Annotated in this window: 46 protein-coding genes and 1 tRNA gene; 32 read left to right on the top strand and 15 right to left on the bottom strand. The window is 61.5% G+C overall.

Annotation, left to right across the window (positions count from 1 at the left end; all coding sequences use genetic code 11):
• The first annotated feature begins 201 nt into the window (after positions 1 to 201).
• On the top strand, positions 202 to 1,941 hold the full coding sequence (locus LOY67_RS13350) for a phosphoethanolamine transferase CptA (RefSeq protein ID WP_265067615.1): 1,740 nt from the start codon (positions 202 to 204) through the stop codon (positions 1,939 to 1,941).
• A gap of 175 nt (positions 1,942 to 2,116) precedes the next feature.
• On the opposite strand, the gene LOY67_RS13345 is transcribed toward LOY67_RS13350, so the two are convergent.
• The 4 genes from LOY67_RS13345 to LOY67_RS13330 all read right to left on the bottom strand — a co-directional run bounded on the left by LOY67_RS13345 (position 2,117) and on the right by LOY67_RS13330 (position 5,139).
• Complete coding sequence (locus LOY67_RS13345; protein ID WP_265067614.1) at positions 2,117 to 2,611, bottom strand: GNAT family N-acetyltransferase; 495 nt, start codon at positions 2,609 to 2,611, stop codon at positions 2,117 to 2,119.
• A 67-nt stretch (positions 2,612 to 2,678) separates the two neighbouring features.
• Positions 2,679 to 3,800, bottom strand: a complete 1,122-nt coding sequence (gene zapE, locus LOY67_RS13340; RefSeq protein WP_265067613.1) for a cell division protein ZapE — start codon at positions 3,798 to 3,800, stop codon at positions 2,679 to 2,681.
• 229 nt (positions 3,801 to 4,029) lie between these two features.
• The gene (locus LOY67_RS13335) at positions 4,030 to 4,371 is read right to left on the bottom strand and encodes a nuclear transport factor 2 family protein (RefSeq protein ID WP_265067612.1); all 342 of its coding nucleotides are present in this window, start codon (positions 4,369 to 4,371) and stop codon (positions 4,030 to 4,032) included.
• A 51-nt stretch (positions 4,372 to 4,422) separates the two neighbouring features.
• A complete protein-coding gene (locus LOY67_RS13330) occupies positions 4,423 to 5,139 on the bottom strand; it encodes a helix-turn-helix transcriptional regulator (protein ID WP_258624584.1) in 717 nt (238 codons plus the stop codon).
• A gap of 186 nt (positions 5,140 to 5,325) precedes the next feature.
• Between LOY67_RS13330 and LOY67_RS13325 the strand changes: the two genes are divergently transcribed.
• The gene (locus LOY67_RS13325; protein WP_265067611.1) at positions 5,326 to 5,796 is read left to right on the top strand and encodes an LEA type 2 family protein; all 471 of its coding nucleotides are present in this window, start codon (positions 5,326 to 5,328) and stop codon (positions 5,794 to 5,796) included.
• Position 5,797: 1 nt separating this feature from the next.
• Here LOY67_RS13325 and LOY67_RS13320 read toward each other — a convergent pair whose 3' ends face one another.
• Positions 5,798 to 6,721, bottom strand: coding sequence for a carbon-nitrogen hydrolase family protein (locus tag LOY67_RS13320; protein ID WP_265067610.1), 924 nt, complete (start codon positions 6,719 to 6,721; stop codon positions 5,798 to 5,800).
• A gap of 86 nt (positions 6,722 to 6,807) precedes the next feature.
• Between LOY67_RS13320 and LOY67_RS13315 the strand changes: the two genes are divergently transcribed.
• Positions 6,808 to 7,716 (top strand): LysR family transcriptional regulator, encoded by a 909-nt coding sequence (locus LOY67_RS13315; protein ID WP_265067609.1) that lies wholly within the window; start codon positions 6,808 to 6,810, stop codon positions 7,714 to 7,716.
• Positions 7,717 to 7,719: 3 nt separating this feature from the next.
• Here LOY67_RS13315 and LOY67_RS13310 read toward each other — a convergent pair whose 3' ends face one another.
• Positions 7,720 to 7,974: a hypothetical protein gene (locus LOY67_RS13310; RefSeq protein ID WP_003181187.1), complete on the bottom strand. Its 255-nt coding sequence runs from the start codon at positions 7,972 to 7,974 to the stop codon at positions 7,720 to 7,722.
• Between the two features lie 161 nt (positions 7,975 to 8,135).
• Between LOY67_RS13310 and LOY67_RS13305 the strand changes: the two genes are divergently transcribed.
• Positions 8,136 to 8,453 (top strand): DUF883 family protein, encoded by a 318-nt coding sequence (locus LOY67_RS13305; protein ID WP_265067608.1) that lies wholly within the window; start codon positions 8,136 to 8,138, stop codon positions 8,451 to 8,453.
• A gap of 170 nt (positions 8,454 to 8,623) precedes the next feature.
• Here the strand turns inward: LOY67_RS13305 and LOY67_RS13300 are convergent, their stop codons facing one another.
• On the bottom strand, positions 8,624 to 9,655 hold the full coding sequence (locus LOY67_RS13300) for an Ldh family oxidoreductase (RefSeq protein ID WP_265067607.1): 1,032 nt from the start codon (positions 9,653 to 9,655) through the stop codon (positions 8,624 to 8,626).
• A 245-nt stretch (positions 9,656 to 9,900) separates the two neighbouring features.
• Here LOY67_RS13300 and LOY67_RS13295 point away from each other — a divergent pair, with 245 nt between their 5' ends.
• Positions 9,901 to 14,706, top strand: a complete 4,806-nt coding sequence (locus LOY67_RS13295) for a M35 family metallopeptidase (RefSeq protein WP_265067606.1) — start codon at positions 9,901 to 9,903, stop codon at positions 14,704 to 14,706.
• A gap of 118 nt (positions 14,707 to 14,824) precedes the next feature.
• Positions 14,825 to 15,205, top strand: a complete 381-nt coding sequence (locus LOY67_RS13290) for a fe2+ zn2+ uptake regulation protein (protein WP_413776190.1) — start codon at positions 14,825 to 14,827, stop codon at positions 15,203 to 15,205.
• A gap of 3 nt (positions 15,206 to 15,208) precedes the next feature.
• Here LOY67_RS13290 and LOY67_RS13285 read toward each other — a convergent pair whose 3' ends face one another.
• Positions 15,209 to 15,397 (bottom strand): hypothetical protein, encoded by a 189-nt coding sequence (locus tag LOY67_RS13285; protein ID WP_144921726.1) that lies wholly within the window; start codon positions 15,395 to 15,397, stop codon positions 15,209 to 15,211.
• Positions 15,398 to 15,946: 549 nt separating this feature from the next.
• On the opposite strand from LOY67_RS13285, the gene LOY67_RS13280 reads away from it, so the two are divergent.
• From LOY67_RS13280 to LOY67_RS13185, 20 genes are all read left to right on the top strand, one after another.
• The gene (locus LOY67_RS13280; protein WP_265067605.1) at positions 15,947 to 17,173 is read left to right on the top strand and encodes an MFS transporter; all 1,227 of its coding nucleotides are present in this window, start codon (positions 15,947 to 15,949) and stop codon (positions 17,171 to 17,173) included.
• A gap of 28 nt (positions 17,174 to 17,201) precedes the next feature.
• Complete coding sequence (locus LOY67_RS13275; protein ID WP_265067604.1) at positions 17,202 to 18,329, top strand: acyl-protein synthase; 1,128 nt, start codon at positions 17,202 to 17,204, stop codon at positions 18,327 to 18,329.
• A gap of 1 nt (position 18,330) precedes the next feature.
• Positions 18,331 to 20,742, top strand: a complete 2,412-nt coding sequence (locus LOY67_RS13270) for an acyl-CoA reductase (protein WP_265067603.1) — start codon at positions 18,331 to 18,333, stop codon at positions 20,740 to 20,742.
• A gap of 53 nt (positions 20,743 to 20,795) precedes the next feature.
• Positions 20,796 to 22,070 (top strand): phenylacetate--CoA ligase family protein, encoded by a 1,275-nt coding sequence (locus tag LOY67_RS13265; RefSeq protein WP_265067602.1) that lies wholly within the window; start codon positions 20,796 to 20,798, stop codon positions 22,068 to 22,070.
• Complete coding sequence (locus tag LOY67_RS13260) at positions 22,067 to 23,011, top strand: GNAT family N-acetyltransferase (protein WP_265067601.1); 945 nt, start codon at positions 22,067 to 22,069, stop codon at positions 23,009 to 23,011. Before LOY67_RS13265 ends, LOY67_RS13260 begins: the two co-directional genes overlap by 4 nt.
• Positions 23,012 to 23,133: 122 nt before the next feature.
• The gene (locus LOY67_RS13255) at positions 23,134 to 25,128 is read left to right on the top strand and encodes a methyl-accepting chemotaxis protein (protein ID WP_265067600.1); all 1,995 of its coding nucleotides are present in this window, start codon (positions 23,134 to 23,136) and stop codon (positions 25,126 to 25,128) included.
• A gap of 385 nt (positions 25,129 to 25,513) precedes the next feature.
• Entirely contained in the window at positions 25,514 to 25,960 is a 447-nt protein-coding gene (locus LOY67_RS13250; protein WP_265067599.1) for a DUF411 domain-containing protein, read from the top strand.
• A gap of 135 nt (positions 25,961 to 26,095) precedes the next feature.
• Positions 26,096 to 27,127: an alpha/beta fold hydrolase gene (locus LOY67_RS13245; RefSeq protein WP_265067598.1), complete on the top strand. Its 1,032-nt coding sequence runs from the start codon at positions 26,096 to 26,098 to the stop codon at positions 27,125 to 27,127.
• Between the two features lie 11 nt (positions 27,128 to 27,138).
• On the top strand, positions 27,139 to 28,101 hold the full coding sequence (locus tag LOY67_RS13240; protein WP_265067597.1) for a D-2-hydroxyacid dehydrogenase family protein: 963 nt from the start codon (positions 27,139 to 27,141) through the stop codon (positions 28,099 to 28,101).
• A 754-nt stretch (positions 28,102 to 28,855) separates the two neighbouring features.
• Entirely contained in the window at positions 28,856 to 30,427 is a 1,572-nt protein-coding gene (glgA, locus tag LOY67_RS13235) for a glycogen synthase GlgA (RefSeq protein WP_265067596.1), read from the top strand.
• Between the two features lie 8 nt (positions 30,428 to 30,435).
• Positions 30,436 to 32,238 (top strand): malto-oligosyltrehalose trehalohydrolase, encoded by a 1,803-nt coding sequence (treZ, locus tag LOY67_RS13230; RefSeq protein ID WP_265067595.1) that lies wholly within the window; start codon positions 30,436 to 30,438, stop codon positions 32,236 to 32,238.
• On the top strand, positions 32,235 to 34,313 hold the full coding sequence (gene malQ / locus LOY67_RS13225) for a 4-alpha-glucanotransferase (protein ID WP_265067594.1): 2,079 nt from the start codon (positions 32,235 to 32,237) through the stop codon (positions 34,311 to 34,313). Before treZ ends, malQ begins: the two co-directional genes overlap by 4 nt.
• On the top strand, positions 34,310 to 37,096 hold the full coding sequence (locus LOY67_RS13220; protein ID WP_265067593.1) for a malto-oligosyltrehalose synthase: 2,787 nt from the start codon (positions 34,310 to 34,312) through the stop codon (positions 37,094 to 37,096). Before malQ ends, LOY67_RS13220 begins: the two co-directional genes overlap by 4 nt.
• 19 nt (positions 37,097 to 37,115) lie before the next feature.
• Positions 37,116 to 37,460: a DUF2934 domain-containing protein gene (locus tag LOY67_RS13215; protein ID WP_265067592.1), complete on the top strand. Its 345-nt coding sequence runs from the start codon at positions 37,116 to 37,118 to the stop codon at positions 37,458 to 37,460.
• A 229-nt stretch (positions 37,461 to 37,689) separates the two neighbouring features.
• On the top strand, positions 37,690 to 39,858 hold the full coding sequence (glgX, locus tag LOY67_RS13210; protein ID WP_265067591.1) for a glycogen debranching protein GlgX: 2,169 nt from the start codon (positions 37,690 to 37,692) through the stop codon (positions 39,856 to 39,858).
• A gap of 256 nt (positions 39,859 to 40,114) precedes the next feature.
• Entirely contained in the window at positions 40,115 to 40,879 is a 765-nt protein-coding gene (locus tag LOY67_RS13205) for a PIG-L deacetylase family protein (RefSeq protein ID WP_265067590.1), read from the top strand.
• A 208-nt stretch (positions 40,880 to 41,087) separates the two neighbouring features.
• Positions 41,088 to 41,909 (top strand): endonuclease/exonuclease/phosphatase family protein, encoded by an 822-nt coding sequence (locus LOY67_RS13200; protein WP_413776189.1) that lies wholly within the window; start codon positions 41,088 to 41,090, stop codon positions 41,907 to 41,909.
• A 180-nt stretch (positions 41,910 to 42,089) separates the two neighbouring features.
• The gene (locus tag LOY67_RS13195; protein ID WP_265067589.1) at positions 42,090 to 44,513 is read left to right on the top strand and encodes an autotransporter outer membrane beta-barrel domain-containing protein; all 2,424 of its coding nucleotides are present in this window, start codon (positions 42,090 to 42,092) and stop codon (positions 44,511 to 44,513) included.
• Positions 44,514 to 44,813: 300 nt separating this feature from the next.
• Complete coding sequence (locus tag LOY67_RS13190; RefSeq protein WP_265067588.1) at positions 44,814 to 45,728, top strand: autotransporter outer membrane beta-barrel domain-containing protein; 915 nt, start codon at positions 44,814 to 44,816, stop codon at positions 45,726 to 45,728.
• Positions 45,729 to 46,052: 324 nt separating this feature from the next.
• Entirely contained in the window at positions 46,053 to 47,678 is a 1,626-nt protein-coding gene (locus tag LOY67_RS13185; RefSeq protein WP_265067587.1) for an NADP-dependent glyceraldehyde-3-phosphate dehydrogenase, read from the top strand.
• A gap of 6 nt (positions 47,679 to 47,684) precedes the next feature.
• Here LOY67_RS13185 and LOY67_RS13180 read toward each other — a convergent pair whose 3' ends face one another.
• Complete coding sequence (locus LOY67_RS13180) at positions 47,685 to 48,578, bottom strand: DMT family transporter (protein WP_265067586.1); 894 nt, start codon at positions 48,576 to 48,578, stop codon at positions 47,685 to 47,687.
• A 134-nt stretch (positions 48,579 to 48,712) separates the two neighbouring features.
• Between LOY67_RS13180 and LOY67_RS13175 the strand changes: the two genes are divergently transcribed.
• Complete coding sequence (locus tag LOY67_RS13175; protein ID WP_265067585.1) at positions 48,713 to 49,150, top strand: Lrp/AsnC family transcriptional regulator; 438 nt, start codon at positions 48,713 to 48,715, stop codon at positions 49,148 to 49,150.
• Positions 49,151 to 49,191: 41 nt separating this feature from the next.
• On the opposite strand, the gene LOY67_RS13170 is transcribed toward LOY67_RS13175, so the two are convergent.
• On the bottom strand, positions 49,192 to 50,532 hold the full coding sequence (locus tag LOY67_RS13170) for a hypothetical protein (protein WP_265067584.1): 1,341 nt from the start codon (positions 50,530 to 50,532) through the stop codon (positions 49,192 to 49,194).
• 381 nt (positions 50,533 to 50,913) lie between these two features.
• A complete protein-coding gene (locus LOY67_RS13165; protein ID WP_265067583.1) occupies positions 50,914 to 51,585 on the bottom strand; it encodes a Bax inhibitor-1/YccA family protein in 672 nt (223 codons plus the stop codon).
• Positions 51,586 to 51,708: 123 nt separating this feature from the next.
• Between LOY67_RS13165 and LOY67_RS13160 the strand changes: the two genes are divergently transcribed.
• From LOY67_RS13160 to LOY67_RS13150, 3 genes are all read left to right on the top strand, one after another.
• Positions 51,709 to 51,796 (top strand) — tRNA-Ser (locus LOY67_RS13160).
• Between the two features lie 125 nt (positions 51,797 to 51,921).
• Positions 51,922 to 52,776, top strand: a complete 855-nt coding sequence (locus tag LOY67_RS13155) for an SPFH domain-containing protein (RefSeq protein ID WP_265067582.1) — start codon at positions 51,922 to 51,924, stop codon at positions 52,774 to 52,776.
• Positions 52,777 to 53,054: 278 nt separating this feature from the next.
• A complete protein-coding gene (locus tag LOY67_RS13150) occupies positions 53,055 to 54,848 on the top strand; it encodes a HAMP domain-containing histidine kinase (protein ID WP_265067581.1) in 1,794 nt (597 codons plus the stop codon).
• A 235-nt stretch (positions 54,849 to 55,083) separates the two neighbouring features.
• On the opposite strand, the gene LOY67_RS13145 is transcribed toward LOY67_RS13150, so the two are convergent.
• Both LOY67_RS13145 and LOY67_RS13140 read right to left on the bottom strand, forming a co-directional pair.
• On the bottom strand, positions 55,084 to 55,275 hold the full coding sequence (locus LOY67_RS13145) for a DUF2188 domain-containing protein (RefSeq protein ID WP_265067580.1): 192 nt from the start codon (positions 55,273 to 55,275) through the stop codon (positions 55,084 to 55,086).
• 87 nt (positions 55,276 to 55,362) lie between these two features.
• On the bottom strand, positions 55,363 to 56,262 hold the full coding sequence (locus LOY67_RS13140; RefSeq protein WP_265067579.1) for a polysaccharide deacetylase family protein: 900 nt from the start codon (positions 56,260 to 56,262) through the stop codon (positions 55,363 to 55,365).
• A gap of 234 nt (positions 56,263 to 56,496) precedes the next feature.
• Between LOY67_RS13140 and LOY67_RS13135 the strand changes: the two genes are divergently transcribed.
• Together LOY67_RS13135 and LOY67_RS13130 are read left to right on the top strand one after the other, a co-directional pair.
• Complete coding sequence (locus LOY67_RS13135; RefSeq protein ID WP_265067578.1) at positions 56,497 to 56,751, top strand: DUF6555 family protein; 255 nt, start codon at positions 56,497 to 56,499, stop codon at positions 56,749 to 56,751.
• 152 nt (positions 56,752 to 56,903) lie between these two features.
• Positions 56,904 to 57,134, top strand: coding sequence for a hypothetical protein (locus LOY67_RS13130; RefSeq protein ID WP_265067577.1), 231 nt, complete (start codon positions 56,904 to 56,906; stop codon positions 57,132 to 57,134).
• A gap of 36 nt (positions 57,135 to 57,170) precedes the next feature.
• On the opposite strand, the gene LOY67_RS13125 is transcribed toward LOY67_RS13130, so the two are convergent.
• Together LOY67_RS13125 and LOY67_RS13120 are read right to left on the bottom strand one after the other, a co-directional pair.
• Positions 57,171 to 57,398, bottom strand: a complete 228-nt coding sequence (locus tag LOY67_RS13125; RefSeq protein ID WP_265067576.1) for a PLD nuclease N-terminal domain-containing protein — start codon at positions 57,396 to 57,398, stop codon at positions 57,171 to 57,173.
• Between the two features lie 76 nt (positions 57,399 to 57,474).
• The gene (locus LOY67_RS13120; RefSeq protein ID WP_265067575.1) at positions 57,475 to 57,660 is read right to left on the bottom strand and encodes a hypothetical protein; all 186 of its coding nucleotides are present in this window, start codon (positions 57,658 to 57,660) and stop codon (positions 57,475 to 57,477) included.
• Positions 57,661 to 57,671 lie beyond the last annotated feature (11 nt).

The following is a 57,671-nucleotide window of genomic DNA, read 5'->3' as shown; positions in this document are numbered from 1 at the left end:
ATCCTTGCACCCAGCCGGGATAACTCTCTTCGCCCCACCCGCATTCGCACCAGACCGACACTTTATGGTTGAAAACTAACAAAGTTTTCACAGCAGGCCCGGGATACTCCCGACCTTTAAGGTTGCTCGGCGTGTGCCTGCGGTCGCCCATCCGGTGTCAGCAACTTCGTTTCTGTGGATAAGGCTGGAGCGCTTCTCTTGATGAGTTTGTTCAAACGCAGCAAAACGACTGCGAAAGGTTTCGATTGGGCCGGATTCGGCTGGCTCTTCCTATTCTTCTGGTATTTCTCGGGCATCACCCAGTTGCTCATCCTGGTGAGCGATACCTCCGGCTTCTCAGGCTTTCGCCAAGCGTTCGTCGTGAGCGCCGTGTGGCTGGCGCCCATGCTGCTTTTCCCCGCCCGGACCCGCCTGCTTGCCGCATTGATCGGTGTGGTGCTGTGGGCCTGCTCCATGGCCAGCCTGGGTTACTTTTTCATCTATCAGCAGGAATTCTCCCAAAGCGTCATCTTCATCATGTTCGAATCGAACGTGGCCGAAGCCGGCGAGTACATGACGCAGTATTTTGCCTGGTGGATGGTGCCTGCGTTCCTCGCTCATACCGCCATGGGTTACTTCCTTTGGACACGTCTGCGCCCGGTGTACCTGCCCCGGGGCCAGGCCATGGTGGCGGCAGTTGTGATACTGGGCGCCGTCGTCGGTTATCCATTGATCAAGCAAACCCAGCGTGCCGGCACATTCGCCGGCGGCCTGGAAAAATTCGAAGACCGCATCGAACCGGCCGTACCCTGGCAGATGTTGGTGGCCTACCATCGTTATGGTGAGCAGTTGGCAAGCATGCAAGGCATGTTGCAAAGCGCCAGCAAGATTGAACCACTGCGCAACCTCAAGGACGCCATGACCAACCAGCCGGCTACCCTGGTGCTGGTGATCGGCGAGTCCACCAACCGGCAGCGCATGAGCCTGTATGGCTACCCGCGAGAAACCACACCGGAGCTAGACAAACTCAAGGACCAACTGGCGGTCTTCGACAATGTGATTACGCCACGTCCGTACACCATCGAAGCACTGCAACAAGTGCTGACATTTGCTGACGAGCAGAATCCGGACCTGTACCTGACCACCCCTTCGTTGGTCAGCATGATGAAACAGGCGGGCTACAAGACTTTCTGGATCACCAACCAGCAGACCATGACCAAGCGCAACACCATGCTCACGACGTTTTCCCAGCAGGCCGATGAGCAGGTGTACCTGAACAACAACCGCAACCAGAACGCTGCCCAGTACGACGGCGATGTGATTGCACCGTTCAACAAGGCCCTGGCCGATACCGCGCCGCGCAAGCTGATCGTGGTGCACCTGCTCGGTACTCACATGAGCTACCAGTACCGCTATCCGCCGACCTTCAACAAGTTCACCGACCGCCAGGGTGTACCGGCAGGTCTGCGCGACGACCAGGTGCCGACCTACAACAGTTATGACAACGCGGTGCTGTACAACGACTTCGTGGTTTCCAGCCTGATCAAGGACTACGCCAAGAACGACCCCAACGGTTTTCTGTTGTACCTGTCGGACCACGGTGAAGACGTATTCGACTCCGCGGGCCATGACACCCTTGGTCGCAATGAAGGCAAACCCACCGCGCCGATGTACACCATTCCGTTCATGGCCTGGGCTTCGCCCAAGTGGCGTGAAACCCATGACTGGAACTTTGCGGGCGACCTGTCACGGCCTTACAGCAGCTCTCAGTTGATCCATACCTGGGCAGATCTGGCGGGCTTGAGTTTTGATGAACTGGACCGCAGCAAGAGCCTGGTCAGCGCTGAATTCCAGGCCCGACCGCTATTGATCGGCAACCCTTACCAACGGCAGCACAAGGCGCTGATCGACTTCAGCCTGATGCAGCCCAAGGCACCGGCGGCCAGGCTGGTGCAGCAGTAACCGCAAAAGTGTCGGTACACCCGGCACTGTCGTTACTGCTCCAGCGCTTTCGCGAGCAGGCTCGCTCCCACAGGGGGACGTCGGTGAATATGGATTTGTGTTCAACCTAGATCAATGTGGGAGCGAGCCTGCTCGCGAAGGCGTCGCTACATTCGACATATGCAGAGGGCACCTGTCACAGGGGCTTGGTCCAGAACAGCATGCGGCCATGGGCCGGGTCGAACATGCCGGCGGCGAATCCAAACTTCGAATAGCTGCCCTGGGCCACGGCATTGCCTTCAAGCACTTCCAGGGTGATCTTGCAGCAACCGCGCTGACGCGCGATGTCCTCGACCTTCTGCAACATCTTCTGGCTCAGGCCCAGCCCGCGAAACGCCTTCATGACGGCAACATCATGGATATTCACCAGCGGCCGGCAGGCGAAGGTCGAAAACCCCTCGAAACAGTTGATCAGCCCCGCCGGCTCGCCATTGACGAATGCCAGCACGCTGAACGCGTGGGGGCGCTTGGCCAGTTCCTCCGGCAGATGCAGCAAGACCTCGGCTGACAGTGACTGGCCACCGCCCATGGGGTCCTCCGCATAGCCATTGAGCACGTGACAGATCGCTTCGGCGTGAACCGGATTGGTGTAGCTGGCTTGCAGTACGAGAACGTCCTTGGCTTCTTCCATGACCTTGCATCTCTCTTGGCGGGTACGGCGGGTAGTACCGACGGATGGGGCCGTCGATGGGTAGAGGTCAGGCGGGCTGACCGAAACGTTGCAGTTGCATCTCCTGGAGGCGACTGAGGGTACGGCGAAACGGGAATTGCAGATAGCCCTCGGTGTACAACTGATCCATCGGCACCTGGGCCGAAAGGTATAGCGGCACCTTGCGATCGTAGCACTCGTCGATCAGGGCAATGAAACGCCGCACACCGTCATCGTGGACCGACAGTTGCGGCAGCTCGCGGTCCCCCGCCTCGACCCGCTCGACACCGTCCTCCGTGCCACGGGCAATCCGCCCTTCGCGTTGCTCGGCACTCAGGCTGGGCACATCGCTGAGCAGGATGACCTTGAAGCGGTCGCACAGGCCCATGAAATCCAGGGCCGAGAACGGTTGCTCGCACAAATCCGGGTAGCGACTCCAGAGCACCGTGTCGCTGGCCTTGACCGGTTCCAGCAGGCGATGGCCGACCTGCACCGGATCACCACTGGCTGGTTGCCCTGCACTCAACCGTTCGAAGACCTCGCCCAACGGGTCGGGTTGCCCGGCCTCACGCAGCCAATAGCGTTGCTGCACCGCGCCCGGATGCTGGCGATGATCCTGCCAGCCGTTCACCGGCACGACTTGCATGTGCTGTTTGATCGCGGTGATGGTCGGCAGGAACCGCTCACGGTTGTGGCCGTTGGCATAGAGTTCCTCGGGCGGCAGGTTCGAAGTGCTCACGATCACCATGCCCAGTTCGAACATGACCTGGAACAGGCGACCGAGGATGATGGCATCGCCAATGTCGGTGACGAACAACTCGTCGAAACACAGCACCCGGACTTCCTGGCTCAGCTCCCTGGCCAGGGCTTGCAACGGATCCGGCGTGCCCGTGAGCTGGAACGAACGCTGGTGCACCCAGGCCATGAAATGATGGAAATGCTGGCGCCGGGCCGCAACCTTGAGGCTGTCATGGAAGCGGTCCATCAGCCAGGTCTTGCCGCGCCCCACCGGCCCCCAGAGATAAACGCCCTTGATCGACTTGCGCCCCTCGTGCAATGCCTTGTGGCATTGCTCCAGGGCCATGATCGCCAACTCCTGGGCCTCGTCCTGGACAAAGCCGTGGTGTTCAATGGCGTGCTGCCAGGCACTCAAGGGGGAGTCGAAAGTCATGCGGCCCGGGTCCGGAAGATGAAGGGCCTGAGTATGCCATGCCACCAGGCCTATGAATCAACTCAACCCCTGTGGACCGGCCACTGTAGGAGCTGTCGAGCGAAGCGAGGCTGCGATCTTTCCCCTGACACTTGAGTCCCAAGCGAAACTTGAGTCCCAAGCGAAAGATCAAAAGATCGCAGCCTCGCTGCGCTCGACAGCTCCTACAGGGGCCAGAGCAGCTCCCTGCTTAAATCGAGATATCCAGCCGGCTGATCTTGCCCTGCTCATCGAGCCGGAAGGTATAGCGCAACTCCAGCGGACTGCCGGGGAAGGTTCCCGAGATCAGGTTGTGGACCAGCACCTTGCCCGTGCGTTGCTGCACGTTGAGCACTTCTACCCGTGGCTGGAAGCGACGGGAAGTGTCGTCCATCCACTGGATGATGGCCTGGGTGCCGGCCCGGTGCTGGCCCTCATCGAAGACATTGGCGTCCTCGGCGAAAAAAAGCGTCACCGCCGAGCTGTCACGGGCGTTGGCGGCTGCGATGTAGCCAGCGATGGCCGGGGCCAGGGAAGAGACGGGATTGGACATGGTACGGCTCCTTGTTTTATCGATCTGGCACCATGCTAGAACAGCCTCATGTCAGTTCTTGTCAGGAGTGAAGCGTCCGGTATCGTCCAGTTGCATCGACTTCATCCAGGCCCGCAGCAAGTCGCTGCGCCTGCCGGGATAGCGCTCGCCCTGCTCGGTCGCCGAGGCAATCCGGTCGGTGCGAAAGGTCCGGTAGGCACCGCGTAGTTCGCACCAGGCCACCACCACCCGTGCCTCGTTGAAAAAACCCAGGGCCAGGGGCCAGATCAGCCGCTGGCTCGGGGTGTTGTTGACGTCGGCGTAATCGATGTGCAGCTTCGCCTGGGTGCGGATGGCCTGGCGATACACGTTCAACTCCACCGTATTCTGCGGATACCCATAACCCGGCGGACCGGGCAGCACCGTGGGATTGCGCAAGGCGTCCCGGACATCAGGGGCCAGCACCGCGGCAACCTTCGCCAGGGCGTCGGCGGCAGCCTTGCCCAGCACCTCGTCGCCACGCTGGTCCACGTAGCGCAAGCCCAGCACGATGGCTTCGATTTCATCGGCGGTGAACATCAGTGGCGGCAGGAACAGGCCGCTGCGCAATACATAGCCGATGCCCGCCTCCCCCTGGATCGGCGCCCCCAGGGCGGTCAGCTCGGCAATGTCGCGGTAGAGCGTGCGCTCGGACACCTTCAACTCTGCCGCCAGCGTCGCGGCGGTGGCCGGGCAGCGCTTGCCGCGCAAGACTTGCAACAAAGTGAGCAGCCGAGTGGTACGGGACACAATGAGCGATCCGGAAGAAAAAGTTGCTGCAGATTAGCAGAGGCTGTTGTCAGAAACTGTCAGGAGCCCAACGCCTATTTGGATTTGGAGTACTTCGTGGCGAGGGGATTTATCCCCTCGCCACAGGGTTCTTCGCTTGCCTTTGGGTTGTGAGTTATCGTGACCAAAACTTATGAGAGTACGCCCATGCGCAGAATCCCCGGCCTGTTTCTCCTGCTGACACTGTTCAGCCTCAGCGCCTGCGCCCTCTTCCCCCACCGTGACCCGCTGAACATCAACGTGGTCGGTATCGAGCCCCTGCCCAGCCAAGATCTGGAGATGCGTTTTGCCGTGAAGCTGCGCCTGCAGAATCCCAACGAAACCGCCATCCAATACAACGGCGTGGCGCTGGACCTGGAGGTCAACGACCGCACGCTGGCCACCGGCGTCAGCGACCAGAGCGGTTCCATTCCACGGTTTTCCGAAACGATACTGAGTGTCCCCGTGAGCATTTCGGCATTTTCGGTGCTGCGCCAGACCCTGGGCCTGAGTCAGGCACAGGGTCTGGATGAACTGCCCTATGTGCTCAAGGGCAAACTCTCCGGGGGACTGTTCGGCACCATGCGCTTCGTCGACCGCGGCACCCTCGACTTGCGAGGACGCGCGGCGACCTGGTGATTCACGCCGTGAAGCGCACGCCGGGCCGGGCCCGTTCATCCACCACCAGTTCGAACACATCCGGCCTGGCGTAATGACCCACTACGTCATAGTCATAACGCGCCCGCACCAGGTCATCGGTATCGATTTCGGCGGTCAGTAGCCCAGCGGTGTCTTTCAGCGGCCCGGCCAGCACATCCCCCATGGGCCCGATGATCACACTGCCGCCGGCGATCAACGGACGATCCGCCGGCCAGTGCTCGACCTCAACGCCCAGCGCCTGAGGTGAGGCCTGGATCTGGCAGGCGCTGACCACAAAGCATCGCCCCTCGTGGGCAATGTGACGCATGGTCACCTGCCACATCTCCCGCTCATCCACCGTCGGCGCGCACCAGACCTCCACGCCCTTGGCATACATCGCGGTGCGCAGCAGCGGCATCATGTTTTCCCAGCACACCGCCGCGCCGAGCCGACCGACCTGGCTGTCGATCACCGGCAAGGTCGAACCGTCACCCTTGCCCCAGATCAGCCGCTCGGTGCCGGTGGGCATCAGTTTGCGATGTTTGGCCACCAGGCCTGCATCGGGCTCGAAATACAGCGCCGTGCAATACAGGGTACTGCCGGCACGCTCGATGACGCCGAGCACCAGGCTTGCTCCCGTGCGCGCCGAAAGCCCGGCCAACGCCTCGGTCTCGACACCCGGCACGTCGATGGCATTGGCAAAGTAGCGGGCGAAGGCCTCGCGCCCCTCCGGCAGCCGGTAACCCAACCGGGTCCCGAATCCTTCCCCCTTGGGGTAACCGCCCAACAGCGCTTCGGGCATCACCACCAAGCGAGCACCGGCCTGGCGTATGGCGTCTTCGTAACAAAGGATCTGCGCCAATGTCTCGTCCTTGCCGCCGGGCAAGGAACCGATCTGCAGGGCAGCCACGATGGATTTGGGCATGGGTGTTCAACTCCTTGGTCATCAGGTGTTGCTGATTCTCAGGCGTCGACCGATCATGAATAAAGCCCTCTACATTGCTAAACGATATGAACCTGATGAATATCGAGAACCTCGATCTCAACCTGCTCAAGACCTTCGAAGCCCTGCACGACGAATCCAGCGCCAGCCGGGCCGCGCTGCGCCTGGGCGTGACCCAGTCGGCCATCAGTGCCGCCCTGCGCAGGCTGCGAAACGTGTATGACGATCAATTGTTCGTGCGCACCGGTCGCGGCCTGGCGCCGACGTTGCGGGCCAATCAACTGAAACCGGTGATCAGCGAAGCCCTGGACAAATGCCGGCAAAGCCTGGCGATGATCGACCCCGATACCCGTCATTACGAAGGCCGCTCGGTCATCGTCGGTCTGTCCGACGACTTCGAGGTGGCCTACGGGCGGCGCCTGATCGAGGAAGTGGCGCAACGGGCGCCGGGGTTGCGCTTGATTTTTCGCCAGACCCACAGCCAGATCGTCGGTCGCAACCTGATGGAGCGCAATTTCGACCTGGCGATCACGGCGGGTGGTTTCACCGAACGATTGCTCAGCCGCCAGGTACTGGGTGAAGGCGACTATGCCTGCCTGGTCGACCCGGCCAGCCTGCAAGAGCACCAGCAGACCCTCAGCCTGGAGGCCTTCGTGGCCCGCGAACATCTGCTGGTGTCATCGGGTGGTTTCATCGGCATCACCGACGAAGGACTGGCCGGGCTCGGCCTGAGCCGGAAGGTGTGTGCCTCGACCACCCATTTTGCGGCGTTGCCGTTTCTGCTCAAGGGCAGCCGGGCCGTGGCGACCATTCCGGGGCACGCCGCACGGGCCATTGCGGCACTCGGCGGCCTGGCGTTTTTGCCCTGCCCCCTCGCCTTGCCACGTTATCCCATCGAACTGGGGTGGCGAACCCACACCCAGATGGATCCGGCAGTGGCCAAGGTGCGCGAGGCCATCGTCACGACCTTTGCGTAAGGTTTATTTATTGGCGGCCATCAGGCGATTGACCTCACTGCGCACCATGTTGGCGTATTCGGGGGGCGACATGCCGTCCAGTTCGGCGCGTACCCACTCGGCCCATTTGCCTTTGCGCTTGGAGCGTTCGCCGAACAACCGCGCGGCGTCGCCCTTGGCCTTGCCCAGGTTGTTCTGCCACAGCTCGAACAGTCGGGATTTTTCGTCTTCCAGCGCGGCACGCTCGGCCAGCGGCTTGTCAGCCAGATTGAAACTCATGGAAATTACCTGTTGCGCAAATAGGCGACATCTTACACCTTGCGAGGAAACGTCTTAACCATCATTTAGGCTGGACCGTGCTGACATCGCCAGACCCTGCAACTTTTGCAAAAGCGCAGCACTCCATTGTTCACGGCAATCATCAATCAAGGAGTAACCCGATGGCTCGTAGACCCAGCGCGCAAGCGAACGGAGAGCAAATCAAGGATCAGGTGTTCAGTGAACTGAAGGCCTTGATCGAAGAGTCGGAGAAGCTGCTCAAAAGCAGCGACTCGCTGGTCGGCGAAGACGCCGAGAACCTGCGGGGACAGATCTCTCAGAAACTGCAGCAGGCCCTGGACTCGGTCGCCAGCGCCCGGGAACGCACCCGGCCCATGGTCGATGCCACGGAGGTCTACATCGGCGGTCATCCATGGCAAACCGTGGCGATTTCCGCCGGTTTCGGGCTGGTGGTGGGCTTGTTGCTCGGACGGCGTTAAACACAGACTGTAAAACGTTGCACCGTCCCTGATCGCCACCCTGTGTAGGAGCTGTCGAGTGCAACGAGGCTGCGATCTTGTCCCAGGCGATTGAGTCGACAGTGCAAGCAAGATCAAAAGATCGCAGCCTCGTTGCACTCGACAGCTCCTACACAGCTCCTACACAGCTCCTACAATCCTGCCAACGCCCGCAGCTGTTGCAGTGTCTGCTCATCCAGCACAATCCCATGCTGATCGGAATGACTGCGCTCCCGATGCCGGCGATCCCCTGGCAGCCGCCGCAATCCCACGCCCTGCATCTGCCTGACCAGTTCCTGGCTGCGCTCGGCAAAGTCCTGCCCGGCGGCCTTGCTCGGGTCGATCACGATCAACAACTGCCCGGTCCACGGCGTCTTCGCACCCGGATGATTGTTCCAATCGAACTCGAACGAGAAATTGCCGCCGGTGAGGGCCGCCGCCAGCAGCTCGACCATCATCGACAACGCCGATCCCTTGTGCCCGCCAAACGGCAGCAATGCGCCGCCGTCGAGAATCGCCTTCGGGTCGCAGGTTGGCTGGCCGAGGCTGTCCACTCCCATGCCTGGCGGTAACAACTCGCCCTTGCGCGCGGCAATCTGCACGTCGCCATGGGCGATGGCGCTGGTGGCCAGGTCAAAGACAATCGGCTCGCCACCGGCCCGCGGCGCGGCGAAGGCAATGGGATTGGTGCCGAACAACGGACGTTCCGCGCCATGGGGCACCACGCAGGTCATGCTGTTGACCACGCTCAACGCCACCAACCCTTCGTAGGCAAACGGCTCGACATCCGGCCAGAGGGCGGCAAAGTGATGGGAATTGCGGATCGCCAACACTGCGATACCGGCGCTGCGGGCCTTCTCCACCAATAACGGACGTGCGGCGGCCAGGGCCGGCTGGGCGAAACCGTTTCCAGCGTCCACCCGGACGAAGCCCGATGCGACGTCTTCAACCACCGGCACTGCCTGACCGTTGACCCAACCGCTGTTCAGCGTCGAGACATAGCCGGGCATGCGAAACACCCCATGGCTATGGGCACCGTCGCGCTCGGCGCGGGCGCAGTTTTCAGCCAGGGTGCGGGCGACGTCAGCCGAGGTGCCGTGCCGCAGGAAAATCTTCTCCAGCAGGCCCACCAGGGCGTCAAGGGACAGGGGGCCGGAACCGGCATGATCGGATAGCGCGGACATCTGAAGCTCCAGAATGATTGTTGGAGGTAGCCACAGTGAGGGAGGGACAAACCCGGATTAAACACCGCTTCAAGCGCACGCTGTCAATCTTTTCACCGCAGGCGCGGCACGCGCTCCCCACAGCCTGACAGATCTGAAGCCTTTCGTGCGGTAACTATGTACCACCTGCGCGCCGTCACCGTTCTCTAGGCTGGTCGCTTCATCCATGTATGGGCTGCCCATGGCGCCTTGATCGAGAAGCAACGATGACCAGTGAAACCACGCCACTGCTATTTCCCGACGTCCTCGGCGCCACCCGCCTGGACGAATTGACCGCTCCCCATGGCCTGACGCAAACCGACCTCGACTGGCTGCACCACGCAGCCCTGCCCAGCCACGCCCTGCGTGCCGCGCAAACGCCATCGATGTCTGCCGAGGTCATTCTGCTCCAGGCCGAGGGCCAGGCTCCGATTCCGCTGGCCGGCTGCTTTACCTTGACGACCTTGCCAGACGCCGGCACATCCCCTCCCAAGCCTGCATTCCTCTACACACCGCTGGGTGGAATCCGGAAATTCGACAGCCCCCAGGCGCTCCAGACAAAGATTGAGCAAATGCTTGCGGCCCCTGCCGAGCGTGACGATCTGTTCCAGCTCCTGTCCATTGCCCAGCGCGCCGAACTGAACGCCAGCCCCGTTATCAGGCAGTCCCGACGGACAATAGATGGAGATGTTTTCAAGACCCAGGTCGAATCCATCGAGCACGCTCAAAGCCTCAATGCGCTGACCATGGTAAACGAGCTGATCAAACTGCCCTCGCTGACCTCGATGCTTGGCCAGGCATTGAATGAGGTACTGGCGAACCTTGACCATCAACAGGCCCGCGTAACCATTTCTGTCGATGCAGCGCTGGGTGATCCGACCATGGGCAAAGTGACCAACAACCTGTCACTGTCCGAAGCGGTCCTGGTGTACTTCCACCATCAGGGCCGGCCAGCCCGACACGATATCGATTTCATCCACCCGGGAATCACGGCATCACCTCATAATTCGCAGCAATGGGAAAGCCTGCTGCGGGTCACCGCTGGAAACCTGATACCCAGGCTCACCGAGTGCATCAACGCCTATTGGGACGCCACCGGGCCTTTCCATACCTCACGTCGCAAGCTGCTTTCGCAGGTCCTCAGCGATGCCCTGCGCGCAACCATCCTGAGCCAGCGGGAACAAAGGCAACTGACCGACGCGCAAAGCCAGGAGCTGCTCCGCTTGTTCGGGTCATCCCGCCAGGACGAGACGCCCCTGTTCATCGAAACGATTCGTCTATGGGAATACGAGCCGCTCTATGTGGAGCTCGCCGGCTCGTTGATGATCAGCGGCAAAGGGCATTACCTCTACAGGCCCAGTCATGGCTTGCAGACAGTGGACAACTACCTCGGATTCAAGGACATGCTGCTCGCCACGCCGACCAGCATTGCGCGCAAGGAGGAACTCTACAGTCTGCTGAGCCTGGAAGAGCGCAACCGCTTCCTGCGCCTTGACGAGCCACAAATATCAGGACGGTCAGTGACGTCGCCGGTGTTCGAATCCCTGGCGGATGCAATCATCGGCAAACAGATCAACAACCTTCACTACGCACTGGAGATGTCCCGCCAGGGCACCGTGAACCTCCAGGCCCTGGTCGACAAGGCACTGGATATTCGCTCCTTGATCAACAAGAACCTGCTGGAACATGGAACCGATGGGCACTGGGGCACCCTGCCGGCCTTCTACGGAGACTCGCGGCCGTCCAACTTCATGGCCGATCAACTGAAGAGAAAGATCAAAAGTTACACCACCGTCGAAGAGGCTTTCACCACGCTGTTCGCCCAACTGCCGCTCTCCAATGAAATCTCACTGCACAGTCAGTTGAGAAGATTGCTGCCCGAACTCACCAACGTGTTTTCCCTCGGAATACGTGCCGAGGCCGAGCTCAGGAAACTCGACGGGACACTGCCACCGGCCGCAGAGCATCTCATCAACAGCGTGTTTGCCTACGACTCCGACTATCCGAATCGCCGGCAGCGCATAGGGCTCAAAGGCTTTCGGCCCGACGCCTATTCGCTGAGGCTTGCATACACCAATGAGGGCAACACAGCCTCCCTCCCCCTCGCCAACTGTTTTTTCCTGACCGAGCGCGGAGGGCTGGATACGCCCTATTCAGGCCTGGGCATCCTCTGGACACCAACCTACGGCCTGCAGGTTTTCCCCTCCGTCGACGTCGCGACGAAACAGTTGAACCGAAACCTGCTCGACTCTCGGAAGCGCTTTGGTCTGCTCGCGAACCTGCCCGCTCGTCAACGCAAGCCCCACGGGTGCTATCAGCTCGAGGCATTTGAGTTGATCGAAGACAACGTGTTGCTGGATCGGATGAATTCGTTCCTCAGGTTGTTCGAGCTCGAACACGGCTATCTGAACACCTTGAAAACCCGGGACTGGCAACTGACCGGACCCGCACTGATCAAAAGCCTTGAAGCGCTACTGAGCCGGGGCGCCCCCACCAATCTGGCACGCGCGACACAAATCGCCCAGGCGGACTGGTGGCGACAGAAGCTGCCCGCCTGGCTCGGCATGGCCTCCCTTGAAGACCAGCGCCTGCACATTGATCTGCTTGAGCAATACAGAAGCAGCGTGGTCGATGGCAAGGACTACCTGGACGGTATCGAGCTCTTGCAGGCCTTTACGCGTAACAAACTGAAAGCATTGCTGGACGCTCGTTTCACCGAAAAGGACCTTGACCCGGCCACCATTCACATCACACCGAACCTCGCACTGGCGGGGCCTCCCAGCTCGCTGAACGAGTTCGCCCTGAATCATATCGAGGTCACTCAAAAAACCGGATTCAAGGTTTCCTCGACTTCCAGGCAGAAGCTGCCTGACAGTTTGAACGAGGCGGCGGTCAAACAGTTGTTGCTGTCATTGGATATCGCCACCTCGTACAAACAACATGTACTGGACAAGCTGTCCGGCACGACGCAGGACGTTCAGCAGAGAAAACAGCGCTTCCGCCAGCAATTACCCTGGCAACTGTTGCAATACGCTCATGCACGGTGCCTGCAACAGTACCTCTCCCCTTCAGCCTTTGACTTGGTTCGCCAGGTGCTGGACATGCCGGACGCCATCGCTCGCCAGGCGGTGAAAGGCGCCAGCGCGTTGATTCGGCCGTTGGAGTTGATCAAAACCGACGGCGCTGCGGCAATCAAGGCTCTGGGGCTTTACCTGATCGGCTCGAGCACCGAGACGAAGGCGCCCCACGTCCTCTATTCCCCTTACCATGCCGGTCCGAGCTTTACCGAGTTCGAGGACGAAGCGAGTGTCATGAGCGCGTTCAACAAGCCAGGGCCGCTGCAAGACCTGTTGATCAGCCGATTGCCCGCCAACCAGCAAAGCGCTTTCAGGAACCTGTTCATCTCCACGGTCGGGCAGCTATCGGAAATCACCCTGGCCTCGAATCCGATCCAAACGAACATCCTCGATGCGTTGTTCGATGACAATATCCGGCTGTTATCGGACCTGCTGACCACGCAAACGGATAGGAAACGTCAGTTCGACTGGCAAACCGTTCGGCATCTGCTCAGCGTCGGTGCCAAGTTCGTAGGCAGACAGCTGCAGGGCAAGCTGACTTTTTTCGAAACGCTGTGGGAAAGTTACCAGGACTTCAAGTCTTCTTCCGAAGCGTTGCAGCGACATGACTGGAAAGCAGGCCTGCATGATTTCATTGCCGGTGCCGCCGAGATGGTGTCACTGGGTTTTCTGAATCGAGAGGATACGTTCGGGCTGCTCGACCCCATCGGCCCCGTCTCGCAAAACGCCCCTGCGACTCCGGTCCATTGGAGGGATATCGCCACTACCGCTGCGCTGCGTACCAACCTGCAAGCCTTCGAAGCCACGGATGTGAGCCTCAGCGATCTGCAGAAAAACCTAATCGACGGGACCTACAAGGCCATCGGCTCCGGCAAGCTCTATGCCTGCGTTGCCGGCAAGGTGTTCCAGGTGGCGAAAGCCAACCAGGTCTGGCGGGTCGTCCATGAAAAGGGTGAAGGGCCGATACTGAAAAGGTCGCCCGGCAGTCAGGACTGGGCAATCGATCCACAACGACAGACCATTCGTTACGGCAAGGTGATGTCGTCGCTTGCGAACTCGTACAGTGACTACAAGGCTGCCGACACACTGAACATCGAAGCCAAGGGCATGGCTGAAATCCGCAGGAAATACCCTCACCATGCCAACGCAATCGTGCAGGCGCTGGAGGCGGCCAGGTATTACTCTCTCAACACACTTCATAATCTCGACCAAGCCAGGCAACACGTCCCGCCGGGTTCTCGGCTGGATACGTTCCTGAAGAGCTTTTTTGGCGTTAACCAGGTCGATGCCGGTCTGATCGAAAAGCTACGGACTGCAATTGCGCCGATATGCCAGGTATTGGCGGATCCGTCCTGGGAATCAAAAAACGCAAAACGCATCGTGATCGGCAACCTCAAGAACGCCGACGACACGGCAACGGCCTTTGTGCTCGAACCCAGTGCGGCCGGAAAAATCTATCTCACCCAGCTTTTCTTCGATATAGGCCTGGACTCGTACAGGGCCATCGTCCCCGAGTCATTCAATGTCGATGCCCATGCCCAGGGAGCGACCCTCATTCACGAAATTACCCACCAGCTTTTCGATACGCATGACATCGTTTACCTGGATGCAGTACTGCCCTTTCTCGACCTGATTTCGCAAGCGACTTCTTACGGACGGCTCCGATATGACTACCAGCAGGAACAGCAACTCAATGGGCTGTCGCTGACTACGCCACGTTCAAAGTTGTTCATGGGATGGGATACCGCAGCCGGTACGCTCAAGAGCCTGGAGCTTATCCCCGAGTTCAAGGCTACCGCCAAGGAGATCCTGAAAGTGACCGGCGCCAGGACCATGAGCGAGGCCCGTGATGTTTTTCTGGACATCAACTCGGCGGACAAGCGCATCGACGTCATCCTTCGAAACGCCGACTCCCTGACCTTGCTCATTTGTGAATTGGGGCGACAGCTCGACTGACCACAGGAGTTTGACGACATTCCGGCGAATTTTTCACATCACGGCCCGCATGATTGGCCGTTCCTCCTGAAGGAGCACGCGTGACCTTTTCTGATTCAGGCTGGTAAGGACCTTTTGCATGCAAAACGCGCAACTGCCCATGGGGAATAAGCCGGGGTCGACCGGCGTCTCGATGACGAGTACCAATAACGTGGTTGCCAAAGCGACGGAGCGAGGCAACAACGAGCACATCAGGCGCCTGCTCAATAGCTTCGGGCTCAGGACCAGCCTGGTTCGCCTCAAGGTCATCGACGTATTGCTCACGGCTACCGTGGAGAACCGCTGCCTGGGTGTGCGGGGGGTGCACAGTCAATTGCTGGGGCTGGACATTCCATTGTCCTTTCTCAGCGTCCGCGAAGTCTTGAAGCGCTTGTGCAGCGAAGGCGTGGTGACGCTCAATCCCGACAAAAGCTACACCCTGCACCACCAGGCCATGGCCGTGCTCCAGGCCAGGGAGTGATGCTCAGGGCTTGACCTTGCGCCGCATCACACCGTTGACCACCACCACGATCACCGCCACGGCAATGGCGATGTACTGAAACAGCTGCTCGCTGATCATGCCTTTGTTCTGCATCCACGACAGTCCCAGCATGATCGCCAGGACAACGAGGACAATCAGAATCGAGTATTTCAAACGTTGCGAATGAGTCATTGCCGGTTCCTGAATGTATCCGTTTTGTATCCGTTCGCTTGCCAGGTGCCTACCCGATTCCAGGGACAAGAGGGAGCAAACGGGGTCCCATGGTACAGCCGAAGAAGCGCTGTCGCGCAACCACGGTGTTCAATCATGAGGATTTTATTTATGTTTCGTCGCATGTCACTGCTGCTTCCGCTGTTATCGATCCTGACGCTGAGCGGCTGTCTCTTTTTCCCACCGGGCCACAGTCATGGAGACGGACCGGGGCATCGGGGTGGTCCTGGCTTCGACCAGCACCGCTAGGAACTTTCCCTCATGGCGGTGTTGAAGCGTCTGTAGTGAGCAAATCCATGCTCTGACTTCTCCCACTTATATATCTGTAAATTACTTACTTTCACCGGGAATAAATGTCCGCGATTGCGGGCATTTTTCTTACGAGCATGAGGCATATTTCTACCCGTTAGCGACTGAAACGCCCTTCTTTCAAGCTTTATCGCCCCCCACGTATTCTCGAATAAGAGGCGCTCACCTCTTTACTCAAAAATAAACGTTGGGAATGCAAACTTGCTGACAACTTTCTCGCCTAAACGATTGACAGGTTTTTGCCTGGCTATCGCGCTCTTCGAATTATTAACTTACATGGCCAGCGACCTGATCATGCCCGCCATGCTCGCAGTCACCGAAGAACTCGGTGCCGCTGCGGATCAGATTCCCTACGCGTTCAACCTCTACCTGCTGGGTGGTGTCCTGCTGCCGTGGTTGATCGGGCCGTTGTCGGATCGCCATGGACGTCGCCCGTTCATGCTCACAGGTTGCGCCGGGTTCGTGCTGGCGTGTGCCGCGATCACCCAGGTCAGCCACATGCAGGGGTTCAACGGCCTTCGCCTGGTTCAGGGCATGGGCCTGGGCTTTGTGATTGCGGTCAGCTACCCCGCCATACAGGACATGTTCAACGAGGCCGATGCCGTAAAAATCATGGCGCTGTTGGGCAACCTGGCCCTTCTGTCTCCGTTGCTGGGGCCGTTGCTGGGTGGGTTGCTGCTGCAATGGCTGTCCTGGCGCGAGCTGTTCCTGCTGCTGGCCGGCCTCGGGGCGGTGAGCTGGCTGGCGCTCTGGGGGTTCATGCCGCGCCAGCCGAGGCCGGCACCTGCCGGCAGCCAGGAGCCGTCCCCCGTTCCTTTCGAACTGCGCGCACTGATCAAACGCTATCGCGCATTGCTCAGCCACACCGGATTCATGACGGCCAGCGTTGCGCTGGGGCTGATGAGCCTGCCACTGATCGCCTGGATCGGCCTGTCGCCCCTGCTGCTGATTCAAGGACAAGGCCTTTCTCCAATGGTGTATGGGCTGTGGCAAATCCCGGTGTTCGCCGCCGTGATCCTCGGCAATCTCCTGCTCAATGCCCTGGTGGAACGGGTGGGCGTGCGCGGTGTACTCCGCTGCAGCGTCTGGCCCTTGTGCGCCGGCCTGGTCGCATTGGTCATTGCCAGCCAGTTGCCCCTTTCCCTGCCGGTGCTGGTCATTGGCCTTTCGGTCTACGCCCTCGGCCTCGGCATGGGCAATGCGGTGCTGTATCGACTGGCGCTGTTTGCCAGCGACGACAGTAAAGGATTGGTCTCGGCCATGATCGGGATGATCTCCATCGCCGTGATGAGCGGTGCCGGTTCGGTGCTGGCGCTGCTGGGGGCCGGCAGCAGCCTGGAATCCTTCGCCCTGATGGCCGGTATCGCCGGGCTCAGCTGTCCTGTGGCGTTGCGCCTGTTCATGTCGCGACCGGTCGCTCACGTTTGAATGTTGCCGCCCTGAGGAAAGTTATCCGATGATTCATTTCCCACACGCCGATGCGCTGTGCGCATTGCCGCAACCCTATAGCCCCGATTCGGTACCCTGCGGGCTGTTCGATCGAGCCATGGCCGAGATCAGCCTGTTCCATAGCCACCACACCCCCGGCTACGAAGACTGGCTCAACGCCAACGGGCTCGCCGCCGCGGACCTGGAGCATCTGACGGACTGGTCGCGCCTGCCGCCCATCTACGCCAACTACTTCAAGCAGCGCTTGCTGGTCAGTCCTACTGGCGAGGAAGCCCTGGAGCTGACTTCTTCGGGTACCGGCGGCCAGAAAAGTCGCATGCGCTATGACGCACGCAGCATGGCGGCGGCCCAGGGGATGGTGGCGCGTATCTTCGATCACTACGGTTGGTCCACGCCGGACTCGCCGTGCAACTACCTGTTGCTCAGCCATGAACCCGAACCGGACAATCGCCTCGGTACGGCCTATACCGATCAGTTCCTGTGTCGCTTCGCCCCGGCCAACAGCGTTGTCTATGCCTTGCGACGCACCGGCAGCGGTCATGAGTTCGACGTTTTCGGTGTCATCCGCGCCCTGCAGGCATTCGCCGAGCAAGGCCTGCCGGTGAGGATTTTCGGCTTTCCGGCGCTGCTTTGGCACGTACTCGAGCGCATGCGCGAGACCGCCGTCCCGGACCTGACACTCGCGCCTGCGTCCCTGGTATTTCTTGGCGGCGGCTGGAAAAAACAGGCCGCCCAGGAGATGCCTCGCCATCAGGTCTACGAGCGCATCACCCGGCAACTGGGCATCGAAGCCCATCGGTGCCGCGACGGCTATGGAGCTGTCGAGCACGCCGTGCCCTACATCGAATGTGCCCGTCATCGGTTTCATGTACCGGTCTATTCGAAAGTCTTCATCCGTCACCCCTCGAACTTCAATGTGCAGCCGTTCGGCGAGGCCGGATTGCTGTCGTTCGTCTCGCCTTATATCTCCTCCAGCCCCGCCCATGCCGTGGTGATGAGCGATCTCGCGACCCTGCACCCCGCCGACTGCGAATGCGGTGCGAGCACCCAGTGGTTCGAGCTGCATGGCCGTGCCGGCACCAGCGCCAGCCGAAGCTGCGCCATGGCGGCCGCTGAACTGATCAAGGAGCACTGATATGTACCTCATCAACGGCCAACTGCTGGGGAGCCTGACACTCGACCAGGCCCTCGAACGCCTGCAAGCGCAACTGCCCGCCCTCCTGGCTGCGTCCCCGTCGAGTGACAACGTGCTCGACTGCGCCGAGGCGTTCGCTCAAACACTGCGCGCGGCGGGACGGGACTCGTTCCTCGACGAGGACCAGCGCCAGGCGCTGATCGCGTTCTGCGGGCGCGAGCAACTGAGCGTGAAACTCGCACGGGAACTGGGACCAGACCCTCGCTCGCTGCGGCGCATCGACTACAGCGATGGCCCCTTTGAAAGCTGGCAGCCCTTGGGCCTGGTGGTGCACGTCACGCCGGGCAACGCGCCGCTGCTGGCGTTCTGCGCGGCCCTGGAAAGCCTGCTGGCGGGCAACATCAACTGGATACGCCCGAGCACACGGGATGGGGATCTGACGGCGCGCCTGCTGGCGGCTTTCCTGGCGTGCGACGACAGTGGCCGGCTCTGTGATTACCTGGCGGTATTGCCGGTGCCCCACCACGACAGCCGGCGTCTTTTCGCCCTGGCACAGGGGGTCAGCGCCTGGGGCGGCGAGACGGCGCTCAAGGCCCTTCGCGAGCAGATCCCCAGCGGGTGTCGCTGGATCGACTGGGGGCATCGCGTCAGCTTCGCCTATGCCACGCCTCACGCCGCCACCCCCCAGGCACTGGACAGCCTGGTGGATGAAATCTGTCGCCTCGACCAGCAAGCCTGCTCCAGCCCGCAATGGCTGCTGGTAGACACTGACGAGCCCGGCGTGATGCAGCAAGTGGGCGACGCCCTGGCCGCCGCATTCGAACGGCGGGCCGGACAATGGCCGGCGCTGGCGCTGACCACGGCCGAAGCCTGCGAGGTCACCACCCGAACGGCGCTTGCCCGATTGGACCACAGCTTCGCGGAGCATGCAGGCCGAGTCTGGGCCGGTGATGGCTGGCGCATTCTCTGGGAACATCATCGCGAGCTGTCGCCGTCGCCGCTGTTCCGCACCCTGCTGCTGCGGCCAGTCCCCCAAGCGGCCATGACCGAGACCCTGCTGCCCTGGCGGAACGTGTTGCAGAGCTGCGCACTCATCTGTGAACCGGAGCAGGCGCCAACGCTGACACGCCGCCTGATAGCCGCCGGCGTATCCCGTCTCTCGGCAACCCGCGAGATTCAACAGGGTTATGACGGCGAGCCCCACGATGGCGTCTACGCGCTGCAACGCTTGAGCCGCCGGGTGTCGGTCGGCCTTGAAGCCCACGTCGCGAACCATCGTGTCACGCTGGACGCTTCTCCAGCGCCGATACCGATGGACCCTTCGACGCCGATCATGGACAAGGCAGGTTTCATGGCGCTGCCCATCGACGCCCAGGCGCAGCTGTTCTTCCGTTCCGGCGGTAGCAGCGGCGCACCCGTGCTGTCGTGCTACAGCTATCGCGATTTCGATCGCCACATGCGTGCCGCCGCCGACGGACTGCGCGCGGCCGGCCTGGACCCTGCGCGGGACCGGGTGATGAACCTGTTCTACGGCGGCAACCTCTACGGCGGCTTTTTCAGCTTCTCGAAAATACTCGAGCAGATGAGCGTCGTGCACTACCCCATGGGGGCACCGACGGACCAGGCATTCGACGAAGTCGCCGAGATGATCGTCGCCCACGGCATCAACACGTTGATCGGCATGCCGAGCACCCTGCAACGTCTGTTCTCGAGCCAGAAGCGAGCCCTTCAAGGCTACGGCGGGGTGCGCAAGGTGCTGTTGGGCGGCGAGCACCTGGGACACGCCAGCCGGCAATTGTTCCTGGACTGCGGCGTCACCAGCATTCGCTCGGCCCTGTACGGCAGCGTGGACGCAGGCCCCCTCGGCCATGCCTGCGCCGCCAGCGACGATGGCGTGTTCCATCTGATGGACGACATCCAGCACCTGGAAATCATCGACCTGGATCAGGATGTTCCGATCAGCCCGGGGGAGACCGGACGCTTGCTGTTCACCACCCGGCAGCGCCAGGTGCATCCTCTCCAGCGCTACGACGTCGGCGATTGCGGACGCTGGTTGCCAGGCCCCTGTCCTTGTGGCCTGGAGTCACCCAGGTTCGAGCTGCGCCAGCGTCACGGTCGCGTGCTGCGTGTTGCCACGGAGTCCATCAATACCCGGGAGCTTGTCGAGCTGGCCCGGGTCGCCATTCAAATTGTCCTCGATCACGACAGCAGCGGTTGTGAGCGCTTGCTGATCCGCGCCGACGGCGCCGCGGAAACGGTACGGCGCAGGGTCCTGGCCCTGAAACCGCTGTGCGCGTCGGTCGATGCCGCCCTGCTGGTACTGGAAGTCCGGCACTGCCCGGCCGAACGCTTCGAACATAACAGACACAGCGGCAAAGTCCCGCTGGTGATTGACTCCAGAAGACCCGGCTGATCGCCCTTCGCCCGCCACTTATCCAGCGAACTTCATAGCCCGAGAGCCCCCTGATGAGTACTGCGTTCCCATTTGAACAATGGCTGGCCCATATCCGCCTGCATTCAGCGTATTACCAGAACCACTGGAAGCATCTACCCGCGCAAGGCTGCGTTTTTGAGGACCTGCCGATTGTCGACACCCGCGATTACTGGCGCGGCAGCCATGACCTGGACAGCTGGGATGTACTGACCGCTCCAGTCACCGATGCCCTGATCTATAAAACCGGTGGCACGACCAGTCAGGGAAAACTGTCGGTGTACACCCGCTCGGAATGGCAACAGATGCTCGATTGCTTCGCCCGCCATCTGTCCGCCCAGCTTGAAGCGGGTGATCGAATTGCCAACCTGTTCTTTTCGGGGGACCTGTATGCGAGCTTCCTGTTCATTCATGGCGCCCTCTGCCAGGTTGATCTCCCGATTGCCGAGTTCCCCTTCACCGGATCGGTAGAACCCGAGGTGCTGGCCGACGCGGTGACCGCACACCGTATCAATGTGCTGGCGGGCGTCCCGGCCCATCTACTGGCGATTGCCAGTCATCTGAATCAGCAGGGTCGGACGCTGCCCGGGATCACCACCGTGCTGTTCGGCGGGGAGCACCTGTTCGAGCGCCAACTGCCGATGTTGCGACAAGCCTTTCCCCAGGCACGCTTCACCTCCATCGGTTATGCCAGCGTGGACGCCGGACTGGTGGGGGCCAGCGCCCCTGATTGCAGGCTCGGCGAGCACCGCGTATTCGACGAACAGACGCGGGTAGATATCATCGATGAAGTCAGCGGCGAGCTCATCGAGGCATGCGACCGCCCCGGCAATCTGGTGGTGACCAACTTCACCCGGACCCTGATGCCGATTGTGCGTTACCCCGTGGGTGACCGGGCCTGTTGGCGCGAGCCTGCCGGCACCCCTCGTCGCAAGTTCGAGCTGGCGGGACGTAGTGCACAGAGCCAGCGGGTGCGGGTCGGCGTGGCTTCGCTGCTCCCGCAACAGATCAGCGAGATCATCCAAGGCATCGGCGGCGAACTTCAATGGCAACTGATCATCGAGCCCGCCGGAAACACTGATCGTATGGTGCTCAAATGGGCCCCCGACAACCCCGCGAACACCTGCGAATCACTGTCCCAGGCGCTGAAATCCGCTTTGATCCAGCACCATCCGGGCATCGATCAACTCGACCTGCAAGTGCATGCCTGCCAGGCGCAGGACCTGGAGCGTCACCCACGCTCCGGCAAACACCTGCCGGTCATCGACCGTAGGGTCTATGGCCCGATGGCAGCGAGGCCGGCCGGATGAGCGCCGTGGTCATCAGGGCGTTCAGGCCCACGGATGCCCTCGGAACCAGTGAACTGTTCCGTCGGGTATACGGCGATCACTACGTTTCGCCGGACGTCTACGTGCCACATATGATTTGCCAGCACCACCAGCATCGACAGTGGTTTTCCATGGTTGCCGTGCTGGAGGACCGGGTGGTTGGCCACGCTGCGTTGTGCCGACCTGCCGCGAACCGGGATGATGCAGAACTGGCACTCGTGGCAGTGGACCCTGCACTGCAGGGCAGTCAGATTGCTACCCGCCTGGGTCGGCAGTTACTGGAGCGCTGTGAGGACCTCGGCCTCGTGAGGCTATCCATCAAACAAGTCACCAGCCACCGCTACAGCCAGCGATTGGCGCAGCGGCTCGGTTTCCATGACACCGGATTGATGCCCGACCATGTGCCCTCGCCGTTCGCCACGGCCCAAGCCGAGACCATTGTGGTCGGCTGTCAGTTGATCGGCGATCATCACCGTCCGCTGCCGCAGGTGCAATGGCCTGCCGCGTGCCAATGGTTGATGGCCCCCTTGGTTGCGCATTTTGGAACCACGTTCGACGACGCCCCCACTCCGACACAGCCGTTGCAGATCAGCTCGTTACCCGGGCGTATCGACGTCGTCGCCGGGCAGATGAGCCGGCACCTGGCCCGGCAACTGCAACGCTTGCCGGCCCAATGGTCGATCTCGGTACGACTCGGACTGCGCCGGCAGTTCCCCGATGATTATCGACGGTTGATGGCCGCCGGGTTCATCTTCACCGGCATGCTGCCCCTCGAAGGCGAGCTGAACTGGCAGGCGCTGTTCCACCGTGGTGCCCAGGCTCGCCAGCTCGACCTGCATGCCGGGCCGATGCAGCGGCTGCACGATGAGCTGCAGGCCCATACGCGCAATTGGAGAGGCACGCGGGTCAGCTCGGCGGCATGACGGGCAACGTTGTAGACGAACGGTACCCCTCGCCAGGCGTGCGCCATTCAAGCGTTATGGCCAGGGGCCGATACAGACACGTCTACCGCCCCGAAAGACGCTTTCGAGCAAGGAACACCCCAATGTCCTCATTCCGCACCATTCAGGCCCGCTACACGCTGTTCCTGGTCCTATTCATCCTCGTGTTGTCCATCCTCACTGTGGTGGGCATCAGCTACCTGGTCGCGCCCAAGCTGCGCCAGACCGAGGAGCAAGTAGCGCTCAATCGCATCGGCGAAGTCGCGGAGCAGATCCAGGGCGAGCTGAACAAAGTGCAAGCCCAGCAACGCAGCATCACCCAGACCATCCCGTTGCTCGACAGCGATGCCATCGACAAGGTACTCCCGGGCCTGGTGGATCAATACGGCGAACCGAAAGTCTTCGGTGGCGGGATCTGGCCGCTGCCCAACCAGCGAGCCGAAGGACGCAGCAAGTTCAGCACCTTCTGGCATCGCGACGGCTCCGGCAAACTGGTGGTCAACACCTTCTGGAACAGCGACGCCGCGCCGAACTATTACGACCAACCCTGGCACAAGGGCGGCATGGCCACCCCACCCGGCAAATGCGCCTGGGCCGCCGCGTATAAAGATGACGCCAGCGCCGAACCGCGCACCAACTGCGCCATGGCCATCCAGAAGAACGGCGTGCCGTATGGCGTCTCCACCATCGACGTGACCCTGGGGTTCTTCAATGACCTGGTGGCGCGCAAGGAAGCCGACCTGAATGCTGAAATGCTGATTGTCGAAGGCGACGGCAAAATCATCAGCAACAGCTCGCGCATCAGCGGTCCGATCGTGCTCAAGAACATCAGCGAACTGGCAGCCGCTTCGCCGTTTGCCGCTCAGGTCAAGGCTGGCCTGGCTAAACGCGATCAATCGCTGCAGCGCGTCGAGTTCGACAACAAGGGCGAAGCCAGCACGTTTTTCATGCGTCCTATCGAAGGCACGCCCTGGTTCCTTGCCACCGCCTTGCCAACCCGCCTGATCACCGCCCAGCGCGATGACGTACTGAACACCCTCAGCCTGCTGCAGATCCCGATGGTCATCCTGCTGGTGCTGATGCAGTTGTACGCGATCCGTCAGTTGACCGGCCGCATGAAGATGCTCAAGGGCAACATCGATGCGCTGTCCACCGGCGATGCCGACCTGACCCGGCGCATCACCATCCGTGCCGAGGACGAACTGGGAGCGATTGGTCATTCGGTCAACCGCTTCATCGTTTACCTGCAAGACATGATCGGCGAAGTGACCCAGGCAACCGGTGCCATGGCTTCGAGCCTGGACAACCTGCAGCGGACGTCGGCCCACACCAGCGAAATCCTGATGCGCCACGCCTCGGAAACCGACCAGACCGTGACCGCCATCACCGAAATGAGCTCCACGGCCGAAAGCGTGGCCCTGAACGCCGCCGAGACAGCGGCGTTCACCCAGCGCGCCAACGAACATGCCGATCGTTCTCGCGTGGTGGTGGGCGAGGCCTCCAACAGCGTGGTGGCACTGATCGATGAAGTCGCCAGCGCCACCCGCAAGGTCGAAAGCATGCAGCAGGATGCGCAACGCATCACCGAGATTCTCGGTGTGATCGGTGCCATCGCCGGGCAGACCAACCTGCTGGCGCTCAACGCCGCCATCGAAGCCGCCCGGGCCGGTGAACAAGGTCGCGGCTTCGCCGTGGTGGCCGACGAGGTGCGTGCCCTCGCCGCCCGCACCCAGGCCAGTACCTCGGAAATCAACGAAATGCTGACCCGCCTGACTCAAGGCGTGAGTTCGTCGGTTGCGGCGATGGAGAACACCCAGGCCAGTTGCCAGTCGGCTGCCGACGCGACCTCCCGGGTCAACTCCGGCCTGGATGAAATGGCCGGCTCCGTCGGCCAGATCAACAGCCTGAGCACCCAGATCGCCACCGCCGCCGAACAACAGAGCGCCGTGACCGAAGAAATCAACCGCAGCATGGTGCAGATCCGCCATATGGTGGAGGAACTGGTGGAAGGCGGATTGGCCAGCGAAAACAACACCCGGCAACTGCTGGAAGCCAACAGCCAGGTGAATGCAATCATGGGCCGATTCAAGCTTCGCTGAGAACGGTTGCCACCCTGCAAGCACTGCTCCCCCTGTGGGAGCGGGCTCGCTCGCGATAGCGGTGGGTCAACTTGCATCGATGTCGAATGTAAAACCGCTATCGCGAGCAGGCTCGCTCCCACAGGGTTTCATGGTGTCAGCTGGGTTGGCGTCTGGCACAGATCCCATGTGGGAGCGAGCCTGCTCGCGATGGCGGCAGCACATCCACCATCGCGGCAAGCTGACCCACCGCTATCGCGAGCAAGCTCGCTCCCACAAGGCTGTTCATCCCGAGTGACAGCCACCCCACCTGACAACTCTGTCATCTCCCCCTCAGCAGCCCGTCAGCTCGCAACCGCTACTCTGGTATCCTCCCGCCAACCCGCTCCACACGAGACCGCTTCCCATGGCCAATCCCCTGCATCTGCTCGCCCTGAGCGCCCTGTTCATCACCACCCTGGCCCAGGCTGCCACACCTGCCACCATCGATGTGCACCGCGACGCCAACTGCGGCTGCTGCAAGAAATGGATCGCTCATCTGCAAGAGAACGGCTTCAAGGTCAATGACCATGTCGAAACCGACATGGCTTCAGTCAAGCAGCGCGTGGGCGTGGCGCCAAACCTGCGTTCCTGCCACACCGCCGAGATCAACGGCAAATTCGTGGAGGGCCACGTTCCTGCCGATCAGGTGCGGGCATTGAGCCAGCGCGACGACTTGCTCGGCGTGGCCGCGCCGGGCATGCCCATGGGCTCGCCCGGCATGGAAATGGACGGCATGAGCGACGCCTACCAGGTGATCGGCCTGCAAAAGGACGGGACACAAACCGTGGTGGCGGATTACCCGGCCCACTGATGGGGATCGCTGCGCTGCGTCATGGCGCATTTTCTCCAGGGCGGGTTGAACATTCCGGCCCATCGATTGCCTGTGGTTAATGTCGCCATAACCGGACCGCCCCAGGATCGGCCGGCTGCCACAAGGAGATTGACCATGCCGCGTCCCGCCTTTCTCTGGTTACCCAGCCTGTTCCTGAGCGCCGCCCTGCCGCTGCTCGCCCATGCCGAAAACACCCCGCAAGGGCCAGCCTACGGGCCGGAACTCCAGGGTTTCGAATACCCCTATACCCTCAAGCACTTTGCCTTCCAGTCACAGGGCAAATCCTTGCAGATGGGTTACATGGACGTGCCAGCCCAGGGCAAGGCCAATGGCCGCAGCATCGTCTTGATGCACGGCAAGAACTTTTGCGCCGCCACCTGGGGCGACTCGATCAAGACCCTCAGCGAGGCCGGTTACCGGGTGATTGCGGCGGACCAGATCGGTTTCTGCACGTCCAGCAAACCCGACCACTACCAGTACAGCTTCCAACAACTGGCGAGCAATACCCAGGCCCTGCTCAAAGCCCTCGGCATACAGAAAGCCATCATCCTGGGCCACTCCACCGGCGGCATGCTTGCCACCCGTTATGCCTTGCAGTTTCCCGATCAGGTGGAGCGCCTGGCGATGGTCAATCCCATCGGCCTGGAGGACTGGAAAGCCCTCGGCGTGCCCTACCGCACCGTGGATCAATGGTATGCACGGGAGCTGAAACTCAGCGCCGACGGTATCCGCAATTACGAACGCACGACTTACTATGGCGGCCGCTGGAAACCGGAGTTCGAGCGCTGGGTGGACATGCTCGCCGGCTTGAACAAGGGGCCCGGACAGACCCAGGTCGCGTGGAACTCGGCGCTGATCTACGACATGATCTTCACCCAGCCGGTCTACTACGAGTTCAAGGACCTGAAGATGCCGACCCTGTTGCTGATCGGCACCGCCGATACCACGGCCATCGGCAGCGACATCGCCCCGCCGGCGGTGAAAGCCAAGCTCGGTCGCTACGAGGTGCTGGGCAAACAGGTCGCCCAACTCATCCCGCGGTCGACCCTGGTGGAGTTCCCTCATCTGGGGCACGCTCCGCAGATGGAAGAACCGGACCGGTTCCATGAAGCATTGCTGAGCTGGCTGAACAAACCCATTCCCTGACGAGGTGCTCCATGGCGGTGCAGATAGCGGTGATCGATGATTGGCAAGACGTGGCACGGGGCGTGGTGGACTGGTCGGTGCTGGACGACATCGGCCAAGTGACATTCCTCCATGACTACCCTGCCGACCGCGAAACCCTAGTCGAACGCCTGGCGCCCTTCGACGTGATCTGCGTGATGCGCGAGCGCACGTCATTCGACGAGGGCCTGCTGCGGCGCTTGCCGAATCTCAAGCTGCTGCTCACCGGCGGCTTGCGCAATGCCGCCCTTGACCTCAAGACCGCCGCCGAGCTGGGCATCCAGGTGTGCGGCACCGAAAGCTACAAACACGCCGCCCCCGAACTGACCTGGGCACTGGTGATGGCCTTGAGCCGTAATCTCGTCCAGGAGGCCAATGCCCTGCGTGCGGGCCTGTGGCAGCAGGGCCTGGGTGGCGATTTGCATGGCAAGACCCTGGCCATCCTCGGCCTGGGCAGCATCGGCAAGCGAGTGGCACAGTTCGGCCAAGTGTTCGGCATGCGGGTGATCGCCTGGAGCCAGAACCTCAGCGCCGAACAGGCCGCCGAGGCAGGCGTGACCTACGTGAGCAAACAACAGTTGTTCGAGCAGGCAGACATTCTCTCGATCCATCTGGTGCTCGGCGAACGCACCCGAGGCCTGGTGGACGCCCAGGCGCTGGGCTGGATGAAACCCGAGGCGCTGCTGGTCAACACCGCACGGGGGCCGATCGTCGATGAACAGGCTCTGATCGATGCCCTCCGGTACAAACGCCTGGCCGGCGTCGCCCTGGATGTATTCGCCCATGAGCCCTTGCCCGCCGACCATCCGTTCCGAACGCTGGATAACGTACTGGCCACGCCGCACGTGGGTTATGTCAGCCGGCAGAACTACCGGCAGTTCTATGGGCAGATGATCGAAGCCCTGCAAGCCTGGGCCGCCGGCGCACCGATCCGCCTGCTGACCCCGACTGCCTGACGACCACCACCATTCCCTGTGGGAGCGAGCTTGCTCGCGATAGCGCTCTGCCAGCGATGCAAGTGTCGACTGATGCACCGCTATCGCGAGCAGGCTCGCTCCCACAGGAGATTTGCAGTGGATTCAGATCTTGCCACCACAGGAGAGCCCATGTGGGAGCGAGCCTGCTCGCGATAGCGATGGGTCAGTCGATGAAGATGTTGACTGTGCTGACGCCATCGCGAGCAAGCTCGCTCCCACAAAAAAGTACTTTTCCTCGATCTACTGAGGCCATCAAAACGCCTCTATTTTCCATGCCCTCCAATGGTGCACCCCGTCACCCGATCGCGCACGCAGATAAAACCACCCCTTCCCCCTACCGCATTTTTGTTTCAGGTACGTGCACTTCGTCGGCGGGTATCTCCCGTCGTCGTGTAAGACATTGCCGACAAAAAACGTGATTGTCTGACAATACGACGAAGCGCACCGCACCGCTCTAGGTTCTGACCTAGACTGCCGGTCCGGGTGGAAAACCGACCGGTCATTTCGATGAAAAAAAGTCGAAACTTTTCGCAACGGCGACAGGTCAGGTTAGAGGTAGGGCAACAGCGGCTGGTGCAGTCCTTGCAACAGCCCCATTACCTGATTCGCTTTGCCGCAAGGACAGCGCTTTGCTCTCCTTGCGTAGCGCTTGCGCGCCTGGCCGCAGGATTCGGCCAATGCAACAACAGCTCTGGCGCTTGCCGGAAACAGATCGAGAAAACAGGAGATACGTATGATCAGTGCTGCCTTGGAACCCCAACAAGTCCGTTCACAACTACCGCCGGCAGCTGAATCACCGACGGCACCGGTGCTGTCCACCGGAGGCAAGGCACTGCTCCCCGTCGTCCGCCAGAACCCGAACCGCAAGAAAGTCCTGTTCGTCACCTCGGAAATCGCCGACCTGGTGAAGACCGGCGGCCTGGGCGACGTCTCGTCCGCGCTGCCCAGGGCGATGGCCGGCCTGCATGATGTCCGGGTGCTGATCCCCGGTTATCCGCAAGTGATGAACAGCGGCAATCCGATCCACATCGTCGGCGAACTCGGCGGCCATGCCGCCCTGCCGCCGTGCAAGATCGGGCGCATGGACATGGCTGACGGCCTGGTGATCTACGTGCTGATCTGTCCTGAACTCTTTGCCCGCGAAGGCTCGCCCTACGGCGCCAACAATGGTCGCGACTGGCCGGACAATCACATCCGCTTCGCGCGCCTGGGCCTGGCCGCGGCGGACATCGCCGCCAACCTGGCACAGATCCACTGGTGCCCCGACCTGGTCCATGCCCATGACTGGCCGGCCGGGCTGGCACCCGCCTACATGCACTGGCGCGGGCAACGCACCCCGACCCTGTTCACCATCCATAACCTGGCGTACCAGGGCGTGGTAAGCCTGGCCTCCTGCCCTGAACTGGGCATTCCCGAGCACGCGCTGCAGCAGGAAGGCATGGAGTTCTACGGCAAGCTGTCGTTTCTCAAGGCAGGCATGGCCTACTCCAGCCACATCACCACGGTCAGCGCCACCTATGCCCAGGAAATCACCACCCCGGCGTTCGGCTGCGGGCTCGACGGTTTTCTCGCGGCCAAGACCCAGCAAGGCCTGCTCAGCGGCATTCCCAACGGCATCGACGAAAGCTGGGATTCGGCCACCGATACGCACCTGTTCCGCAAGTTCGCCATCGGCGACTGGGAGGGCAAGGCGGTAAATGCCGATCATGTACGCGAGCTGTTCGGCCTCGATGCATCCAAGGGCCCGTTGTTCGCCGTGGTATCGCGTCTGGTGTATCAGAAAGGCCTGGACCTAACCGAAGCCGTGGCGGAATTCATCGTCGAGTCCGGCGGCCAGATCGCCATCATCGGCCGTGGCGAACCGGAAGAAGAACAGGCCATGCGCGAGCTGGCACTGCGCTTCCCCGGTCGGATCGGCGTGCGCATCGGCTTCAACGAAACCGACGCACGACGGATGTTCGCCGGCAGCGACTTCCTGTTGATGCCATCGCGCTACGAGCCCTGCGGCTTGAGCCAGATGTATGCCCAGCGCTTCGGCTCGCTGCCGGTAGCACGCAATACCGGCGGCCTGGCGGACACCATCGAAGACGGTGTTACCGGTTTTCTGTTCGCCGAATCCACGGTGGACAGCTACAAGCAGGCACTGAGCCGGGCCTTCAAGGTCTTCGCCTTCCCCGAGCTGCTCAACGCCATGCGTTGCCGGGCGATGTCGGCGCCTTTCAACTGGTGCCAGGCGGTCGAACCCTACGCCGAACTCTACGAACAACTGGTGGCTAAATCCCTGGGTAAATCGGCCAGACAATGAGGTGATCGATGCCGTCAAGGACGCCTGACACCTGGACCCACGGCGCGACCCTGCTTGATGCCGAGCACACTCGCTTCGCCCTGTGGGCCCCGGATGCGTTTTACGTCAGTGTCGAACTCGACACTGGCGATTCAATACCGCTGCTGCCCCAAGCCAACGGCTGGTTCATGATCCAGACCCGCTGCCCCGCCGGCACCCGCTATCGCTACAACATCGACGGCGAACTGGAGGTTCCCGACCCCGCTTCACGCGCCCAGGCCGGAGACATCGACCGGCCCAGCGTGGTGGTCGATCCCCACGCTTATCAATGGCGACACACCCAATGGTCCGGCCGCCCCTGGTACGAAGCAGTGATCTACGAATTGCACGTCGGCGCCCTCGGTGGCTTCGAAGGGGTCGAGCAGCAGCTGGCACGCTTGGCCGGGCTCGGGGTCACCGCCATCGAACTGATGCCGTTGGCGCAGTTTCCCGGCGATCGCAATTGGGGTTACGACGGTGTACTGCCCTATGCCCCCCAGGCGTCCTATGGCACGCCGGAACAGCTCAAGCACCTGATCGACAGCGCCCACGGTCACGGGCTGGCGGTGATTCTGGACGTGGTCTACAACCACTTCGGCCCCGATGGCAATTACCTGCACCGCTACGCCAAGGGTTTCTTCCGCGAAGACAAGCACACGCCCTGGGGCGCGGCCATCGATTTCCGGCGTCGCGAGGTGCGGGATTTCTTCATCGACAATGCGCTCATGTGGCTGCTGGAGTACCGCTTCGACGGCCTGCGCCTGGATGCCGTGCACGCGATTGAAGACCCGGATTTTCTCCAGGAACTGGCCGCCAGGGTGCGTCAGCAGGTCGACCCGGCGCGGCATGTCTGGCTGACCGTGGAAAACGAACACAACCAGGCCAGCCTGCTCGAGCAGGGTTACGATGCCCAGTGGAACGACGACGGCCATAACGCCCTGCACGTGTTGCTCACGGGGGAAACCGACGCCTATTACGCCGACTATGCCGAACAGCCGACGGAAAAACTGGCGCGCTGCCTCAGCCAGGGTTTCGCCTTCCAGGGGCATCTCAACCGCCACGGCGAGCCCCGGGGCGAACCCAGCGGCCACTTGCCCGCCAACGCTTTCGTGCTGTTTCTGCAGAACCACGACCAGATCGGCAATCGGGCCCTGGGCGGGCGCCTGCACCAATTGGCCCCGTCCCAGGCCCTGCAAGCGGCGACAGTGCTCCTTCTGTTGAGCCCGATGATTCCACTGCTGTTCATGGGCGATGAAGTGCTCGCCGAACAGCCATTCCTGTTCTTCACCAGCCACCATGGTGAGCTGGCAGAGTTGGTACGCGAGGGCCGCCGCAACGAGTTCAAGGCCTTCAGTGCCTTTGCCGACCCCGAGAAACGCAAGCGGATTCCCGATCCCAACGCAGCCGCCACGTTTGACACCTCACGGCCGAATCTGGAGTCCCGTCGGCCGGAGCAGCAAGCCTGCGAGGCGCTGTACCGCCATCTGCTGAAGATCCGCCGCGAAGAGATTGTCCCGCGCCTGCCGGCGATCCAGGCGTTGGGGGCCGACGTACTGGGCCACGGCGCAATCAGTGCACGCTGGCGAATGGAGGACGGCAGCGTGCTGCGGATCGACCTGAACCTCAGTGAGCAGCCGGTCGAACATAGCGCCCCGGCGCAGGCGCGCATTCTTTTCGAACATCCGCAGCAAGCCATGGGTCTGTTGGAACAGGGTGCTCTTGCGCCCTACAGCGCGCTGGTCACTCTGACGCAAGCGGCAACGTTGCCCAACATTACTGGAGAGCGCCCATGAGCGATGCGCAACTGGAAATCCTCGCCGGCCGCGCAGGCTTGGCGGTGGACTGGATCGATGCCAATGGCCGGGCCCAGAAAGTCTCGCCGGCGGTATTGCGCTCGGTCCTGACGGGCCTGGGCCATCCAGCCGGCAGTGCTCAGGAAATCGACGCCAGTCTCTTGCAACTGCAGGAGGATCAGCAGAACCATCGTCTCCCGCCGTTGATCACCGCCGACTTCGGTGCCAACGTCGACCTGAGCCGCTATTTCGAAGGCTCGGTGCCTTGCGAAATCCAGCTCGAGGACGGCGCGACGCTGAGCCTGAAACTCGATGCTGACGCGAAGCTGCCGGGGATGGTCCCCGTGGGCTACCAACAGGTCCACATCCAGGACCAGCATTTCACCCTGGCCGTGGCACCCGCCCGATGCTACAGCGTGGCCGAGGCGGTGGATGATTCAACGCCCAGGGCCTGGGGCTTGAGCGCACAGTTGTATGCGCTGCGGCGCCCCGGCGACGGTGGCTTCGGCGATACCCAGGCACTGGAGGAACTGGCACGGGTGGCCGGCGAGCGCGGTGCCGACGCCCTGGCAATCAGCCCGATGCACGCGATGTTCAGCTGCGACACCGGGCGCTATAGCCCGTACTCGCCGTCGAGCCGGTTGTTCCTCAACAGCCTGTATGCCGCGCCGGGCACGATCCTCGGGGAACGGGCATTGCGCACGGCCATCGACGCCACGGGGCTGGTCAATCAACTGCGACACCTGGAAGAACAGCCCCTGGTCGACTGGCCGGTGGCCGCCGAGGCCAAGCAGAAAATCCTCCGCGCCCTGTATGACGGCTTCAGCCAGGGCGAGCATCCGTTGCATGAAGACTTCAGCAGTTTCCGCCACACCAACGGCGAAGCCCTGGAGAACCACTGCCGCTTCGAAGCCTTGCAAGCCGAACGCGCAGCCCGGGGTGAAAGCCTCGACTGGCGCCAGTGGCCCGAAGAGTGGCGCAACCCGCGCAGTGCGGCACTGGCCCGTTTCGCCGAGGAAAACGCCGACGAAATCGGCTACTACGCTTTTTGCCAATGGCTGATCGCCCGATGCCTGGAACGCGCCCAGAGCGCCGCCAGATCCAGCGGCATGGGCATCGGCCTGATCGCCGACCTGGCGGTGGGTGCCGATGGCGCCGGCAGCCAGGCCTGGAGCCGCCAGGATGAACTGCTGGCCTCGCTGACCGTGGGCGCGCCACCGGACATCCTCAATCGTTCCGGCCAGGGTTGGGGCATCTCGGCGTTTTCGCCCGAAGGCCTGGTGCGCAACGGCTTTCGCGCCTTCATTGAAATGCTGCGGGCCAACTTTGCCCATGCCGGCGGCTTGCGCATCGATCATGTGATGGGCTTGCAACGGCTGTGGGTGATCCCCAACGACGCGCCGCCTTCCGATGGTGCCTACCTTTATTATCCGGTGGACGACCTGCTGCGCCTGTTGACCCTCGAATCCCATCGTCACCAGGCCATCGTGCTCGGCGAAGACCTCGGTACCGTCCCCGATGGCCTGCGGGAAAAACTCAGTGCCCGCTCGATCCTCGGCATGCGGGTGCTGTTGTTCGAACAGGACAACACCCGTTTCAAGCCCATTCTCGATTGGCCGGACACTGCCCTGGCGACCACCAGCACCCATGACCTGCCGACCCTCAATGGCTGGTGGCACGGTCATGACATCGACTGGAACGCCCGGCTGGACCTGATCGACTCCCACACGGAAATGGATTGGCGCCGGCACCGCGAGCGTGAACGCGAAGGCCTGCGCGATGTGTTGAACCAGGACCCGCAGAACTTTCGCGAAGAACATCGCGAAACCGATCAGGTGCTGGACGCCAGCGTGCGCTTCCTCGGCCATACCCGTGCGCCGTTGGTGCTGCTGCCACTCGAAGACGCTCTGGGCATCGACGAGCAGGCCAACCTGCCTGGCACCACCGACACTCACCCCAATTGGCGCAGGCGCCTGCCTGGTGAGAGTCAGGCGCTGCTGGACGGCCCGGACGCCGCCCGGCGTCTGGAAATACTCGCCTGCGCGAGACTTCAGGCGAACGAGCGTGACCAATGAAACCGACGTCGACCCAACCCCTGCGGGCAACCTTGCGCCTGCAGTTCCATAAAGGCTTCACCCTGGACGATGCGATACCGCAGGTGCCGTACTTCGCCGCGCTGGGCATCAGCCACGTGTATGCCTCGCCCCTGCTCAAGGCGCGGGCCGGCTCGATGCACGGCTACGACGTGGTCGACCCGACCCTGGTCAACCCCGAGCTGGGGGGCGAAGCCGCGCTCAAGCGCCTGGTGGCGACCTTGCGCGAACACCGGATGGGCCTGATCCTCGACATCGTGTCCAATCACATGGCCGTCGGCGGCAACGACAACCCCTGGTGGCTGGACCTGCTGGAATGGGGACGCCTGAGCCCCTATGGCCAGTTCTTCGATATCCAGTGGCACTCCCCCGACCCGCTGATGGAGGGCCAGTTGCTGCTGCCGTTCCTGGGCAGCGACTATGGCGTGGCCTTGCAGGAAGGCACCCTGAAGCTGCGCTTCGACCCGGCCTTGGGCCGCTTCTACGTCGAACATTACGAGCACCACTTCCCCATCTGCCCGATGCAGTACGGCGAACTGCTCAGGCCCGCCGATACCCTGGCGTCCGAACCGGCCGAACCCCTCAAGGCCCTGGCGGAGCGCTTCACCACGCTGAACTACCAGACCGACGCCCATACCCTCGCCCGCCCGCTTCAGCAGGAGTTGAGCGAACTGGCGACGCAAGCCGACATCCTCACCGCCATCGAAGACAACCTGCGCGGTTACGATTCCGAGCAGCCCGAGAGCTTCGAACGCCTGCATCAACTGCTCGAGCGCCAGAGCTATCGCCTCGCCAGTTGGCGCACGGCGGCGGACGACATCAACTGGCGGCGGTTTTTCGATGTCAACGAGCTCGGTGGCCTGCGGGTCGAACGCCCGGCGGTGTTCGAAGCCACTCACGCAAAGATTTTCCAGTTGATCGGCGACGGATTGGTGGACGGGCTGCGCATCGATCACATCGACGGCCTGGCCGACCCTCGGGGTTACTGCCGGAAATTACGCAGGCGCGTCGATGCGCTGTCACCGTCGCGGCACCTGCCGATCTTCGTTGAGAAAATCCTCGGCGATGGCGAGGCGCTGCGCCGGGACTGGAACATCGATGGCAGCACCGGTTACGAATTCATGAACCAGGTTTCGCTGCTGCAACACGATCCTAACGGTGCAGCGCCCCTTGCTGAGTTCTGGAGCCGCCACAGCGAACGCCCGGCGCATTTCATCGAGGAAGCCCGCCTGGCTCGCCAGCAGATTCTCAACGGTTCCCTAGCCGGGGACTTCGAAAGCGTTGCCCAGGCCCTGCTGCAAGTCGCCCGGGACGACGTGATGACCCGCGACCTGACCCTCGGCGCGATTCGCCGGGCATTGCAGGCACTCATCGTGCACTTCCCGGTGTACCGCACCTACATCAGCCCTTTGGGCCGCTGCGCCGAAGACGAGGGGTTTTTCCGCCAGGCCCTGGAAGGCGCCCGGCAGACCCTCAGCGAAGCCGACTGGCCGGTGCTCGACTGCCTGGCCGACTGGCTCGGTGGAATGCCCTGGCGGCAACGTCCGCGTGGGACCCAGCGCAAGCGGCTGCGCCATGCCTGTGTACGCTTCCAGCAACTGACCTCGCCCGCTGCCGCCAAGGCTGTGGAGGATACCGCCCTGTATCGCTCGGCGGTGCTGTTGTCGCGCAACGACGTGGGCTACAACACCGAGCGTTTCAGCGCCCCGCCGCAAGCGTTCCATGACGCTTGCCTTGAGCGGCAGGCGCATTTTCCCGACAACCTGATTACCACGGCCACCCACGACCACAAACGTGGCGAAGACACCCGGGCGCGGCTGGCGGTGCTCAGCGAACGCGCCGACTGGTATACCGCGTGTGTCGAGCAATGGCGCATTCTCTCGCCGTCGCTGCACAGCGATCCCGCCGCCCCCTCCGCCGGCGATGAGCTGATCATGTACCAGGCGTTGCTCGGGAGCTGGCCGCTGGACCTCGATCTCAACGATCACAAGGCGCTCTCGGACTACAACGAACGCCTGTGGCAATGGCAGCGCAAGGCCTTGCGTGAAGCCAAGCTGCAAAGCAGTTGGGCGGCCGTCAACGATGCTTATGAACAGGCGACCCAGATGTTCCTGGAACGACTGCTGCTGCGCGATGAAGGGCTGCCCCTGCGCAGCGCCATCGCCGAGGCCGTCCAGGCCATCGCGCCGGCGGGTGCCCTCAACAGCCTGGCGCAGACGCTGCTGCGCATGACCGTACCCGGCGTCCCGGACCTGTACCAGGGCGCCGAATTCTGGGACTTCAGCCTGGTGGATCCGGACAACCGTCGCCCGGTGGACTTCGACGCCCGCCGTCAGGCCATGCAGGCCGACAGTCCCCCTGCCGAGCTGATACACCACTGGCGCGATGGTCGGGTCAAGCAGGCCCTGATCGCCAGGACCCTGGCCTTGCGGGCCGAGTACCCGCAGTTGTTCCGCCATGGCAGCTATCAGTCGCTCCCCGTGATCGGCGAACACGCCGACCGGGTCCTGGCCTTCCTGCGTGAGCACGAGCAACAGCGGGCAATCGTGGTGGTACCGATCCACGCCACCCGCCTGCTGGAAAACGGTAGCGAACCCTGGGTAACACCTTCGAACTGGGGCGACACCCGCGTTTCGCTACCGTTCGCCGTGGAAGAGGGAAAACTGAAGGGACTTTTTAAACGAGCAGCAGTCACACCCCAAGGGGAGTTGATGGTCAGCACCGCGCTGGGGGATTTCCCGGTCAACGTCTTTATCCCATCTTGAGTATGTCAGGAGCATTGCGATGAGTACCGACGATAAACGCATTCGTGAATTCGCCTATCAGATCTGGGAATCCGAAGGTAAGCCTGCCGGGCAGGAAAAGCGCCATTGGGAGATGGCGCGCAAACTGGCCGAAGCCGAAGCGCTGGCACCGAGCAAGCCAGCCAAGGCCGCCGCTAAACCCGCAGCCGCCAAGGCCGATGGCATCAAGCCTGTAGCGGCCAAGAGCACCCCGGCCAAGGCGTCCCCAAAAAGCGCTGCGCCCAAGGCCAAGCCTGCGGCTAAACCGGCTGCGGCGGTGGCACCAGCGGCTGGTAAGCCTGCGGATAAAAAGCCACGAGCGGCGCGCAAGCCTCCGGCGGTTTGATCCTCGGGATCAGGCTGGCACAACACCCTGTGGCGAGGGGATTTATCCCCGCTGGGCTGCGCAGCAGCCCCCAAAAAAAAGGGCCGCTGCGCGCCCCAGCGGGGATAAATCCCCTCGCCACAGGGGGGCTGTGCCTGCTCACCGGAGCGCCAGCTCTGGCCACGCTGAAACCACCGAACTCTGAACCAACCGCCTTGCCGTATCTGTCTGTCTTTTGCAGGAGCAACCCATGACCCGTCCAAAGAAAACCACCCCGCCGCCTGTTATCGAGGCCTCGCGGATTCGTGAAGGGCTGCCGTTCCCGCTCGGCGCGACCTGGGATGGCCTGGGGGTCAATTTCGCGTTGTTCTCAGCCAACGCCACCAAGGTCGAACTGTGCATTTTCGATGACACCGGCGAGGTCGAACTCGAACGCATCGAACTGCCGGAGTACACCGACGAGATCTACCACGGCTATCTGCCCGATGCCCATCCGGGGTTGATCTACGGTTACCGGGTCTACGGTCCCTACGATCCGGAAAACGGCCATCGATTCAACCCCAACAAACTGCTGATCGACCCCTACGCCAAGCAACTGGTGGGCCAATTGAAATGGTCCGAGGCGCTGTTCGGCTACACCATCGGCCATCCCGATGGAGACCTCAGCTTCGATGAACGCGACAGCGCCCCGTTCGTGCCCAAGTGCAAGGTGATCGACCCGGCCCACACCTGGGGCCATGACCATCGCGTCAGCGTGCCTTGGGACAAGACCATCCTGTACGAGACCCACGTGCGTGGCATCAGCATGCGTCACCCCGCAGTACCGGAGAATCTGCGCGGGACCTTCGCCGGGCTGATGGTCGACGACGTGCTTGAACACATTCGCAAGCTGGGTGTGTCGTCGGTCGAGCTCTTGCCCATCCACGCCTTCGTCAACGACCAGCACCTGTTGCACAAAGGCATGACCAACTACTGGGGCTACAACAGCATCGCGTTCTTTGCCCCGGACCCACGCTACCTGGCCAGCGGCAAGATCGCCGAGTTCAAGGAAATGGTTGCGCACCTGCACGACGCCAACCTGGAAGTCATTCTCGACGTGGTCTACAACCACACCGCCGAAGGCAACGAGCAAGGCCCGACCCTGTCCATGCGTGGCATCGACAACGCCTCCTATTACCGGCTGATGCCCGACGACAAACGCTACTACATCAACGACTCAGGCACCGGCAACACCCTGGACCTGAGCCATCCGTGTGTGTTGCAGATGGTCACCGACTCCCTGCGCTACTGGGCCACGGAGATGCACGTCGACGGCTTCCGCTTCGACCTTGCAACCATCCTCGGCCGGTATCACGACGGTTTCGACGAGCGCCACAGTTTCCTCGTCGCCTGCCGCCAGGACCCGGTGCTGCGCCAGGTGAAAATGATTGCCGAGCCCTGGGACTGCGGTCCCGGGGGCTATCAGGTGGGACGTTTCCCACCGGGCTGGGTCGAGTGGAACGACAAGTTTCGCGATACCGTGCGGGCGTTCTGGAAAGGCGACGACGGCCAGCTCGCCGACTTCGCCAGCCGCATGACCGCCTCGGGCGAGATGTTCAACCAGCGCGGGCGGCGCCCCTATGCCTCGGTGAACTTCGTCACCGCCCACGACGGTTTTACCCTGCATGACCTGGTGTCCTACAACGACAAGCACAACGAAGCCAACGATGAAAACAATCAGGACGGCAGCAACAACAACCTGTCCTGGAACCACGGCGTCGAAGGCCCGACGGGTGATCCGCAGATCAATGCCCTGCGTCATCGGCAGATGCGCAATTTCTTCGCGACCCTGCTCTTGGCCCAAGGCACGCCGATGATCGTCGCCGGGGACGAGTTCGCCCGTACCCAGCATGGCAACAACAATGCCTACTGCCAGGACAGCGAGATCGGCTGGGTCAACTGGGATCTCAGCGAAGATGGCGCGGCACTGCTCCAGTTCGTCAAACGCCTGATCAAGTTGCGCCTGGCCTACCCGATCCTGCGGCGCGGACGGTTCCTGGTGGGGAATTACAACGAGGACATCGGCGTCAAGGACGTGACCTGGCTGGCGCCGGACGGCAGCGAAATGACCATTGAGCAATGGGAGGACAGCCATGGTCGCTGCCTGGGGATGCTGATGGACGGCCGCGCCCAGGAAACCGGCATCCGCCGCAAGGGCGGTGATGCGACTTTGCTGCTGGTGGTCAATGCGCACCATGACATCGTCAATTTCCGCCTGCCGGAAGTGCCCGAAGGCAGTTTCTGGACCTGCATGCTGGACACCAACCAACCGACGGTGCAAGGACAGGAGCGCTTCGATTTCGATTCCGAATACTCCGTCACGGGTCGCTCATTGCTGTTGTTCGAGTTGCAGCGCGAAGACGAAAAACAGGATCGGTGATAAAAGGTTACAGAGAATCAAGCGCCGCAGGGACGCGGCCCTGGTGGCGTGCCACCAGGCTTGCACAGCCCAGTTCGAATAAAAAAATGCAGTTCAGATACACAAGTGACGCGACGAATCGAGCGTCATGGTCAATACTTCGCAGGCGGTATTCCAGGATTCGGAGCACTGCGGATCGCAGCCAGCCCCTTTGGGGCACTCGGGCAGTCGGCCCGATGCGTGGCTGAAAGATTGAATACAACAAGGACGTATCCCAATGAAACTTGCCTCTCGCTTGCAAGGCCGGCAGCACCCGCAAATCTGGAACAGCGCGCCCCAGTTGGCCGACATTCCCATCATCAGCACCCAGACACTCATTCCTGCCGGCGCCCGTGCCGTCATCCTCTCCCCGCACCCTGGCGATGAAATCGGCGCCTGTGGCGGGTTGCTCCAATTGCTGAGCAATCTTGACTATCCCATGTTGCTGATCTCGGTCACCGACGGCGACCTCAACCACCCCGCTTCGCCGCTGTGGACCGATGAACGCCTGCGCATCTATCGCCCCCATCCCCAGGAAAGCGTGGACGCCCTGCATCGCCTGGGTATACCGACCCATGGCTTGCAGTGGGTGCGCGGCGGCTTCCCGGAAAAGGCCCTGACCGAACATGAGGCACAGCTGACCGCCTTCATCGGCCATTACCTACGACCCGGCGACGTGGTGTTCAGCACCTGGCGCAAGGACGGCGACAGCGATCACGAAACCGTCGGCCGCGCCGGTGCCCTGGCGGCCGAAAGCGTGGGCGCGACGTTCAACGAGTTGCCGGTGTGGGCCTGGCACTGGCCGGTGCGCGAGCAAAACAAGATTCCCTGGCACCGTGCGCGGAAACTGCGCCTGGACGTCTGGACCACCGCCCGCAAGCGTCACGCGATGCACGCCTACGCCAGCCAGCTCAACGGCGAACCCGCCAGCGGCATCGCCCCGCTGGTGCCGCGAGTCATCCTGGACCGCATGGGGTTGCCGTACGAGATCGTGTTTATCTGAAGCCCCGCGAAAGCGTTGGGTCAGGTAGGGCCTCTTCGCGAGCAGGCTCGCTCCCACAGGATTTGTGGCGACACTGGGTTGTGCGATCACCCGAAACCAATGTGGGAGCGAGCCTGCTCGCGAAGGCGGTGGATTGATCAACATGGAATCTGGCTGAAGCAGAAATATCCGGAACTGCCGACGCCCCCCATCAGTCGCATGAACAGGTATGTCTGATTCAGGAGTGAACGTGACTCGCGATCCCGACTGGCGGGCTGTCGAATCGGTGCCATTGGGCACACCTGCGGCGGTCCATCGGCTGCAGGTGCTGACGGTCAACACCCATAAGGGCTTCACCGCCCTCAACCGTCGTTTCATCCTGCCGGAACTCCGTGAGGCGGTGCGCAGTACCGGTGCCGACCTGGTTTTCCTGCAGGAAGTCCTGGGCGAGCATGACCGTCATGCCTCGCGCTACGACAACTGGCCCCAGACGTCCCAGTACGAATTCCTTGCCGACAGCATGTGGAGCGACTTCGCCTACGGGCGCAACGCGGTATACCCCGATGGCCACCATGGCAACGCCCTGCTGTCCAAATACCCGATCCGCCAGTTCCGCAACCTCGACGTTTCCATCACCGGCCCGGAACGGCGTGGGTTGCTACATTGCGTGCTGGACGTGCCGGGCCACGCCGAGGTCCATGGCATTTGCGTGCACCTGAGCCTGTTGGAAAGCCATCGCCAACTGCAGCTCAAACTGCTCTGCCAATTGCTCGAATCCCTGCCCGAGGACGCCCCGGTGATCATCGCCGGCGACTTCAACGACTGGCAATTGCGCGGCAACCTCACCCTCGCCCAACGCCAGTATCTGCATGAAGCCTTCGAACACCACCACGGTCGCCCGGCCAGGACCTACCCGGCCCGCTTCCCCCTGCTGCGCCTGGACCGCATCTACTTGCGCAACGCCACCAGCCACGCCCCGAAAATCCTCGGCAGCAAGCCCTGGACGCACCTGAGCGATCACCTGCCGCTGTCGGTGGAAGTGCACCTTTGAACCCGACGGCGGGTCGCTGATGACAACGTGCCACCTGTAAGTTCTGACAGTAGCGACGCCTATCTTTCATTGTTACGGTGCAACCCCATACAGCGAGCGTTGCCAGGCCCTGTGTGCCAGCTGTCGTGCAGCCGATGCTGAAACCGGTGTTCCGCGAATGCCGATGCAGAGGGATAGCACATGAGCTCGCACGATCATGGATTCAAGCGGCTGTTCAATGTCTTATGGGTATCGACCCCCTTCCTGTTCCCCATTCCCCCCGCCCTGGCGGCTTGTACACTGACGCCAACCGCAGGCGATGACGCCTATGTCTGCGACAGCGGCACCAGTCCCGGGCTGACGGACCTTTCCGGCAACAACAGCCTGACGATGCCTGCCAATGGCAGCGGCGTCATCCAGGGCGACGTCACGTTTGACGAAGGCGTCGATCACATCGAGATCCACGCCAATGGCGTGATTGACGGTGACGTGGGCCAAGGCTCGGACACCGACGATTTCATCATGACCGGCGGCCGCATCCTGTCCCTGTCCCAGGGTGATGGCCTCGATACGTTCACGATGTCCGGCGGCACCATTGTCGATGCGTTCGAAGACGGCGATATCGCGCACATGAGCGGCGGCACGATCGGTCGGGTCGACATGAAACTCGACGACAACCTCTTCGACATGTCGGGCGGCCAGATCATCGGTAATCTGGTGACCGGCTTCGGCCAGGACACCATCATCCTGTCGGCGGGACGCATCGGCGGCAACGTCAGCGTCAGTGGCGGCAATGACAGCATTACCGTCAGCGGTGGCGAGATTATCGGCGAGATCCGTGCCAGTGCCGGCGATGACCGATTGCAGTGGAGCGGCGGCCTGCTGCACTCCGCCGTCTTGATGGGTGACGGCAATGACACGGCGCTGTTGCGCGGTCTCGATGAAACGACTCTCGCCATAACGCCAAGCCTGAATGGCGGCTTGGGCCAGGACATCCTGACCCTTGAAGGCAGCACTTCCAGCACGGGCGCCCGTTACGTCAACTGGGAGAACGTCAACCTCACCCAGGGCTCGCGCCTGGACCTGAATGACGCCCTGGTCCTGGGCGACAGCGCCACCGCCACGGGCACCCTCACCCTCGACAGCAGCAGCGTATTGACCTCGACACAGGGCAGCGTCACGTCGTTTACCGCCGGCCAACTGGCAACGCTCAACAACGCCGGGACGGTGGACCTCACCCGCGACAATGCCCGCACCAACGACACCCTCACCGTGCAGGGTAACTACGTCGGTAACAACGGCCAGCTACGCCTGCAAACGGTGTTGGGGGCCGATGATTCCCCCAGCGACAAGTTGGTGGTCAACGGGGGAACGCTCACGGGAACCACCGCCATCACCGTCACGAATGTAGGAGGTGCTGGCGCGTTGACCACGCAGAACGGCATCGAGCTGGTCCAGGCCCAGGGCGGCGCGGTCAGCGACAGCAGTGCATTTTCGCTGGCCAATGCGGTGTCTGCCGGCGCTTTCGATTACCGCTTGTTCAAGGGCGGCGTGAACGGCAATGAAAACAACTGGTACCTGCGCTCAACCGTGGTCGCCGGACCGGTGGCGGCGCCCAGCCCGAGTTTGCCGGCGTTACCGGCTGCGGTGCCGGGCGCCGCGCCCATTCCCCTGTATCGTCCCGAAGTGCCCACCTGGTCGGTGTTGCCGCCGGCCGCGGCGCAACTGCCCCTGATGGCTCTGGGCACCTTCCATGACCGCCAGGGCGACCAGCGCCTGCTCACCGAAACCGGTGCGTTCGGCGCCGGTTGGGGCCGAGTCTATGGCAAGGATCTGGACCAGACCTGGGCCGGTACGGTTTCGCCTCGGTTCGACGGCTCGATCAAAGGCTTCCAGGTGGGCAACGACCTATACAGCGCGCCGATGTCCGGCGGCCAGACCCAACGCATCGGGTTCTTCGTCGGCCACACCAAACTGAACGGTAGCGTCGACGGCTTCAACCTGGGCTTCCAGGGCCGACGCGCCGGCAGGATAGAACTTGACGGCGACAGCTACGGGCTCTACTGGACGCTCACCGACCCTACCGGCGGCTATGTCGATGCGGTGGTGATGGGCACCCGGCTGGACGGCGACAACCGCTCAGACCGTGGTCTCAAGATCGACAATCGCGGACACGCCCTGACCCTCTCCGCGGAGGCCGGCTATCCATTCGCCGTGGCCGCCGACTGGGTCCTGGAACCCCAGGTCCAGGTCATCCACCAGAAAATCTCCCTGGATACCCAGGACGATGGGATCTCCAGGGTCGAATTCGATTCCGACAGCGCCTGGACCGGCCGTGTCGGCGCTCGGCTCAAGGGCCGCTATCAAGTCAGCGGCATGCCCGTCGAACCGTATCTGCGCGCCAACCTATGGCACACATTCTCCGGCACCGATACGGTCACGTTCGACAACACCGACCGGGTCGAAACCCAACAGCGCGCCTCCACCGCAGACCTGGGCGTCGGCGTCATCATGAGCCTGGCCCCCTCGGTCAGCGTCTACGCCAGCGCCGACTACAGCAACAACCTGGACAGCAATCAGCAACGCAGCATGGCGGGAAATTTCGGTGTGCGGGTCAGTTGGTGACGTTTATGCTGCCTCTTCCGACAGTGATTTGACGCCAATCGAGTCTTCGGATAACTGAAAAAAATCAGCCATTTATTCAGCCTGATTTCATATCGCCATTCATCGTTCAGTTTCTTGACGCAGTGGCATCAGTCTTCTTGACTACACGGTACTACCCCCGGAAATACAGTCAGGGGCAGGTCTCGGGAACCCGTTGCGGCGGGCCGCCCGAGACTTGCCTCAATTCATTCGGTCGCCCCTCATTCGGGGTAGGAGAGACGCCCTAAGCGAGAAACGCATGCGATTGCAAGGCAGACCCCCATGAGAACTTCCCTGCGCCCCCAAGAAATCACCACCACCTTCTACACCGTGTCGACCTCGTTGTTGCTGTGCTCATCCATGGAGGTAATGGCCTGGCCTGTCGAGCAATCCTCGCAACCCTGGTATGACCGAACACCGTCCGACAATCCGAACGTCACCCTCATCAACACCGACTCTACATCCGACAAAAGCCCCGCGTTGTTCACCCTTCGCAACGACAGTGGCCATACCCAGCGCATGGGCCTGATCGGTGGACAGAACCAGATCATTGCCAATGTCGGCGGTGTGCTGGTCAGCCCGGCCATGGCCGAACCGGGCAAAGACGCGTTGAACCTGCAAGGCACGAACCTGGGCGCTTACTGGAGCCTGACCGGACCCGACGGTTGGCACGTAGACCTGAGTGCCAGCGGCGGCCGGGTCAACGGTTACAGCCGAACCGAACAAGGCCAGCGCCAGGCAACCGAAGGCAGCGCCGTCACCCTGTCGGTCGAAGGCGGCTTTCCCATCGGCATCAGTGAAAACTGGGTGGTCGAACCCCAGGCGCAATTGATCAACCAGCGCGTGACCCTCGACACCGGCAACGCCGAGGACGGCAACAGCAGTGCACTGAGTACCTGGAGCGGGCGTGTGGGGGCACGGCTCAAGGGTACTTACGAGGTCAACGGCCTGGGCGTGGAGCCCTACGTGCGGACCAACCTGTGGCACACCGTCCAGAGCGCCGACGCCCTGTCCCTGGACAAGGTCGACAAGATCAGCAGCAGCCGCAAATCCTCCACCGTCGAGCTGGGCCTGGGCCTGGTCGCCCGGGTCACGCCCGTGGTGAGCCTGTATGTCAGCGCCGACTACAGCAGCGACGTCGACGACAACGACCTCAATGGCGTGATTGCCAGCCTGGGCGTACGGATGCGTTGGTGAAACACCGAACTGTGGCGAGGGGATTTATCCCCGTTGGACTGCGCAGCAGTCCCAGAAAGCCTGAATGCGATCAGCTCGGCACAACACGGTGCCTGTATTCAGGGACTGCTTCGCAGCCCAGCGGGGCGGTGCGACGTTTCGCTAAATCCCCTCGCCACAATGAACTGCGCAAGTCTCAAGTGAGCAGCATTGCGCATCCGGGCCGGCAAAAACGCAGCTACCGGCCCCTGCCACTTAAAAACTCCCCCCATTAAGGCGTATAACCCTGGAAGCGAAGACGACGGTGAGTCGTCCCAGGGTTCATTTCTTTGATGGAGTAACGACATGAGCACAGCCAACCTCCTCGCCAATCTGTTTCCCAGTGCCGCCGATATCCCCCTGGCCTATCGCCTCGAAGAACGGATCGAGCAGCGTGAATACCTGGTCGATGGCGTCCTGAAGACCTGGCAGGGGCCGCTGGCCGTCGTGCGCAGTCCGGTGTACCTGGCCAGTGAGCAAGGCGATGAACAGGTGGTGCTCGGCAGTACGCCGTTGCTGGATGCCGAAACCGCCCTCACCGCCCTGGACGCTGCCGTTCGGGCTTATGACCGCGGCCAGGGCCTGTGGCCGACGATGCGGGTGGCCGAGCGCATCCGCCACGTGGAAACCTTCCTGGCGCGCATGCGCGAGCAGCGCGAGACGGTGGTCAAGTTGCTGATGTGGGAGATAGGCAAGAACCTCAAGGACTCCCAGAAGGAGTTCGACCGCACCTGCGATTACATCGTCGACACCATCAATGCCCTCAAGGAACTTGACCGCCGCTCCAGCCGCTTCGAGCTGGAACAGGATACCCTCGGGCAGATCCGTCGCGTGCCCCTGGGCGTGGCCCTGTGCATGGGCCCCTACAACTATCCGCTGAACGAAACCTTCACCACGCTGATCCCGGCCCTGATCATGGGCAACACCGTGGTGTTCAAGCCGGCCAAGCTCGGCGTGCTGCTGGTGCGCCCGCTGCTGGAAGCCTTTCGCGACAGTTTCCCGGCTGGGGTGATCAACGTGATCTACGGCAGCGGCCGGGAAACCGTCAGCGCGTTGATGGCCAGCGGCAAGATCGACATCTTCGCCTTCATCGGCACCAACAAGGCTGCCAGCGACCTGAAGAAACTCCATCCGCGCCCGCACCGCCTGCGTGCCGCCCTGGGGCTGGATGCGAAAAACCCGGGGCTGGTGCTGCCGGACGTTGACCTCGACAATGCCGTCAGCGAGGCGCTGACCGGTTCGCTGTCATTCAACGGCCAGCGTTGCACGGCGTTGAAAATCCTCTTCGTCCATGAAGACGTGGCACCGGCATTCATCGAGAAATTCAACACCAGGCTCGCCGCCCTCAGGCCGGGCATGCCGTGGGAAGACGGTGTGGCGCTGACGCCATTGCCCGAGGCCGGCAAGATCGATTACCTGCGCTCCCTGGTGGACGACGCGGTCGCCAAGGGTGCAGCGGTGACCAACGCCCATGGCGGTGAATCCCGCAGCTCATTCTTCTACCCAGCCGTGCTCTATCCGGTAAATACCGCAATGCGGGTCTATCACGAGGAACAGTTCGGCCCGGTCGTGCCCATCGTGCCGTATCGCGACCTCAACACCGTGATCGACTACGTACTGGAGTCCGACTTTGGCCAGCAACTGAGCATCTTCGGTACCCATCCAGCTGAAGTCGGCAAGCTGGTGGATACCTTCGCCAACCAGGTCGGGCGTATCAACATCAACGCCCAGTGCCAGCGTGGACCGGACACCTTCCCGTTCAACGGCCGGAAAAACTCGGCCGAGGGCACCTTGTCCGTGCACGATGCGTTGCGCACCTTTTCGATCCGCACCCTGGTGGCGACCAAGTTCCAGGAGAGCAACAAGGCGCTGATCAGCGACATCATCCGCGAGCGGGACTCAAACTTCCTGACCACCGACTACATCTTCTGAGCGGCCTTACGGCAGGGCTGGGCGACGTGCCTTGAAACCCCAGCCTTGCTGCATGCCGGCAGCCGCCAGCAGGATCGCCGCCACACCCAGCCATTGCAGCGGTTCGAGGCGATGGCCGAAGGCGAACCAGTCGACGAAGATCGCCGCGATTGGATAGATGAACGATAGTGCACCGGTGATCGCGGTCGGCAAGCGTTGGATCGCGCTGTACAACAGCACATACATCACCCCGGTGTGAACCATGCCGAGGGTGACGAGGCTGGCCCAGCCCTCGGGCTGTTGCGGCAAGGCCGAGAAGTTTGCCCAGGGTGCCAGCAGCAATACACCGGTGCTGACCTGCACCAACGCAATCAAGTGCGGTGGCGTGCCGGTCAAGCGCTTGATGATCAGCGCCGCAATGGCATACAAAAACGCAGCGCCAAGAGCCAGTGCAATGCCCACCAGGTACTCCCCGCCGCCCTGCCCTTGCTCACCATGGGCGCTGACGATTGCCAGCATCCCGAGAAACGACACCGCCAGCCAGAACAGCTTTTGCGCGGTAATCTTTTCCCCCAGGAACAGCGCCGCCAACCCCACCAGCATGAACGGCTGGACGTTGTACACGGCGGTGCCGATGGCAATCGAGGCCCGTGAGTAAGAGGCGAACAGCAACACCCAGTTGCCGACGATCGCCACCCCACTGAGCACCGCCAGCAGGAATGTGGTGCGGGTCAGGATGTCCCGGCGCAAGAAACCGAAACCGGCGCAAATCAGCAACAAGGTGGCCGCGCCGAACACGCAGCGCCAGAACACCACATCCAGCACCGGCAGGCCGGACACCAGCACGAACCAACCTATGGTTCCGGAAATCAGCATGGCGGCGGTCATTTCCAGCGAACCGCGACGTAAGGTCTTGTCCATCATCAGGCTCCTTCAGCAAGTGGGGCACAGTATGGCAAGCCTATGAAGGGCTTCTCCATGGCTTGAAAAAGGCTAAACTGGCGTCTGACCTTTTTTATCAAGGCAACTTCAGGCATTCGCCTAACGGAGTGAAAATGACGGACGATATTGACCAGATTCTCATCAGTGCGCTGATGGAAGACTCCCGACGCTCGCTCAAGGCACTGGCGAACCTGAGCGGCCTCTCCTCCCCCAGCGTCGCCGAGCGCCTGCGACGGCTTGAGGAACGCGGCGTGCTCAGGGGCTACACCGTTGAGGTAGACCCGAAGTGCTTCGGCTACCAGCTCCAGGCCATTGTCCGTATCCGCCCGCTACCGGGGCAATTGCATGAGGTGGAACGGCAAATCCAGGCCATCGCCGAATTTACCGAATGTGACAAGGTGACTGGCGACGATTGCTTCATTGCCCGGCTGCACGTGCGCTCGATGGAGCAGTTGGACACCTTGCTGGACAAACTCAATGTCCTGGCCGAAACCAGTACCGCGATCGTCAAGAAGACCCCGGTCAAGCGGCGTTTGCCACCAATGACCTGAGCCGGATCCGGCCTCGGCGATGGACCGAGGCCGGGTTCACGTTATTCCGCTTCCGGACTGCGTTGTACTTTTTGCACCTCCTCCTGGGGCGCATTGCTCTCTTTCATCAACGTGAGGGGCTGGATCTTGTCGCACGCATTCTTTTTATCCGCATAAACCCCACTGAGGTTGCACTTCCAGTTATAGAAGTTGGCCAGAGCACCGGACAACTGCAAGCTGTAGTCCGTGCTTTTCGTGTGAGGTGAGAAAGGCTGTCCGGCCGGGATGTTCTGGAACCATTGCATCCAGACATCACCCCCGACGGGTGGAGGGTTGGCCTGGAACGTCGGGTTCATGAGCGCCAGTTGCTGATACTCGGCAGTCATGTGACAGCTCATACAGGACGCCTGGGGATTGTCCACCGGACCATTGAGGCGCCCGTTCCATCCCAGGTGCGTCGGCGGCAGTTCCTTGGTATTGGCGTTGATTGCGGTCTGCTTCAACGCCGGGTTGATTTTGGTTTCGGTTGGCGTCGGGTTGGTGAACGCATGGCCGTTATCCTTGGGATCATTCCCCCACATGATCCCCACTGGCACCAGGTTGTCCCAATTCGCTTTACCGGTAATGGCGCCGTTGTATTGGAAAGTTCCGAAGAGCCAGCCGGTATCGCTTACCCGGGTGTCGCGCACAGCAATGTCCATCTGTATCAGCGCAACATCAGTCACGGCGCGGCTTGTCGAGGTGAACGTCTTGGCGGTGTAGGCCTTCCAGAGCAATGGATTGGCCAGGAACGGCACCGTACTGACGTCGATATCGGCAAACAGCGCCTTGCACACGACCGTGCCGTTGCCGAAGCCCTTGGGTTTGGAGGTGTAGCTCGGGTCGGGGTTCTGCGGGTCTTTCCAGACCTGGCCAATGGTGTAGGCCCCTATGTCATTGTAGATGCCCACCGCATAGGTCTGCCCACTGCCGGTTTGCGTGCTCGCCAACTGTTGGGGCTGGATCGGTGCCTCCTTGGTGAGCCCGTGAATACCCTCGCGGCCGTTGAGACCGTAATGCTGCCAAGGCATGTGATACCACTGACGAACCTTGTTCTTCTGCACATTCCAGCCAATCCCGGTATTGCCCTCCAGGCAGTACTTCTTCACCTCGTTCATATAGGGGCGCCAGGTTTCAAAGTCGTTGGAGAATGTCTTGGGGAGTTGCTTGAAGAACGCCGGCATCGAAGATGCACCCGGCGCCACGGTGGGATAGTTCTGGCTGAGTTGAAAAAGGGGGCCCGGATACACATCCTTTGGTGGTAAATAACCGAAGTCCGGAAAGGTTCCGGCATGGGCGCTGGTCAAGGCCATCATGCCTGCCAGGATCAGAAATACAGCGTTTTTTCCTTGGGGCTGGTTCATCCATATCTCCTTATAGGGAGGCGCCCTCTCATCGGCTTCCTGACCGATGCGCAGGACCTCCTTCTGTTTTCAGGCGGCGGCACGGTGCCAGGCCTGTCACGGTCCACTTTCAGTGATGCAAAGCACCTCCTTCGGCTCAAGCCGGGCACGCTCGGACCTGGCTCGGTTGCCGAATACAAGAGGTATCAGGGGGCGGTACGAGATTTCCCATGGCCAAGCGATCCACTTCGTGCCTCCTTGGCAATAAGCTCCCTTGCCCATAGGTGTAGATCATTTATTCGAAGCCGCCATCACGTAGCGGCATTTTCGAGGCCATTTGCCACAACACAAACCGTGGACGAAAAAAAACCCGCCGAAGCGGGTTTTTGGTCATGGATGCGATCAGTCGTCGCGGCCCATCAGGCCCAACAGTTGCAACAGGCTGACGAACAGGTTGTAGATCGATACATACAGGCTGATCGTCGCCATGATGTAGTTACGCTCGCCGCCATGGATGATGGCGCTGGTCTGGTACAGGATCATCAGTGCGGAGAACAGTACGACACCTGCACTGATCACCAATTGCAGGCCACTGATCTGGAAGAAGAAACTGACCAGCATCGCCCCCACCAGTACAAAGAACCCGGCGGTGAGGAAACCGCCCAGGAAGCTCATGTCCTTGCGGGAAATCAGCACGTAGGCCGACAGCCCACCGAATACCAGTGCGGTCATGGCAAAGGCCGAGCTGACCAGTTCGGCGCCGCCCTGCATCTTCAGGTAAAGGTTGAGGATCGGGCCGAGTATGAAGCCCATGAAGCCGGTCAGGGCGAACGCCGAGACCAGGCCCCAGCCCGAATCGCGAAGTTTGTTGGTCAGGAAGAAAAGCCCGTAGAAGCCGATCAGCACCACGAACACATTCGGGTAGCCGACATGCATCTGCTGGGCGACGTAGGCCATCACACCGCTGAAAGCGAGCGTGAGTGCCAGCAAGCCATAAGTGTTGCGCAGGACGCGGCTAACCTCTAGCTGCTCGGCCTGCACGCTGTTGTTCACTGCGTAATCCTGTTCGCGCATGGCGACACTCCTCCGGTTTGAAACATTCAGTGGCAAGGATCATAACAGACGCCCTGTAACAAGCTACGTGGAGAGTTTGACAGTGTGTTTCATTCGGGTATTATGGCGCCCGCAACGCAATACGGAGGTGTGGCCGAGTGGTTTAAGGCAACGGTCTTGAAAACCGTCGACTGTAACAGGTCCATGAGTTCGAATCCCATCGCCTCCGCCATATTTGTACGTTAGAGCCCTGATCATTCAGGGCTTTTTCGTGTCTGGCGTTCGGAAAACAGCTGTCGACTTCAGTGCTGGATTACTGCACATCGCAACCCCGGCCCCCACTCAAAGGAAAGAACAGTGACCAGCAAAACCATCGGCTCCCTCGTTGCGGCAATCCTGGGCATCGCCCTGCTCTGCGTATTCTTTGGCAGTTGGTACACGGTCGACGAAACCGAACGCGGCGTACTGCTGCGCAACGGCGCGCTGGTCGGAGTCGTGGAACCGGGATTGTCGTTCAAGACGCCCTTCATCGAGTCCGTGCGCCTGATCAGCGTACAAAGCCAGGTCACGTCCTATGACGACCTCCAGGCCTACAGCAAGGATCAACAGTCCGCCGAGCTCAAGGTGTCCGTGTCCTGGCACATTGCGCCAGCGGACGTGGCCAAGGTCTACAGCCAGTTCAAGGATATCGAAGGCATCCGCGACCGGATGATCAGCCGGCAGGTGCCGACCCAGGTAGAAAACGTGTTCGGCAGGTTCAATGCCGTGGCCGCCGTGCAGAACCGCGTCCAACTGGTCAACGATATCTCGAGCGCGATCAAATCCACCATCACCGGCCCGGTGATCATCGACAGCGTCCAGGTCGAGAACATCGATTTCAGTGACGCCTACGAGAAGGCGATCGAAGCGCGCATGGCGGCGGAAGTCCAGGTCAAGACCCGTGAACAACAGCTCGCCACCGAGCAGGTCCAGGCGCAGATCCGCGTGACCCAGGCCCAGGCGGAAGCCGACTCGCAGATCGCCCAGGCGAAGGCGGATGCGCTGGCCACCGAATTGCGCGGCAAGGCCGAAGCCGAGGCGATCAAGGCTCGGGCCCAGGCCCTGGCCAGCAACCAGAACCTGGTGGAACTGACCAAGGCCGAGCGCTGGAACGGGGTATTGCCGACCACCGTACTGCCCAATAGCACCCTGCCCTTCATCGACACCAAGTAATCCTGCGGCGCGGCCAGCCCTGGCCGCGCCTGCTTCCCCAGCGTCTCGAGCCATTCCCGCAGGGAACATCGCTCCATCCGTTAGCGCTACACTGGCCTGAGTGACGAACCCGCAGTCAACGTTAGCAGGGAGCTCAACGTGTCCCCAGGCAAAAACAGGCCAGCGCGCCAGCCAATCCACTGCATACAGCCTCAGCCTGTCGTTTCATCCCCTGAAAACCTCGCCCGCCCCGGGAACCCAGCGACTCCGTCGATCAACATCCCGGACAGGAGAACAGCGTGACCACGATTATCCAAAAATATAAGTGGCCTGCCTTGTTGGCTGTCGCACTGGCCGTTTTCTCGGCCTTGATATTCTTCCTGATCAAGTCCTATACCTACGACACCACGACCTACTTCGAGTCCCGTGATTTCATCCGGCAACTCAAGCAGTCCGACGCCAACTGGAACGTCAAGATTCTGAGGAAGAAGATCGGCGTCAATAACAATCTGTCCCTGGCCCCACCGTCGGAAGCGAGCAGTCGATGGGAACAACTGGAGCGTCTCAACAACGCCGGTCCCTTGGCCGCCCTTTGGAACTCCCGGCGCCAGGGTTATGTCGATGCGGTCAAGAACAAGACCCTGCTGGTGGAAGAGTTTGAACAGCACAATGCAAAGTTGCGTACGGCCCTGGATGCGTTGCCAACGGCCGAAGATGACATCCAGGCGTTGCTCAAGACGTTGGAAATCGGCAATGCAACAGAGCGCCTGACGGCGGCTTCCAATGTCCTTGAGCTGACATTGACGACACAGGAGTACGCTGCTTACGTCACGTCAGACAAAGCCAGGGAAGTAGATCGTCAACTCATCGGACTGGAAAGCTACATCCATCAACTGCCCGCCTCCTATCAACCTCCCCTTATCAAACTGACGCAGCACGTGCGGTCCATCATCGAGGAACAACCGATCGTCAATGATCTGCTTGACCGCATCAACGTCATTCCGGTGGCCCAGGAGCTGGACAACATCAATGAACTGTTGAACGAGACACAGCGCCGGACCGCCGCCACAGACCGCCAATACCATATCTACCTGGCCGTGTGCGCCAGCCTCATGGCGCTGCTGATGATCTACCTGGCCGTGCGACTGGTGCGCAGCAATGCCGTCATCAACCTGATCAACCACGCGTTGCAGTCGTCCAATGAACGGCTGGAGGAGCGGGTCGAGGAACGTACCCGCGAATTGATGGAGGCCGAGCGCGAACTGGTGGACGCGGCGCGAATGGCGGGCATGGCCGAGATTGCTACCAACGTCCTGCACAACGTCGGTAACGTGCTCAACAGCGTGAATATTTCCGCAGAACTGGTCACCCGTAAATTGAAAAACAGCAGGACATTGGGACTCGGAAAAGCGGTAACGATGATGAATGAACACGCCGAGGACCTGGGCCAGTTCATCACCCTCGATGAAAAGGGCAAGTTGCTTCCCCGCTACTTCAACGAGCTGGTCGACTCCATCGCTACCGAGCAAGCATTGCTGATTGATGAACTGGCGCAATTGACCAAGAGCGTCGACCACATCAAGGAAATTGTCACCACCCAACAATCCTATGCCGGGGCGGCCCGCCTGATCGAACCGCTCAATGTCAGCGACCTGTTCGAAGATGCGTTGCGCATGAACTCCGGTGCACTGAGCCGGCACCATGTCACTGTCATCAAGGACTATCAGGACGCGCCCATGATCATGGGCGATAAACACAGGTTGCTGCTGGTCCTGATCAACCTGATCAGCAATGCCAAATTCGCGATGTCCCATGTTTCCGAACCACGGGAGATGACCTTGGGCATACGGATCGTCGACCGCACAACGTTATGTCTCAGCGTCAAGGATCGTGGTGAAGGCATCGCCCCGGATAACCTGGCCCGCATCTTCAACCACGGGTTCACGACCCGTAAGGATGGTCATGGGTTCGGTTTGCACAGCTGTGCCTTGGCGGCGGTCGAGATGAGTGGTCGCCTCCATGTGCACAGCGATGGGCCTGGGCAAGGCGCCCTCTTCACGCTGGAGATTCCGTTGGAATTGGCGCGTCCTTGAAAAGCTTGGTGCAGGGCAAGCAATGGGTGGTGAATGTGTCGACGCCATCGCGAGCAGGCTCGCTCCCACAGGGGATTGGTGGTGATCGCGGATATTGGGTTCAAACCAGGCGATGTGGGAGCGAGCTTGCTCGCGATGACGGCGGCACACTCAGCATCGATGCAAGCTGCCCCACCGCCTTCGCGAGCAAGCTCGCTCCCACAAGGATTTCCCAGGGTTCACAGGCTCAGCGCCGTTACTTGACGTTCGCCTCCCGCACCTCACGGTTTCTCCTGGCCGGCAACGCCGCAGCGTAAGCCAGCGCTTCTTCACGCGAGGCGAAGGATCCCAACCGGTCAGCCTGGGTACAGACCCTCCATGGGCCGCTGTTTACGCTGAGAACGTCATAACCGTTGATGTGCATTTTCGTCAGCATTGCAGTACTCATCGCCACCTCCTGCGGTATCAACCAGGGTTACATCGCCTACCTTACACTCAGTTGCACCGGGGTGCCGACCGAACGTCGCAACCTCCATCAGTGAGAATCCGAGTCCCAGAACCAGTCCCACAGGCCGGGCAGGCGCACCGGCTGGCCACTTTCCTGGACCGTACGCGCCATGGCGGCCCGTTCCAGCGCCTGGCGATCGTCATAGAACGGCTTGGCGTCGGTCCTCACGCCTGTGGCCCTGGCGCTGTCGAGCAGGATCTGCAGGTACTCCCGTGCGTGTCGAGCGGTATAGCGATTGAGGTCGTGGAACGTCACCACCACCGGAATCACGCCATCGACTGCCGGCAATTGCCCGGCAGCGATGCGCTCGCGCACTTCGGAGAGCTGGCGGGTCAGGTTGATCCGCCGGCGCGGACTGACAGTGATCCCCCAGATCTTGCCGTCATTGGCGCTCAGGTCGGTGAGCAGCACGTGCATGCCATGCCGCTGGTAGGCCGCGAATGTGCGTCGGTCATAACTCCAGAACGGCGGCCTTAACAGGATCGGCGCCGCACCGGTGATGGCGGCGATGTCGGCGCTACCATCGACCAGCGACTGTTCCAGCTCCTCGGGGCTCAGCAAGCGGTGATTGGTGTGCCAATGGGTGGCCGTATGAAAACCCAGGATGTGGCCTTCGCTTTGCTCACGGTGCATCACCGAACGGCCGATATCGCTGTCGCCCGCGCGCGAGGCGCGGGTCTGGACGAAGAACACCGCTTTGATCCCGGGCTGCACCGGGTTGTGGGCAAGGGCATCCAATACGTCAAGGCTCGGGTTCCAGAAGGACGATGCGCTGGGCCCATCATCGAACGTCAGCAGGAAACGGATCGGGGGCTGTTCACGCAAGCGTTGCTCGGTTTGCGCAGTCAATTCGATGGGTGACCCGATGCACCCCGACAAACCGCTGGCGAGGACTGCAATGACCAGCGCCCTGGCGATGTTTTTCATGTTCTGCCTTTATGTAGTACCGCACCGCGACGCCTCTGCTCCCTGGCACAAGATGTTGAAGCCCACCTTGGAGAAGGTTAACCGGGTTTGGTTCCTTGCAGTGAGTACTGCTTCGCCTCGCTTGATGTAGACCGGAACGGGGGCCTGGACGATCTATTTCGACCGTCTGGAAATCCGATTGAATTTTCCGAACGCCTCCGCATCCATCCGTATAGGACTAATTAGGGAGGATTTATGGGCGGGCCATCGCTTTACATCATCGACTACATGCTCCATGGCGAGCCCAAGTCATTCATCATTCGAGCCGAAGTGATGAATAACTCCGAAGCTTGGCATTGGGCCAGTTGCGACGCGGGTGTCGGGCGTATACCCAAATTCGGCAGGGAGAAGGTCAAGCGGGTTACCAAACCCCTTGCGGAAAAATACGGCATCACCGACGTGCGCTGGCGAACGAGCGTCGCACCCACGTGGATCAAGGAGTCCGGCTGATTCGATAACCTTTACTCATTCGGCGCGCCGGCTCACCAGCCGGGCGCCGGATTCTTCGGCAAACCGGCAATAACTCAACTACGCTTAAACGACAGTACGATCCGTCTCCGGCGGGCTTTGTGCTGCCTATCAACCCTGAATGGAGGTGTGACATGTCCGAAAAAGAGTCCATCACCACCCTGCTCACCCTGCTGGAATCACGCCAGGCTCGCCTGACAGCGGCCTGCAAGGAAATCGCCGACTGGGTCGACCACAATGGCGGGCATCCGACCGCCATGCGCATCCGGGATCGCCTGAACGACATCGATAAAGACGTTCCGTCGATCCAGCACGCGCTGTCATCCCTCAAGCCCGCTGAGCGACCATTACCCAAATTCCGCTAGCACCTGGCCCGGAAGAACAAACGACCGGTGCTCGCGCTACCCCTTGCTGTGCTCCGGCGACGACGGGCCTTCCTTGATCCCTCGCGGCCCGGCCACGCCCCAGATGATCAAGCCCAGCACTGGCAGGATGATCAACAGCAGGGCCCAGCCCGCCTTGGTCCCAGCCGACTTGTCGCTGCGAAACACACTGACGATCACCCACAGGTCCACGAGCAACAGCAGCACTGCGACGGCGATCCAGAAATAACTGGCTAATTCAGACATGGCCCAATCCTCTTGACGGTCTATGGATTAGGCACAGGCACTCCGGGTCCGTTCAAAGAATATGCTGTCGGCAGGCCTATGAACCCTCGTTCAGATAACCGACCCATTGCTCATAGGCTTCATGCTGACGCCGCACAGCCTCATCCCAGGCCGCCCCGGTCATCTGATGGGCACAGATGAGCGTCATCATGTCCGATGTCGCCGCGTCGAGTTCCATCAGGAGCTCATGGGATTTGACTTTGAAATCTTCAACAGTCGTCATCTTTCCTCTCT

Origin of the sequence: Pseudomonas sp. B21-056 (genome assembly GCF_026016325.1) — a bacterium.
Taxonomy (GTDB): Bacteria; Pseudomonadota; Gammaproteobacteria; order Pseudomonadales; family Pseudomonadaceae; genus Aquipseudomonas.
This window is presented reverse-complemented; position numbering and strand designations above follow the sequence as displayed.

Bases quoted from the DNA above. Each gene is read 5' to 3' on its own strand.
- LOY67_RS13350 (WP_265067615.1), top strand. From the start codon at position 202: ATGAGTTTGTTCAAACGCAGCAAAACGACTGCGAAAGGTTTCGATTGG.
- LOY67_RS13345 (WP_265067614.1), bottom strand. From the start codon at position 2,611: ATGGAAGAAGCCAAGGACGTTCTCGTACTGCAAGCCAGCTACACCAAT.
- zapE (WP_265067613.1), bottom strand. From the start codon at position 3,800: ATGACTTTCGACTCCCCCTTGAGTGCCTGGCAGCACGCCATTGAACAC.
- LOY67_RS13335 (WP_265067612.1), bottom strand. From the start codon at position 4,371: ATGTCCAATCCCGTCTCTTCCCTGGCCCCGGCCATCGCTGGCTACATC.
- LOY67_RS13325 (WP_265067611.1), top strand. From the start codon at position 5,326: ATGCGCAGAATCCCCGGCCTGTTTCTCCTGCTGACACTGTTCAGCCTC.
- LOY67_RS13320 (WP_265067610.1), bottom strand. From the start codon at position 6,721: ATGCCCAAATCCATCGTGGCTGCCCTGCAGATCGGTTCCTTGCCCGGC.
- LOY67_RS13315 (WP_265067609.1), top strand. From the start codon at position 6,808: ATGAACCTGATGAATATCGAGAACCTCGATCTCAACCTGCTCAAGACC.
- LOY67_RS13310 (WP_003181187.1), bottom strand. From the start codon at position 7,974: ATGAGTTTCAATCTGGCTGACAAGCCGCTGGCCGAGCGTGCCGCGCTG.
- LOY67_RS13305 (WP_265067608.1), top strand. From the start codon at position 8,136: ATGGCTCGTAGACCCAGCGCGCAAGCGAACGGAGAGCAAATCAAGGAT.
- LOY67_RS13300 (WP_265067607.1), bottom strand. From the start codon at position 9,655: ATGTCCGCGCTATCCGATCATGCCGGTTCCGGCCCCCTGTCCCTTGAC.
- LOY67_RS13295 (WP_265067606.1), top strand. From the start codon at position 9,901: ATGACCAGTGAAACCACGCCACTGCTATTTCCCGACGTCCTCGGCGCC.
- LOY67_RS13290 (WP_413776190.1), top strand. From the start codon at position 14,825: ATGCAAAACGCGCAACTGCCCATGGGGAATAAGCCGGGGTCGACCGGC.
- LOY67_RS13285 (WP_144921726.1), bottom strand. From the start codon at position 15,397: ATGACTCATTCGCAACGTTTGAAATACTCGATTCTGATTGTCCTCGTT.
- LOY67_RS13275 (WP_265067604.1), top strand. From the start codon at position 17,202: ATGATTCATTTCCCACACGCCGATGCGCTGTGCGCATTGCCGCAACCC.
- LOY67_RS13270 (WP_265067603.1), top strand. From the start codon at position 18,331: ATGTACCTCATCAACGGCCAACTGCTGGGGAGCCTGACACTCGACCAG.
- LOY67_RS13265 (WP_265067602.1), top strand. From the start codon at position 20,796: ATGAGTACTGCGTTCCCATTTGAACAATGGCTGGCCCATATCCGCCTG.
- LOY67_RS13260 (WP_265067601.1), top strand. From the start codon at position 22,067: ATGAGCGCCGTGGTCATCAGGGCGTTCAGGCCCACGGATGCCCTCGGA.
- LOY67_RS13255 (WP_265067600.1), top strand. From the start codon at position 23,134: ATGTCCTCATTCCGCACCATTCAGGCCCGCTACACGCTGTTCCTGGTC.
- LOY67_RS13250 (WP_265067599.1), top strand. From the start codon at position 25,514: ATGGCCAATCCCCTGCATCTGCTCGCCCTGAGCGCCCTGTTCATCACC.
- LOY67_RS13245 (WP_265067598.1), top strand. From the start codon at position 26,096: ATGCCGCGTCCCGCCTTTCTCTGGTTACCCAGCCTGTTCCTGAGCGCC.
- LOY67_RS13240 (WP_265067597.1), top strand. From the start codon at position 27,139: ATGGCGGTGCAGATAGCGGTGATCGATGATTGGCAAGACGTGGCACGG.
- glgA (WP_265067596.1), top strand. From the start codon at position 28,856: ATGATCAGTGCTGCCTTGGAACCCCAACAAGTCCGTTCACAACTACCG.
- treZ (WP_265067595.1), top strand. From the start codon at position 30,436: ATGCCGTCAAGGACGCCTGACACCTGGACCCACGGCGCGACCCTGCTT.
- malQ (WP_265067594.1), top strand. From the start codon at position 32,235: ATGAGCGATGCGCAACTGGAAATCCTCGCCGGCCGCGCAGGCTTGGCG.
- LOY67_RS13220 (WP_265067593.1), top strand. From the start codon at position 34,310: ATGAAACCGACGTCGACCCAACCCCTGCGGGCAACCTTGCGCCTGCAG.
- LOY67_RS13215 (WP_265067592.1), top strand. From the start codon at position 37,116: ATGAGTACCGACGATAAACGCATTCGTGAATTCGCCTATCAGATCTGG.
- glgX (WP_265067591.1), top strand. From the start codon at position 37,690: ATGACCCGTCCAAAGAAAACCACCCCGCCGCCTGTTATCGAGGCCTCG.
- LOY67_RS13205 (WP_265067590.1), top strand. From the start codon at position 40,115: ATGAAACTTGCCTCTCGCTTGCAAGGCCGGCAGCACCCGCAAATCTGG.
- LOY67_RS13200 (WP_413776189.1), top strand. From the start codon at position 41,088: ATGTCTGATTCAGGAGTGAACGTGACTCGCGATCCCGACTGGCGGGCT.
- LOY67_RS13195 (WP_265067589.1), top strand. From the start codon at position 42,090: ATGAGCTCGCACGATCATGGATTCAAGCGGCTGTTCAATGTCTTATGG.
- LOY67_RS13190 (WP_265067588.1), top strand. From the start codon at position 44,814: ATGAGAACTTCCCTGCGCCCCCAAGAAATCACCACCACCTTCTACACC.
- LOY67_RS13185 (WP_265067587.1), top strand. From the start codon at position 46,053: ATGAGCACAGCCAACCTCCTCGCCAATCTGTTTCCCAGTGCCGCCGAT.
- LOY67_RS13180 (WP_265067586.1), bottom strand. From the start codon at position 48,578: ATGGACAAGACCTTACGTCGCGGTTCGCTGGAAATGACCGCCGCCATG.
- LOY67_RS13175 (WP_265067585.1), top strand. From the start codon at position 48,713: ATGACGGACGATATTGACCAGATTCTCATCAGTGCGCTGATGGAAGAC.
- LOY67_RS13170 (WP_265067584.1), bottom strand. From the start codon at position 50,532: ATGAACCAGCCCCAAGGAAAAAACGCTGTATTTCTGATCCTGGCAGGC.
- LOY67_RS13165 (WP_265067583.1), bottom strand. From the start codon at position 51,585: ATGCGCGAACAGGATTACGCAGTGAACAACAGCGTGCAGGCCGAGCAG.
- LOY67_RS13145 (WP_265067580.1), bottom strand. From the start codon at position 55,275: ATGAGTACTGCAATGCTGACGAAAATGCACATCAACGGTTATGACGTT.
- LOY67_RS13140 (WP_265067579.1), bottom strand. From the start codon at position 56,262: ATGAAAAACATCGCCAGGGCGCTGGTCATTGCAGTCCTCGCCAGCGGT.
- LOY67_RS13135 (WP_265067578.1), top strand. From the start codon at position 56,497: ATGGGCGGGCCATCGCTTTACATCATCGACTACATGCTCCATGGCGAG.
- LOY67_RS13130 (WP_265067577.1), top strand. From the start codon at position 56,904: ATGTCCGAAAAAGAGTCCATCACCACCCTGCTCACCCTGCTGGAATCA.
- LOY67_RS13125 (WP_265067576.1), bottom strand. From the start codon at position 57,398: ATGTCTGAATTAGCCAGTTATTTCTGGATCGCCGTCGCAGTGCTGCTG.
- LOY67_RS13120 (WP_265067575.1), bottom strand. From the start codon at position 57,660: ATGACGACTGTTGAAGATTTCAAAGTCAAATCCCATGAGCTCCTGATG.